The organism is Ruegeria sp. AP7, from assembly GCF_056539905.1.
This window is the reverse complement of the sequence record NZ_JBQFVT010000009.1, coordinates 115,343-171,676: the sequence shown is the minus strand read 5'-3', so window position 1 is coordinate 171,676 and position 56,334 is coordinate 115,343. Positions and strand designations below refer to the sequence as shown.

Here is a 56,334-nt window from a genome sequence, read left to right as displayed (position 1 = left end):
TCAGGGCCAGGAGCACGATTTCCGCGCCGCCGAGCCCAAGTTCGATGGGAAGCCCAACAAAATGTGCCGCGATCAGCACAGCGGGCACTGTTAGGCCAATGGTTGCCAAAGCCGACCCCAGACAGATGTTCACGGCCCGTTGCAGTTTGTTGGCCCGCGCAGCGTCCAGCGCGGCGAGTGCTTCGGGTGTCAGGATCATGGCTGCAACCAGAAAGCCACCCAACGCGACAGGTGCGCCAAATTCCAGCAATTTGAAATCGACAAACAGCGCCAGTTTTTTGGACATCAAAACCAGGGGCAACATCGCCAGCACCAACCAAAGAACATGGAAGCCGATGCTTTTGGTTTCCAGATGATGCGCATCCGAACCGCCGGTTGTTGGCAGGTCTTCCTCAGGCTGTCGAAAAATCTCGGGTTTGCCGGCGGTTTGGTAGACGAGGAAAATCCCGTAGAGCACCACGGACATGGCGATCATGAAGACAGTTTGCAGAGCCGACAGACCACCGCCCGGGGCGGATGTGGTGAAGCTTGGCAAGACGAGGCTAACGATGGCCACTGGCAACAACACCACAAGGTAGGCATTGGCACCCGAGAGGTTGAACACCTGCAGCCCGTGCCGCAGCCCCCCAATCAGCAGGCTGAGACCAACCAATCCGTTCATGACAATCATCAACACGGAAAACATAGTGTCCCGCGCCAGTGTCGGATTGTTGTCCCCGGTCAGCATAACAGCTGTGATCAGAGCCACTTCGATGCCGATCACCGACAATGTCAGGATCAATGTGCCATAAGGCTCGCCAAAGATGACGGCCAAGCACTCGGCGTGGTGCACCACGCGGAAGACCGCGGACAGCATCACACCAAAAATACCGCCCAGCAGGAGCCAGGACATGCTGGAACCCATGGCCGTTGGCTTGATGATGTCGCCGGCAAAGGTCACGGCAACAAATACGAGCCAGATGAGCAGAGTGGCTTTTTCTGCGCGAAAGAGGTTTGTGGAGGGGGTGGTCATGATGGTCTCCTACCTTACCGTTTCTGGGTGGGGACGGATTTGAGGCTGGTGGTTTCGGTCGCCTTAAAGTGGGTTTGTTCCGCTCTGGCAGCCGGGGCCACTGTTTTGATCCTGAAAGCGGTGAAGCCCGCGAAGACGGCCATCGCAAGTACAAGCATCCAGCCCATGGCTGCATCGCCAAACACCGCCGAAAGCGCGCTGGTCATGAGTGGGCCTGCAATGCCGCCGATGGTGAAGACAAACAGCATTGTGACAGCGCTGGACGCGACATAGACGGGCACAGTGCGGTCCATCGCGTGAGCCAAAAGCAGCGAGTAGAGGGTGAGCATCGATCCGCCCAGCAGGATCAATCCGGCGAGCATTGCAATGTATAGTGGCGTGCCCACGATGGCGGAGTGGCGCGCACCGTCGCCAGTGGCGAAAGTGGCGAAGGCCGCAAGGGCGCCGGTTGCGACTGTCGCCGTCACTACAATGACGCAGCGCCGATCCATGCGGTCTGACACAAATCCAAGCGGATAAAGAAACAGGATACGCCCGACGTAAATCGCAGCGATGCCAATGGCCACATCCGCGGCATCAATGCCAATGACAGCCGCCCGATACGGCACAACATTCATGAACACGGTGGACACGATACCAACGGTGAGCGCGCCGAGGGCGGCAGTCGGCGCGTCTTGAAACAGCGCCTTGAAACGCACATTTGCCCGTTCTTTGCCCTCGGGCGGCGTACTGGGCGTGGCGGCGATCACCACAATAGCCAGACAGTAGAGCAAGGACATCAGCACAAAAGACTGGTTCAGGTCGTCGGGTGTAACGATGACGAGAACCTGACTGAGAACCGACATCAACCCGAGGATAATGGCAAACACGGCAAGCAATCGGCCCCGCGATTTTTCGTCGACGGTTTCGCTGATCCAGGCGTCACCGATGGCAAATAGGCCCGCGGTTGCAACGCCGGTCATCAGGCGCACGATTAGCAGCGTGGGCTCGTTTTCAGTCACGGAAAACAGCAGGGCGGCAGCGGTGCATATGGCCGCCGCCGCAGAAAATGCACGAATATGTCCAATGCTGGTGATCCACCCTGCAATGTAGAAACAGCCAATCAGGAATCCCAACGAGTAAGCAGCGGGCGCCAGCGCGGCGATTTCCTGAGACGCGCCGGTTTGGGCAAAATAGAGCGCGACGATGGTGCCCGATGCCGCAGTCACCAGCTGTATCGCCGCGACCGCGACAAACAGGTATTTCAGGGTGTGGATTTGATCGCTGAACCGGGCCATGGAACTGCTCCAGGAAAGAGAGAAAAAGTGGGCCGCGCCTGACGCGCGACCTGCTTTAGTTTGGAAAGTTGACTTTGACTTCGACGTTCAAGCCGGGAATAAGGCCGCGCTCAAGATTTGGAATTTCCGCCCAGATGCGCAGGGTTTCGTTCGCGGCCAGCACGCTTTCAGCAAAAAGCACGCGGCCACCCTGCGCCAGTGGCTGAATGTCACCTGGCAAATGCAAGTCGACCTGAAAGCGCTCCATCAGAGCACTCAGGCCCTCTGGCGTCGACTGGTCCAGCGCGATCAGGGATTTGTACGGCATTCCGTACACAACGCGAACCGTGTCTGTGTGCACAATCTGCGCCAGCGCTTGACCGTTTTCTGTGTCCAGATAGGTGCCCACCTGTTTGTGGGCGAGCCCAATTTGCCCCGAAATCGGCGCCCTGATCTGTGTCGAAGCCAGCTCAAGCTCTGCCAATGCACGGTGCGCCTGCGCCTCTTGCAACGCCACCTTGGCGAGTATCAGCCGGTCCATAGCGTCTTGAACGGCCTGTTCGGAAACCGCACCGCGCGTGCCAAGTTTCGCCTGCCGTTGCGCCTCGGCCTCCGCTGTTGCCAATTCGGCCTCACGACGGTTTTCGACCGCCCGGCTGGCGGCGAGCTTTTGTTCGTAAGCGGGGGCCGCAATTTCAAACAGCAATTGGCCTTTCTCAACCGTATCGCCCGGCTTGAAATGCACCGCCGCAAGGATGCCGCGCACCGAATTGGCCACCAGGGCGCTCTCACTGGCCTCTATCCGTCCGGCAAATGTCTCTGCGGCGAGCATGTTGGTGAAGTCTTTAACAGGCTCTGCATGGGCACTGTGTGTCATCAGAAGACCCAACAACAGAAGCGGGAGTTTTGCAAAAACGGTCATTGTTGGTCACTCCAGATGCAGGTCAAAGAAGGTGTTGAGCTCACGCCAAGCGTCATGAGTCTCTGGCGCGTTTACGAAGAAACCTGCCATGTAGTCGCCGTGTGACTGGCCGTCGTAGACATGTAGATCGGCGGCAACTCCGGCGGCGCGCAGGGCGCGGTGCATGCGCACCGTGTCGCTCAGCAACAGGTCGCGTGTGCCGGTCAGAAGAACCGTCGGCGGCAGGTTGTCCAGATTGGCGTAGATCGGGGACAGTCGCGGATCGGTGCGGTCGATACCGTCCCCATAAATGTCAAACGTGCCTTCAATCACACCCTCGCGGGCACCAAGCGGATCAAGACCCTGCAACGTGATCCAGCTATCCGACGTCTGCGCCAGATCCACAGCGGGCGTGCCGGCCATAATGGCTCCAGGTAAAGGGGTGCCCATGTCGCGCAGTTGTAAAACCGTTGACAACACCAGGTTGCCCCCCGCAGAGGTGCCAAACATCGCAACTTTGGCTGGATCATGGTCCTTGATAACTTGCTGCCACACGGCGATCACATCATCTGTTGCGGCAGGAAACGGATGCAGCGGTGGGCGGCGATAATCGACGGACACCACCTCAACACCCAAACCATGCGCCATCCAGATCGCTTCGGCCATGGCGGCCTCACCACCATTAAAAACAAAGGCCCCGCCGTGCACATGCACAAAAACGGTGTCCGCCCACCGGGGATCAATGGTGGTTGGCGTGACACGGTAGGTGGTCACCCCCGCCACGTTCTCGATGGCGAATTGAGCGCCGGTCATCTCAAGCAAACGTGCGACCCCTTGCAGGGAAGCGGCGTCAAACTCAGCTTGCAACGTAAGCCATTGCTCGGTGGAGGATGGCGTTTCGGCATGCGTACCAACTTGACGGCTTTCGATGAGCCCGGCCAATTCCGGGGACACGCCCGCAGGAACCGGTGCGGTCCGCGCCGCCATTGGCAGACCTTCAACCACGGGCTTTAAGCTGTCTGCGGTGGCGACCGCAGGCACCGAAAGAGCCGCAATCAGTGCGCTTGTCAGAACAACTTTCAGGACGGAACGGCGTTTCATGTTTGGTCTCCAATTTTCAGTTTGGGTCATTCGTTTTGCTAAACTGAAGGTAATTTGTGGGGGGAGGCCACGCCACTTCCAAAAGTGATCATTTCACGACAAACTGTCCGTCATGGACACGGTTTTGCAAAGCACCTTGGCGTTTCGCCCCGCGCTACAAGGGCTTGACCAAATTGCATCGCCGCGGGTGTCCGAACATGCCCTGAAAGAAGCCGGACTGTCACGAGCGGTAATGGAAGACCCGACGGTGTTCCTCCCCTATCGGCTTCAGGCGCGGTTCATGCAAGCCGCCAGCCTGAAGATCTCCGAAAAACACATCGGTGCCTATATCACGCAAGACTTCCGCTACGCCTCCTTTGGGGCCTACGCAGACTATGTGCTCGGCGCGCCGAAACTGGATGTGGCTCTGGCGCGGGCTGAAAAAATCCTGCCGTTCCTGCAACGGGGGTCAGTTTTGCGCACCCGCGTGGTTGGCGATCATTTTGTGCTTGGGTTTGATGCCATGCTCGGCGGAATCGCCGGGGCAAATTTGATCGATCAGGACCTGCCGTTTGTGCTGCAGTCTGTGGTGCGCGAGTTCTGTGGACGCCGCTGGCGACCGAGCTGGGTGGAGATTCCAGAGGTGCACCGAGGCACCGAAACCGCGCTGCAGTACATCTACAATGCAGAGGTGCGTGTGGGGGGATCCGCCGCCAGCATTGCGATCCCTCTGTCAGAAATCGAAACCCCTAATCCGCGGACAACCGACGAGAGGCTGGCGATGACGTTGGCAGGCATCCGCGATGTGCGGTCGCGGCAAACGCCCTCAACCACCAAAGAGGTGGTTGGGAACGCCTTGCGCGCGCAACTCGCCATGGGGCACGCCGACATCGAAACGGTGGCGGCCACATTGGGTGTCAGCGTACGCAAGCTGCAACGGCAACTCACTGCGGAGAACACCAGTTTCAAAGAGATCCGTGTGGCTGAACAGACAGATCGAGCCAGGTCGCTGCTGTCGGGCACTGACCTTTCTGTCGCGGAGGTTGCCTTCAATCTTGGGTTCAGCGAGGTCAACAGCTTCCGCCGCACATTTGCCAGCTGGTTTGGAATTTCACCATCTAAGTTTCGCAAATTGAGCGGTACGTAGGTAGCAAGGCCTCAATTGAGCGGCCATTGGCGCAATGCGCAGCGAAGGTTCAGTTTCCGCCGCACTCGTCAGTGCTGCGAATACCACTTCCACTAACCTGAGCTTTGCCATGGCTCTGGTTCCCCAGGCGATTGCGCCGAAGTGCAAAATTCATTGGAAATGCAAAATTATGCCCGAACCTACATACGCGCGCGTGAGCCAACACTACGATGGCAAATTTGAGAAACAGTCTGCGCTCGGTCGGGCGGCTGGGGAGGTGCGTCAATCAGCGGGACTCCTACCGGCGGGGTTTATCCCCGCCCCCCCCCCCGCACTTGAAGCGTCTTGCCGCTCTGAGCATTCTAGGTAGGTTCAAGCAGTTCAGGCTGATACGTGAGAACGCGACAGGCAAAATGATGTTGACCTGTTGCATCAATGTCGTCCGTGAATAGTCCGTTAATACCGGACGCGCCTATCTGAAAAGCAGTGGCGCGGATGTCGTAAGACGTTGTTTTTCATTTAAAAAAGTGGTGAGCCGTGCAGGATTCGAACCTGCGACCCACTGATTAAAAGTCTTATTATCCCATTTTCGATAGCATTATAGCCAATTAGATTGAACAGTATATTCTCTTAAATAACAGAATTTTTAGCGTGCAGAGGTTTCTTAAAGACCCTTCCCAACCCTCCGCACTTTGCTTACCTTGTGCTTACCCAATCCGTCCGAGACCAATATGCCCAACGTCAGATTAACAAAATCAAGTGTCGATCGCCTTTCAGCAACAAACCGGGACACGATTTATTGGGATGACGGTCTGCCGGGTTTTGGACTCCGCGTGAAAACAACCGGTGTCAAAAGCTTCGTAGTTCAATATCGCAACAAACAAACCGGACGGTCGAAACGCAAGACACTTGGGCGATATGGGCCGACCTTGTCATTGGGCGCCGCCCGCGAAATGGCACGCGCGATTCTTGCTGACGTGGTGCGTGGCGGAGACCCTGTCGCGGACGCTCAAACGCTCAGGCATTCACCAACGGTGAACTTACTTGCCGAGCAATACATGACCGCACATGCGGAGCCAAAGAAACGTCCCGGTAGTGTTCGGAATGATCGGTCAATGCTGGACCGATACATTCTCCCCAAGCTTGGTGACCTTAAAGTCATTGAAGTGACGCATCAGCATGTTCAGAAGCTTCACAATCAAATGCGTGATACTCCATATCAAGCCAATCGCACTCTGGCCCTCATGTCGAAAATGTTTGAACTGTCTGTGCGCTGGGGTCAGCGTTCTGACAATCCGGCGCGCGGCATAGAAAAGTTTCCCGAGGAAAAGCGGGACCGCTGGCTGTCGGACGATGAGCTGCAAAGGCTGTTGGTGGCTCTGTCAGAGCATCCGAATCAGGTTGCAGCCAACGCTATCCGACTGCAACTCCTGACAGGTGCACGGATCGGCGAAGTCCTGACGGCAAAATGGGAAGACTTCGATTTGGATCGAGCGGTCTGGACAAAGCCGTCGCACCACACAAAGCAAAAGCGACGAGAGCACCTGCCAATATCGTCAGCAACCTGTGATTTGCTTGCGGCAATGAGCGCAGGGGATTCTCCTGAGAGTCGCTGGTTGTTTCCGGGACGCTCTCCGGACCAACCGTACAAAGATCTGAAGAAATTTTGGAGCTCGGTCACCACATCAGCAGGCCTTCAAGACTACCGTATCCACGACAATCGGCATACGCATGCGTCGCATCTCGTTTCCAGCGGTCTGAGTCTGCCTATAGTTGGTCGATTGCTTGGACACACGAACCCGTCTACCACGCAACGCTACGCGCATCTCGCAGATGACCCGTTGCGGCAGGCAGCGGATGTGATGGGTAAGAAGATCAGCGGTGAAAGTTCCTGAAACCTGAGAATTTCCTGTGCTGAAGACACGCGAGCGGCAATTAGACTGCAGCTGTCGGCACAGTGTCGATGTTTGGGACGGAAGGGAATGGACGGAGATATAAGATGTCCAAATCTCTACTTCCCGTTGTCACAACGCGTCGTCCGCCTTGGAACAAAGGCAGACTAGTCGGACAGAAGCGGCCATTGCAGCCAAAGCAAGTCTGGGCCATTCGCGCTCGGCTCGAACTTGCAAACAAGCTGAGAGACCTAGCATTGTTCAATCTTGCCATCGATAGCAAGTTGCGCGGGTGCGATCTCGTCCGCCTGAGGGTTAACGATCTCGCCGTCGGCAATTCTGTTCGCGATCGGGTATCCGTTGTTCAACGTAAAACTGCGAAGCCAGTGCAATTTGAAGTGACGGAGAATACACGTGAAGTCGTGTCGCAATGGGTCTCTTCTCAATATATGCATGGACAACGGTATCTGTTTCCAAGTCGTATGCATGCTTTGCCGCATCTTTCGACCCGGCAATACGCTAGGCTTGTCCGGGAATGGGTGTCAGCGATTGGTCTCGATCCGTCCAGCTACGGCACGCATTCGCTTAGGCGCACCAAAGCAGCTTTGATATACAGAAAGACCGGAAACCTACGTGCCGTTCAACTTCTGCTCGGTCACAGCAAAGTGGACAGTACGGTGCGTTACCTTGGCGTCGAGCTTGAAGACGCGCTTAGTATTGCCGAACGCATCGATCTTTAACCTTTTAGGCGGGCGGGATCGTCCGCTCGCCGCTCCCAAGCAGACATTCGGAATCTCTCGTTAATCTTCCGCTTTGAGCCCAATGCGGACGGGCAAGACTACCAATGGGGCAACACAGTGTCCGGGCGAAGGAGCTACATCAAATATCGGGAAACAAAGGTTGGCCCGGTAAGACAAAATCAATCGCCAGTGAATTGGATAAAAACGGCCTGATCCGCTTCCAAAGACATATTCAAACCAGCCGCAGAAACACGCGCCACGATAGTTACGCATTTCGAGTTCACCAGCACAATGTCGCTTTCGCCTGCAATTGCAAGAAAACCACCGACAACCCCCTGATATACGCCTGGGAAATCATCTGGTGATTGTAGGCCGTAAACATTTCCCGATATCGTGCCATCACGGGTGCCAGTTTCCCCAAATTTTAGGCCACGTGCAGAAAACGTAAATTCCTGCCCTTCTTTAAGTTCTAAAACTCCTTGGCCTTGACGAACACCGATAAATAGAGATCTGGTCTCACCAGTGAAAGTAACGCTCCCAGACAGTTCTGGCTTCTCCGGGCAACCTGCACCGAGCGCTTGACTCGTGGATGCCGACAGACAGATCAAAAAGACGCTAAGTGAATTTCTCAGAAAACTTGGCAACCTTCCTGTCGTACAAGGCATTGAGCGCTCCGATTGTTATGTCAGATCAGATGTGTGAAGTGGGTGTCAGTTAAGATTGGGAGTCAAGGCGTTGATTGTTCCATCGACACCTACACCAATTGTCTGTCCTATGGTTAGCTTGGGTCGCGAGTAGAAACTGTCGCCATTCTTTAGAGCGTCGCCAAGCAGTCGAACGACTTCGGGAGAATCCTTGTATTTGGCGTGCGAATAAGAACTCTCGTCGTCCACATCACTTAAATCGATGGCGATTATTCCACGTCTGTTCAATTCAGTGGCCGGAAGCTGACCAATACGAGATACGCCCCCCGCCACTCTGCGGCTTGCCAACAATGCCTTGTCGTCTGATGAAACAAGAATGATCATGTTATATCCGCCTTCTGGAAAATTTCTAAGTTGTGACAGAAAAAGATCGAGGTCGATATCTGGAGCGGCTAGCACAACATTTCGAACTTTCCCGGTTGGGTTTATACCAGTTGTAATAACAATCTGGCGAGCAGCCTCCATAACCAGAAGAGAACCCATAGAATGTGCTACAACATCGTAGCTTTCGACACTTGCAAGCTGTAGAGTCGAAAACAGTTTGACCAATTGATCCCGCGCAGAAAGTACGCTGTTTATGTCGTAGACGTATTTCAGTGTTTTGCCGCTAGACGCCCATGAAAAAAGAATAGGAACACCATCGTACCCCGTGTCTTCGACAAATTGCGTCACTTGAAGAATGGCCGATGTCAAGTTCGTGTTGTACCCGTGGACAAATAATAAAATGTTGCGCCTTTCTTTAGGCCGACTTTTCAAATGTGCCGTCAACTCGTTTTGAAACTGCGTTTCCGTGTTAAATGAAACCGGTTGATTGATTGTGAAGTGTTTTTGCGGATCGGGTGGTAATTGCCTAGGTCTTTCAATTTTGCCTGGCACATGTGTCGGCGGCACTGAAACCTTCACCTGCGCAAAGTGAAGGGTTTGGCTTCGTTCGCCGGAGTAAAATTCCCCAGAAACGCTCGACGGCACTCTAGTCGTTGCTATAAAAAGGCGGTGTTGGCCGGCATCTTGCGCAATATCTAGCGGGGCCTTCAATCCAATGCCAACGAGGTTTTTCGGAGCTGAACAAGACAAGAGCAATAGGGCAATTATCGCTAAAAAAAACGTTTGCCAAGTAGGGTTGGGAAGTTTTTCAACGCCGCTTAGAAAAAGTCGAGCGTTCCGCAGCCCTGGCTTAACCGCTCTTGAGAACGCCAATCTTGCGCCCTCATAAAGTCGCTTCTCGCTTGGATGTTTCAAATTTCAAAGATCCAGAGAAATTTTAGTATTGCGTTTTTAGCATGTTAAATATCTTGACACAATTCAGATAGACTTAGAGCCAGGATGCATTGATTGTCTTTGAGCAACATAGTTCACGGCTCGGAAGACAGAGCGGTGAACGTCCGCTCAAAGCGACGGTCCCGATCACTCGTACTATTTCCATTTGATTGAGCAGCCAATGGATTGCGTTTGCTTTTTGGGACCCTGATCAGTCTCTGCGACTTGCCTCATAGCTTCGTATAATTCGCGTGGAAGATCTTGCTGTCCAGGTGTCATGCGCGTTGCGTCCAAGCGACCCCGGTATTGTAATTCAAGCTCAGCATTATAGCCAAAGAAATCCGGAGTGCATGTGGCGCCAAAAGCTTTGGCAACAGACTGGCTCTCGTCATGCAGATAATGGAAGGGAAAGGAATGTTTTAAAGCCATAAGCTTCATGTTCTCAAAACTGTCGGCTGGATACTTTTCAGCATCGTTCGAACATATTGCGACAACACCGACACCAAAAGCCATCAAGTCTGAGCTGTCACGGATTATCTTATTCAGTATCGTCAAAACGTATGGGCAATGATTGCAAATGAACATCACCAACGTTCCTTTGACGCCTTTTAAATCGGCAAGACCATACATTTTCCCATTCGTGCCGGGCAAAACGAAGTCTGGCGCAGGTAGTCCAAAATCACAAACCGGGGGGCTAATAGCGGCCATTTCAAGCTCCATTTTTGCACGCAGTCGCGCACAAATTCTCAAATACTCTAATCAAAGTGTCGTCAGAAAAACTCGGATCAAAGGGGTTGGTGCGGTTTCGTAGCGAAGTCAGTTGCTTTTGATCCAGCGACCACCGCTTTGCGAAAAAAACACCACCCGGTCGCGACTAGCTCAGTGATTTGCGCTGCGAGAATTAGCATACTTTGCTGCGTCTACAATGGCAGAAATGTCCGCAACCCGGTCCTAGCCGTGTTTTCTACCAGTGTCTGCTCTGGATCAAAGCGGCCGTTGACGCTCCGACCTGTTAATAGGTCCAGAGCCTAGACATGCGCACATGAGCTCGGCCAAATAAGGCTTTGCATTTAAGAAACTGCGTTAGCAACCTATAGCACGAGGATTTGGTTTTCTTCCCCGCCATGCGCCTCTGGTCATCAAAAATCCAACTGCTTTTTGCCTCAATGTGTTTTAACCTCGGCACGCGATGTTTTTCGCATCCAATGGGATGGAAACCGGACAAAAAGGACAACCCATGCGCTTGCTACCTGCACTTATTGCAACGGCTCTTTTCGCAACTGGAGCGGTTGCTCAAACAATCGACAGGATAACAAAAAACAACGAAATCCGATTTGGTTTTCGAACAGATGCTGCTCCGTTGTCTTACATTAACGACCAAGGTCGCCCGTTTGGTCTGTCACCGTTGATTTGCGATCAAGTGGCGAAGGTAATTGCGCAGAAACTGGAATTGAAGGATTTGAATGTTCAGTTCATTCCGGTCGACTCTAAGGATCGTTTCGACAAAGTTGCTTCCGGAGGGGTGGATATGCTCTGCGGGGCCGCGACGATTACACTTTCCCGACGCGAAGTTGTTGATTTCTCAATCCCAACTTATGTCGATGGAACGTCCATATTGTTGCCAATCGAGGCTGAGGGCACCATGGGTGCACTCGCGGGAAAGAAGGTTGGAATGAGAAGCAGCACAACAACAGAAGCGTCCGTTCTGAACTCATTTGAAGCTGCAGGTATCGACGCAGATATGGTGCGATTTGCTTCACACCCAGACGGTATCAAAGCACTTCGAGACGGTGAAATTGATGCCTATTTTGCAGATCAGTCGATTTTGTTGGTCAACTACATTGCTGCGGGACTAAAGGGCAAATTCAAACTATCCCAGGAAATACTGACGATAGAAAAGCAAGGATTGGCCATTGCGAGGGGTGATGATGACTTTCGATTGCTTGTGGACCGCATTTTGTCAGAAATGTATGCTCAAGGCAAAATGGAGGAGATCTTTCGCATTGCTTTGCCAGGGATCGAGCCCAGCGAAGCATTGAAAGCTCTCTACGTTATCGCCCCTACCAATCCTTGAGACGCATTGCATCAAACAGTTTTGTTGCGTGTCTATTGCCCTGAGTGATTGAGACTTGTTGGCTCGGATAGCGGTCGTTCAGGAGACTTCCACCAAGCGCCGCATCGACGCCGGAGCGCAAAGTCGTTCTTTTGCATAGAGGGCGTAAGACTTCCCTTTCGAAACTGCCATTTGGTTCGCTGGCTTCCCAGTTGAATCAATGTCTTCATGCCAACATTGGCCAGAAGCCAATGGAAAATATGCCGACCAAGTTTACATTTGTGGAAGCTTCTAATTCAGTGGACATTCAAGCAAGTTGCAGCAAACGACCGGTATGCGGACGGAGCAGAAGTTGCCAATGAAAGCGGTGATGTCTGCCTTTCCGGTTGAAGTGCGCCCCTGACTGGACAGACCTCACCGCGGTATATTCTCCGGTGTCAGCACCTGGACAGTGGAGATCGGTGCCTCCACTAGCCCGCTGGACAGCCCATGATAAGATAGGAAAGTGTTGAACGTGTTCCGTACGTCCAGTTGCAGATCGTGATGCAGGATGAAGTCGACGCGCCGGTCCTGGATCAACTCTCTGTTTTCCCGATCAAGGTCATGGGCCACGTAGACATCGGGGCGCAAACCTTTGTGCTCTAGCGTGCGCAGGATCGATAGGTTGCCGCCTCCCATCGAATAGACCGCGCGCAGATGTTGAATGTCGTCTACGGACTTCATTAAGAGCCTTGATGTTTCTAAGTCCACTCCACTGCCGCCCTGGACAGCAAGGAGCTGAAGATCAGGACGCTCGCGTGCCAAGGTTTCAGTAAAACTGTACTCGCGCTGCTCTTCTCCCAGAAAGCGTTCATGGCTGCGAGTGGCTAAGACCATTCCTGGCCCATCCCCGAGCATTCGGGAGATAAGGTAGGCAGCTGTGCGTCCTGCACCGGCGTTGTCTAACCCGACATAGGCAATACGATCAGTATCCCCGATATCGGTGACAAGCGTGACCACCGGGATCTTTGCGGCGGTCAGCGTCTTCACTGCTTCCCTAATCCGTGCCGTATCCCGCGCCTTAAGACACACACCCTGACTACCTCGCTTCATGATCCGTTTCAGCGCCCCGACGACCTCGTCCTCTTCCATGATCTCCTGCAGCAGAAATCGCGGACGGCAAACTGCCGTTCTGATCTGAGGCAGTATCGCCTCTGCGGCCGCCTTCACCTCCCGGCTGAAGCGAGACGGCGCCTCCACGACGAAGTCGAAGAACAATCGCCTTCCACGAGCAGCAAGCTGGGTCTCTTGGGCCTTCAACTCTTCCATTGCGGCGGTAACACGCAGCTTTGTCTGCGGGCTCACATGAGCCCGGTCATTCAGAACCCGATCGACAGTGGCGGTTCCAAGACCTGCCTGCCGCGCGATCTCTTTGATAGGAAAACGGTGTGTCATTTGATGTGTTTTTGATGCGTTTCTGGGCCCAAAGCAATCCCCGCGTCCGTATCCTGTTCGGGACAAGGGAGGAGCCGTCATGAAGGATACTGTCGACAACACCATCGGCTACTACGACCCGGATACCTGTGATCTGGGCGAGTTCAAGGCACTCATAGGTCAAGCGACAAGCAGCGAGCAGGTGCCGCTTGCGGCCGCCATTGAAAAGAACATCCCGATCTACGACATGGCAAACCTTCGTTCGGCTCTCGAAGATGACCGGACCCGTAGAGGGATCATGGCGGAATGGGCACAGGTCCTGCGCTCCGGTGCGGGGGTCGTGGCCTTAAAGGGAGCCTATGCCGATACGGCAGCTCTGGATGAGGCAACCCACATCTACAAAGGAATTATTGCGGAAGAGAAGCAGGGAACTGGGGGCGCAGGCGATCACTTCGCAGCGTCGGGAGCGAACGATCGGATATGGAACTCGCTTCAAAAGCTCTGCGAAGCCTCGCCCGAGGCGTTTCTGAACTACTTCGCAAACACTTCTGTCGCGGCAGTTTGCGAAGCTTGGCTGGGGCCGAATTATCAGATGACGGCGCAGGTAAACCTCGTGCACCCCGGCGGCGCAGCTCAGCAGGCGCATCGCGACTATCATCTGGGATTTCAAACCTCCGACGTCAGCGCGTCTTATCCTGCACACGTCCACGACGTCTCGCCAATTCTGACGCTTCAGGGCGCTGTCGCACATTGCGACATGCCTTTGGAGAGCGGCCCGACCAAACTGCTGCCCTTTTCGCAAGCATATCGTCCGGGCTATGCAGCATGGCGCCGGGATGACTTTCGGGCCCTTTTCGAAGAACGCCATGTGCAGTTACCGCTGGCCAAAGGAGATGCCGTGTTCTTCTCCCCCGCTTTGTTTCACGCGGCCGGTGCCAACATCAGTCATGACATTCACCGCTTCGCCAACCTTTTGCAGGTGTCATCGGCCTTTGGTCGCGCAATGGAGACAGTCGACCGGGACAGAATGTGCAAACTGCTTTTCCCTCACGCGCTTCAGGCCAAGCAAACAAACAGGCTCAGCGCCGCCGAGTTGTCTGCGGCAATCGCTGCGACCGCCGAAGGGTACTCGTTTCCGACAAACCTGGATCGCGATCCGCCGACAAACGGTCTTGCACCGGAAACCCAAGCCGCCTTCTTTCGGCGCGCATTGGTTGAGGGGATTGAGGAGCATGCCTTCGCCGAGCGGCTCGATCAGATGAAAAGTGCAAGAATGGCCTAAGCATATGCGGCTTGGCGGCCGCCCCCTAACCTGCCGTTCGTTGAGGTAACTCTCCAGATTTAGCCAAACTTGGGAGATTGGGCCAAAGATCACTGTTTTCTCCACCAAGACGCACTACCGTCGGTCACTCGACTAAAAGACAGGAGCGCTTATCGATCAATAACGCCGATCTCGGTTAGCGTTTCACCCGCAGCACTGCTAGGTTGGCTGATACCTAAAATAGTGCTCAGAGTGACGGCCACGTCTACCGTGGAAACGGGACCGCCCCAATGACCGCTCGCAACCACAAACCGGTCTAATCGCTAATGCCGTCGGATGACGGCTTTGAGCCCATGGCGGTCATTGTGATTTAGTGCTGCGCGCGCACGGAGTACGGAAACTTTTTCAGGAGCGCAGTTTCGCTTGCCGCTCTGCGGCTGCAGAAGGAGCCAATCGCGCAAAGCGCAGCAAGTCAACCGACGCTAGGCTGTCGCCGCATCATTCAATGCGCCCATTAGCTCCGCAATTCTTCGAGCAGAACTTTGTTCAAACAATAATCTGGTGCTTCCTGCGCACCGTCGGGATGGGCGTCGAGCCAAGCATTGCAAGCTCTTTTTTCAAGACATTCGCCGCACTTGAACGCGATATCGTGATGCCTGAACACCTCAAGCTTGTTGTTCAATATGGCCTGTGCAAGGTCCACATTCAGCGTGTTGGCCATACGCGGCAACTGGTCAGGATGACAGATTTGATTTGTGATAACTGGCACGGTAGCCTCCTTCGAAAATTTTGTGAGAATAGTTGAGCGAAATCCTCGGCTGTGAATTCCGCTAATCACAAAACTCGTGCACGTACCTTGATCTGCATCAAGCCGCTTAAATCAGGTAATTACAGTAGCGTTTGTTTGTTTGTTTGTTGAAAGCACTATTGAGAACTCGATAGTTAATCGAGGTTAGTCATCGGCTCCAACCACCCTGATGCAGCCGCTGCAGTGCATGAAAGCCGCGCCGACCAACAACGTCTATCCGTCTGGCCATTGAACCCCGGATGTCGGCACGATGCTGATGTCCGGGCGTGGAGGGAGGATTGGACGGTATGTCGCGCCACCAGTCCAACTACCCACAGTCCCTCTGAAACGAAGGCTAAGTATAGCTGCGCATACCGATATTCATCGGACCCCAAGGGATGCGAGGCGGGTCACACTGAATTCGGCCCCAGTGCAAGGCCCATGCAAGCAACTTCCGGCGAAAGGGCGCTGCGCCCACGCAAAACCCGACAGTCTGTCCACGGACACCTATGCATAACTCCTTCAGTTTCATGTCATCACGTTTCTTGGTCGATCAGTCTGATGTGATCAGTCCGTTTTTGTCAGTTAATTTGAAGGCGGCTGTGCTGAGGGTTTGATCAGAGCCAATCAGAACGGCAAGGGAAGTTCTCTTATCAACGATCACTGATCTGGAGGGTCAGACGGCTTTGGGGTGATAGACGCAATCGGCCAATGTGCTGCGGTTGAGGTCAGCGATGAAGGACGCTTCGGCCTGGGCCAACCGGTTCTTCAAACGGCAGTGCGGCGTCAGGGTGCAGGCAGCGCCGCCAGGTGAAAAGCACTCGACCAATACCTGGCCGGTTTCGAGAAAGGCAATCACGTCGCCAAGCCGTATCTTTTCTGGTGGGCGGGCCAGCATGGCACCGCCGCCACCGCCGCGCCGGGTCTCGATATAGCTTGCTCCGGCGAGGGCAGAGATCACTTTGGCAAGGTGGTTGCGCGAAACCTGGAATTCGGCGGCGAGCTCAACGGTAGTCATGGCGCGGTCAGGTGTTCCGGCCAAGCGCATCAAAACGCGCAGCCCGTAATCTGTGAATGAAGTGAGGCGCAAGGTCGCGATCCCGATTTGGTATTTGCAATGCGTATTAACGCGAAGTATTCGGCAAATCAAATACCAATTCGATTTTGCCCAGCTGAAACACGGCAGAGAGGACCAGACTTGAAGGATGATCTAGCCGCCTCTGTTCACAAGGAAACCGACACATTGTGGCGGCCTTGCAATACGGTTGCTGCTGCCGAAGCGGGTTGGGAAGAGCCGGGGCGATGAAGCAGTTGGCGAATGTTTCGGCTGAGGGTCGAGGTGCTACAGATCAGTTACTTTCTGCAGTGGTGGCACGTTTGCAGACTGACGGAGTTCGGGTTGGTGGCGCCCTGCGCCAGCAAAAACCATCGGGAGGGGCTTCTGATTGCAACAGCAACTTGTGGCTTTTGCCTGATGGACCGAACGCCCGGATCACGCAAGATCTTGGAACTGGTTCCACATCTTGCCGGATGGATGCAGGAGCACTTGAAAAGGCGGCCGCCACGGCGACCGCACGGCTGATTGCGGGCGAGGTCGAATTGGTAGTGCTGAACAAGTTCGGGGTCAGCGAGGCGGAAGGGCGCGGATTTCGCGCACTGATCGCCGAGGCCCTGTCGCGCAACGTGCCGGTTCTGATCGGCGTTTCCGATGCGCACCGGGCGGCCTTCGAACATTTCGCGGGTGGCATGGCGACGACGCTAACACCTGAAGAGAATGAAGTTTTGGACTGGTGCCAAACAGCAATCAAGCCCACTACTACACTTGCCGAGGAGGCCTGAATGTACGATCCGACAACTCAGATGCCGACCGTCGCGCTGATCAATCACATCTGGAACCGCTACCATGACACTCACCGGCGGGAGATGCCTGGGCTGATCGCGCTGGCCAACAAAGTCGAGACAGTCCACGCGACCGATCCAAACACACCGCACGGTTTGACCGATGCGCTGAAGGTAATGTTCGCAGAACTCGAGGATCACATGCGCGACGAAGAAGAAACTGTATTTACTGCATTGCAGACCGAGCGCCCGGCCAGCGCAGTCAGTGCCGTCCCAAGCCTACGCGAGGCTCATGACGGTCACGAGGCTGCGCTGAATCGCATCGCCGCGATCACCCACGGCTTCCGGCTTCCGCACCACGCCTGCCAAAGCTGGCGGCGCCTCTATGTCGGGCTCGGCAAGCTGGTCGAGGATCTCGACGAGCACATGTATCTCGAAAACGAAGTGCTTTTTCCGCGCATCGAGATGAGAGCATGAGAGATAAGACCACAATTCCCTCGTAGCCCGAAATTGAACAACCGATGTCTCACACCACGCCGACACCTCGCATAATGCCGATTTGTACTGCGCTTGCCACAGCGAGCTTGCCGATCAAATTTTGGCAACCCCAACACAGCCCGATGGTCTTGACCTAGCCAAAAACCGACCTGTGCACAGCAAGAGAGACCTGAGAAATGACCGCCAACACCGACCCCATTCATCGCCCGCGCTTACTGGGACAGCGCTCGGTAGCGCGGCTGTCGGCTGCAATTGTACAGCCGATCCTGTCGCGGATCGTGCGGCGCGTTGCGGAACGCCACCCGTCGCTCTTTGCCCGACTTGGACCGCATCAGACAACAGATTACATCATCGACCCAATTGAGCTGCCTTTTTCGCTGCATCTACGCCCTGATCCGCAAGCGCTGATCTTCCGCGCCGTGCCGCGCGATATAGCGCCCGTTGCCGGGGCGGCAATCCGTGGCCGATTCATGCTGTTGCTGGAACTAATCGATTCAGAAGAGGATGGTGATGCGGCCTTCTTCTCGCGTGATCTCGAGGTGACCGGCGATACCGAAGCTGTAGTACGACTGAGAAACGCGCTTGACGATGTCGACGGCTCCATCGCCGAAGAAACCGCCGACATGTTCGGCGCACCGGGCCGCGCGATCCTGGCGCGACTGCGCCGTTCATACCCGACAACCTGAAAGGATACAGGCCAATCATGAGCCTTGCCGAACTGATCTGCCCTGCTGGCACGCCCGCTGCCTTGCGTACCGCCGTCGATGCTGGCGCCGACGCCGTCTATTGCGGCTTCCAGGACGCCACCAACGCCCGCAACTTTCCGGGCCTGAATTTCACACCGGATGAGTTGGCCGCATCTGTCGCCTATGCCCATGAGAAGGGCACCAAGGTTCTGCTTGCGCTCAACACCTATCCGCCTGCTGGTAAGGTCGACCTTTGGCGGCAGGCCGCCGATACCGGTGCACGGTTTGGCGTCGACGCATTCATCGTTGCCGATATGGGCGTCGCCGACTACATCGCCCGCACACATCCCGGCATCCGGCTACATCTGTCTGTGCAGGCTGCCGCCTCCAGCCCCGAGGCCATCCGCTACTATTGTGAGAATTTCGGGGTGAAACGCGTGGTCCTGCCGCGCATCCTGACGATCCCCGAGATCCGCCAGATCCGCAAGGAAATCCCCTGCGAGATCGAAACCTTCATCTTCGGAAACCACGGGCTGATGGTGGAAGGACGGTGCAGCCTGACCAACTACCTGACCGGGCAATCGACCAACATGGATGGCGTCTGTTCGCCAGCCTCGGACGTTGAATATGTCCGCCACGATGACGGGTCGATGTCCTCGCAACTTGCCGGATTTACGATCGACTGTTTCGGTCCGGACGAAAAGGCGGGCTATCCCACGATCTGCAAGGGCAGATATTCCGCGCCGCACCGACCCGAGGGTTACTACGCCTTTGAGGAACCCATCAGCCTCAACCTTTCGCGGCTGTTGCCCGAGCTGATCGAGGCGGGTGTTCATGCCTTCAAGATCGAAGGGCGGCAGCGGTCGAAAAGCTATGTGCGTAACGTTGTAAAAGCCTTTCGCGCGGCGGTGGATGACATCCGCGCAGGGCGAGAGGCGAACATCGCCGACCTCGTCGCATTGACCGAGGGTCAGAAACAGACACAAGGCGCCTTTGAGACAAAGAAATGGCGGTGACGAACATGACAAAACTGACACTGGGTCCGATTGCCTATCACTGGTCCGCCGAGCGGCGGCGCGATTTCTATGCCCGCATCGCGGACGAGGCTCCCATCGACGAGGTGTATCTGGGTGAGGTGATCTGCTCCAAGCGTGCGCCTTTCCAGGAGGCTGAACTACCGACAATCATTGAGCGGCTGGAACGCGCGGGCAAACGGGTAATCTTGTCCTCGCTTGCCGAAGTGATGCTGAAGCGCGAGCGTAAGGCAACAGAGGATATGGCCGCGATGGATGCGCCCGAAATCGAGATCAACAATGCGGCAGGGCTTTACGCACGCGGCAAACGCCCCCATCGCATCGGGCCCTTCATGAATGCCTATAACGAGGCCACGATCAAATGGATGACCGATCAGGGGGCGACCCATGTTGTCCTACCGACCGAGCTGCCCGCCCCCGCCATTGCCGCTGCGACGCGGGCTGCCCGCGACCTGGGACTTGGCGTCGAAGTACAGGTTTTCGGCCGAGCCTCGCTGGCCGTTTCGGCGCGCTGCTACCATGCGCGCGCGCATGGCCGCACCAAGGACAATTGCCAGTTCGTCTGTGAAGAGGATGCTGACGGGATGCCGCTGACCACCCGCGAAGACCAGCCGATCCTCCGGGTGAACGGCATCCAGACCCAGTCTGAAAGCTATCTTAACCTAATGCCGGAAATGGCGCGGCTGGCTCGCGACGGCGTCACCCATTTGCGTTTGATGCCGCAGGCGGTGGATATGGTGGCCGTCACGCAGGTCTACCGGCGCGCACTGGAGCGCAGAATCGATCTGCCTGAGGCAGAAGCAGTGTTGCATGAGATCTGCGGCGGGGCTCCGTTCAGCAACGGCTTCTTCCACGGAGAGGCCGGGTATCGCCGCATCGCCAATGCCAATCCGGTGTGACCGCGCAGCGGGAATAATCCAATAGTGGCACCATATCGGCCCATGTTTCTGGCTGGAGCGACCTGGGCAATTGTCGGGGTTGGCCTGGTTGGCTGGGACACAGGGATTGACCTGACGTATTCGCCGTTTGGCAATCGGTGGGCCTGGCACGGGCATGAGATGGTGTTTGGCTTCGCCGCAGCCATGTTTGCGGGCTACGCGCTGACCGCGATGCCAAGCTGGTCCAATGGTGCTCGTATGTCTCGCCGAGCTGTGGTTCTCTTGGTGGCGCTTTGGCTCCTGGCCCGTTTGACCGCAGTAGGTGCACTTGGTACCGATCCTGCTCTGGTCACAGCGGGAACTGCAGCTTTTATGGGCTTTGTGGCGCTGACCCTTGCGCGCGCGGCCTTGCGATCCCCGTCCACCAAAGGCGTGGTATTTGCACTGTTTGCGATGACGATGACCGGCGTGCAGATCGCCGTGCTGCGGGGCGGGAACATGCCGTTCATCCCAGTTCTGGGCTTTGCGGCCCTGCTGTCGATCGTGGGCGGCCGTATGATTGCGGGTTTCACCTGGAACAGGCTGAGTTGCATCCCGCCTCGCGAGCGACGCTTCAGGTTGGCGCGGCTTTGCGGTTACCCTTCTGTCATAGCCATCCTCGTCGCGCTCTTGCTGGAAACGCTTGGGGCCACATCCGAATGGGTTTGCGCAAGTCTGGCAGTTGCGGCTACAGCCGAAGCAGTTCGACTGTCGCTCTGGTTGTCCAAAGATACATTCGAAGACGGTTTGCTGCGTATGCTGAATCTGGCCTACTTTTGGTTGCCTTTGGGGCTCTTTCTAGTGGCACTCAGCAAAGCGCATGTTTCGCTAATGCTAGGCGGCGCCGCTCTGCATTCGCTTACCGCTGGCGCAATGGCATGTTCGATCTATGCCGTGGCCTCGCGCGCTGTGGCTTGTCGCGCTGATCGACTGCGAACGGTCATGATCGATAAGGTCGGATTCGCGCTTTTGTGGATGGCTGCATTTCTGCGTGTATTCGTCTCGGTCGATACGATAGGGCACTCCACCGTGCCCCTGGTCTGGTGCATTGTCTGGGCTTCTTTTCTGATGCGGCACGGCGCGGCCCTGTTCCGCCCGACACCCCGGCCTGTATTCAGTGGTCCGAAACGGCCTACCGGTCGCCAACCCGATGTCGACTTTCAAAATCTCGGCTGTCAGATCATCGCGAAGCGTTATCAATAGGTGCCTCTGCCGCACGAGCGGCTTCGTCTTTGTTGCGCGTCTTGCTTGTCTGACCGATCTGTGGCGAAAGTACGGTTTCGTTTCCTGTCAAAACAGCGCAAACGAATGACCGGTCTGGCGACATCTGCCGCGAAGCAGCGATCAAAGTGCTGCGCCCGCGAGTAGTTTCTGCGTCAGCATTAGCAGCACTGGCAAAAGGCAGCTATGTCCGCAAAGCAGGCATTCAGGTGAAATCCGCGAATGGCTGCATCGAGCCCACTTTGGCCGGTGCTGCGCGTTGCCCCAATGACAGCAATCCGCGGAAAGCAGACTTTGCGTCGACAAACATGCGACGCGTTTCATCAATATCTGATTAGAGTATCCAGTATCGCTTGCCGCGTTGCGTCATCATTTTGGAAAATCCTGCCGGCGAGAAACTCAGATGGAAACTCCGGCCACGTTTTGCGCATTTCGGAAATAAGTCGCTGAGCTTCTTCGGTATGTCCCAACTGATCCTGCGCAACGGCTTGGAACAGGAGAGAAGGAGCACTTACAGGCGCACCGGCTGCGGGCGCTCCTTTAAAGGCGTCCACAACGCCTTCGTAATTTTCGAGCATCAGTTGCGATACACCCCAAATGTTTCGTGCGCCAAAGCGGCCCGAACCTGACCGGAGTCTTTCTGGATCGCTAACCTCAGCGGCAAGATCTGGGGCGCCCGCCATGATGGCAGTGATGCCGACAAGATCCAGAATATGACCATCATTCGGCGCAAGCTCGACCGATAGCCTTGCGTATTTCATAGCCTCGACTGGATTGTTTTGGGTGGCCAACACCCAACCATTTGCACCGTTTGCCCACGCATCAGTAGGAGATAGATGAAGCGCTTTTCTCGACATCTCGGAAGCTTGGCTAAAGAGGTCATCTCTTTGTGCCTCATCAGGGGACAGCATGGCCAAAGTCGCCAGGACCTGTGCCGATCCGGCATAACCGTCCGAGAGTGCAGGGTCGAGCTCCGCGGCATGCTGAAACATTCCCAGTGCTATTTGCTGGCGTTTGACGTCAAAAACCGGAAAAAACATGCCTCGGGCTTGATCCGCAAGATTAGCCGCCTGAAGCCGTGTCAAAGATTGCTCGCCAAGCGCAGTTCGCTCAGCCTGTTCGATGGATTGAGTTGTGGGCAAAACCGCCTTGTTATCCCGCGTGAACCAAAAGCCTGTCACCGCAATCAACACTAGGCAACCCAGCCCAATTGGCAGCAGCTGGACCAGACGTCGATGCCCGCCAAGCAGGTCGCTGTCCTGAGCATTTGAGTTGTCGCTTCCTGTCGTCCTGCCTTGCGAAAACCGTGGCTTGTATCCGCCGGAATCAACAAAAATGCGAACTCCCTGACCGTCCCATTGATCTTCATAAAACTCATGTAGCAGTCGCCGCAGCCGTCTGGCTTCGACGCGGACAAGGTTTCGGCCACCGGTGCCATCAATGCTCCGACCGTAGACTTCAACCGCGATTGCTTTGCCACGAATCTGAGCACCGCGACCGGCAAGAGTCTCTTCGACCACGTAAGTAAGGAACTGCTGAAGTCGAGGCGAAGCCTGGAACGCGACGCTGGACACAACGCTCTGAAGTGCCTGTCGGACAAGCTCCGGCGATGGCGGTGCAACATCTTGATCTATCGGCAATTCATTGGCTTGGTTCAAAGCAAACTCACCCCCAACTCACGGTGACTCACTTGGCGCATGTCGTCAACCGCACTCATCTTGATGTCAGAATAGATAGTGGGAACCGGGGATTATCCAGTGACTTGGGAACTGAGTGACGAGCTTACAGATCTTTCCGATGCGCTTTCAGGGCGTACCGAAACGGATGCGTTACTCAGCGAGGCAATCGACGACCTAAAGAAAGTTACTACGCTGTTGGATGACACATCGATCACAGCCTCAGAGCGCGCGGAATGGGACCACATCAGATCCGAACTCGTGAACGAGCTTCGCCGGATGGTGAAGCGCAACCTTCGTAACACTCCTAACTGAGGACCTATCCATGACCAAGGAAGACAATGGGAAAGACCTGGAGAACAAACAGGTTCAAGCGACAGACCAAATTGAAGACCCCTCGCGACGGAATGTTCTGAAGGGTTTAGCCACTGGAGCAGCCGCAACGGGGGCAGCTGGGTTTGCGGCTGGGAGTGCCGAGGCCCACGAAGGAGACGGCCCACTGGGAGAAACGCTAAAGAACCCATACGGTGGTCGGCCCGCAGGCGGCATCTCTTTGCCAGAGTACTTCCGCCCGACGAAATACATGACGGGTTCTAACGCGAATTATTTCCCACTTAGCGAGGAGTTGGGTCCAGATGAGATGCGCATCTCATTCTGTGGTTCAACGCCCTATCCGCCGCGTGAAGATCAGGCGGGTACTTGTATCATGGTAGAGTTGGGAAATGGAAAACGGTTCTTCTTCGACTTTGGATCCGGGTGTGTCCGTAACATCATTGCCATGCAGGTGCCGGGGCAGCTGATCAACGACATCTTCATCTCTCACCTACATGTCGACCACTATGCCGACATCCCTTACATCTACCCGTTCCGGGCTTGGTCAGGAGGGTACACGCCGCTGCGCATTCACGGTCCCTCTGGTCGGACACCCGAGCTTGGAACAGCCGGGATGGTCAAAGGCATGCAGCAGATGCTCAAATGGCACCTTGAAGCATTCGACGTGTTCCCAATTGGTGACGGCTATGAGATCGAGGTCAACGAGTTCGATTTCCGACAAGAAGGCGGCGTCGTTTACGACCAAGACGGTGTGACTGTTCGGTCCTGGCCGCGCAGCCACGCCAAGGATGGCGCAGTTGGGTATCGGCTGGATTGGAATGGTCTGAGCTTTGTATGGACAGGCGATGGCCGACCAGACGAGCTTTCGCGGAAATACGGCGAAGGTGTTGATGTCTTTGTAACAGAAATGTCGGGACAGGATGTTGGTCAGCTGATGACCTACAAATACGGTATCCCACAGGATCTGTTCAATTACACAATCGATACGCACCATACCTCTCACTATGCCGTGGGTAAGCTCTTTGCTGACGCAAGGCCGCGTTTGGGAATGGTGACGCACTATACTCAAGACGAAGACATCGACGCTGAAATGCTGGCTGGAATTCGCGCCCACTATGACGGTCTGTTCCAATGGGGTCTCGATGTAGCCGTTGTAAACGTGACCAAGGATGCGATCTGGTATCGGAAAGCCGCATTACCCGGAAAATCCGGTACTGTCCCACCATTTCGCGAACTGGCTGCAGCAGCCGAGGCCGGGCGTATTGAACTTCCTGATGAAGTCACACTACCGAACCCGAGGCTCACTCGAGCAGATCAGCAAGATCAGAAATATCGAGATATGGAGATTGATCCACGTGAGTACTACCCAACCGACGTTTTCCGAGCGCCCGGCGGGGACTGGCCGCAGGACTTTACCATCAAAGTTTCGGATGTAATCGGCTCGCGCGATGAAGACTGAGGAGAGATTGAACAATGATTGAATTCGGTTCGACTTCTGCAATCCCCGTAACGATCCTTACCGGCTTTCTCGGAGCCGGTAAGACAACGCTTTTGAACCGCATCCTGACAGGTAATCACGGTTTGCGGGTTGCGGTTCTGGTGAATGACTTTGGATCAATAAACGTAGACGCCGACTTGGTCGTCGGTCTCGAAGATGATGTGATGAGTTTGGCAAATGGCTGCGTTTGCTGCTCGATCCGCGATGACCTGATCGAAACGGTAGAGGCCGTTCTCGCCCGGCCTGAGAAACCGGAATACATCGTCCTTGAAGCAAGCGGAGTGTCGGACCCCTCATCAATTGCAATGACATTCACCGATCAAAAGTTTCGGGACATGATCCGCTTGGACAGCCTCATGTGCCTGGTCGATGCGGAACAGCTCTTTTCTGCGCCGGAACAAATGGAATTGAAGCTCCGTCAAATCGCGTTCTCGGACATGGTTATTTTGAACAAGGTCGACCTCGTCGACAGGGCGGCTGTTCAAAGGGTGCACGATTGGCTCGGGTCTCGCTTCCGTCGGTATCGCCTTGTCGAAGCCGTCAACGCGGATGTCCCACTGGATATTCTTCTTTCTGTAGGTCGTTTTGCCGCCGAACAGCTAGAGGCAGAAATACCCGATCATCACGAGCATGGGCCGGATTGTGGTTGCCACCACTCTGATCACTCGGACAGCTTCTCAACAACTATGATGAAAGCTGAACGCCCGATAAGCTTGTCGTCTCTTCGGAGTGCAATTCGCAAGCTTCCGGGCGACGTCTATCGCCTCAAGGGATTTGTTTTTAGCGAGGAGGATCCGGATCATCGCATTCTTGTACAGGTTGTCGGAAAACGCATGGACATCGCAAGGGATGGCGCATGGGGGCACCGAAAACCCGAAACAAGGCTTGTTGCAATAGGTGCACCAGGGGCCCTTTCGGAATACGAGCTTTCCGATGCGTTGTTGGCGACCGCATAGCGGCAAGTTAGACCAAACCTGTTTGCGTGCGTCTGTAAAACTCCAACACGTAACAGCTCGAAAGCCCGCAGCAACGCGGACCAAATATGGAGAAAAACCTAATTGCTGAAGCAGTTTAGGAAATGGAGCCAAGCGATCAGATTGCTCGCACCTGCCACTGCATTTGTCTTGTCGGGAACGGCTTTATGCGCGCAGGACGTTTCAAGTCGAGAACTTGAAGATACAACCCCAAACCTCGGATTGCCGAGTTCAGCTGGAAAACAAGATGCCGAGTTGCTTTCTGCTTTCCACGGGCTCGAGGCGTTGCCCCGCGTAGCAAATCTCATTTGCAGAGGGTCTAGGGGCAAAGACGGGATGCCCGTTATCTTTTCAACCGAGGTAGATCAGGAAACTTTGCAGGCAGGTGACTTCAGAGTCGTAACAAAGTCAGGCCAGATCGGAACAATGCACTGCGCGTCAGTGTTGCCCGCTACCGATCCCGGTGAACTGCGTACGGTGCTTCTCATCGGGAATTTTGGAAGTGTTTCCGAGGATCCACCGGTTGCAGTCGAGGTCATTGGACACCTTCATTCCATCGATGGAGCACTTGATTTTCGCGGTGCCACTGTCGCCGTGACTCCGCTGGAAGACGGGCCGTCAATGATCTTTGCCGAGGTTGTCGAAGATTGGACTTTGGTCGGAAACTTGGGGCCACGCCGAACCAGAGAAAGCCTTTGTCCAAGTGACAACATCGTACAGGCCATTCGGGTAACTTGGGCGGGTGGCGTTACGCTGGCGAACGGCAAGGAGCCTGGCGATGTGGAACGTGATCTGTACAGGATTACTGTAGTGGCCGAGGATGGATCTCAACGCATAGTAACACCCGCGGCGCTTGCCGATCTGGGTGACGGAGACAATAACCACATGCTTTGCCTTGATACAAAGGATCGACCTATCTCGGTTTCCTTCCCAGCTGGCATTTTGACGGATCCGAATGATGATCTGAACCCTGAAACTAGCGTATTTCTCACAAAACCCAATTAAGAGACCGCTTTAAATTTGTTCGATTGGACTCTTAGCTGAAAATGCTTGGCCGGGCCGGTTGCGGGCATTCCAGTGGTGAATGCGAATGAACGGACTTGTTCGCCTCTCGGACATTGCGAACTCGGTTTTGAAGGTCCGCTTTGGGCGACTGCGGTCCTTTAGAGCAATACTGCGGATGTCTGCAAAGTCCGCAGAGCAGACGTTCGTTGCAGATTGCTCCAATGTCCGCTTTGCGGACAATGCTGCCATTGATCGCTGAAAGGTCACCGACAACTCCCGGCCCAAAGCAGTCTTTTGTGCAATTGACAGCGAAAGGCAGCTTCGAACACAAAGTGAGCTTTTGATAGTGGAGCGTTCGTCTCCAGCGACAGGAAAAAGCCTCTCTGGTCGGGTACGCTGGCACAGTCGGCAATCTCGGATTGGATATACTAGGATTTTAGTTCATGGTTCCGTCGAGCATACTGGTTTCAGCCGCAACACGATGCTTTGCGGCGAAAAAGAGTTCTTCAGAACTGGCGTAAGATTGTCAGAGGACGGCTAATCATTAGGTTAAGCCTTTAAAGAGATTTAGTTTAAAGTAATTGTTCTTCCGCTTCTCCAACATTTGAAATCTTGTATCGGAATAGGTTTTGAGCTTTGATTCAGCAAGTCTATGCGAAAAAACGCCTCTCCCGGCTGATAGCTGCGCGAAAAGGTTGCCAAGTTAAATCCGGCTAGCCACATTGGGCAGGAAACGCCCTTTAGCCAGGTGGGATACTTGGGAAAGTCCGAAAAGCCAACTTACGCGGAAGAAGTCGCCGGGGCGATCAGGGCTGTAGGCACATCTAGTTTTATGCCGGAATTGTTGAACCTCATGCGCGAGGCAGCTTCGTTCAAGGGCGCGTTTGTCAGCCTTTTGAACCCGGGAAAAGCGCCCGAACATGTCTATGACAATGTGCGTTCGGAACGTCGCTCGGTTGTTGTCGACCGATGGCTTGATCGCGCCTGGCTGCTGGACCCGTTTGTTGTTCGTTTCATTGGTGAACGCCACGAACCAGTGATGGTACTAAGAGACGTTACACCGGACAGGTTTGCCAATTCCGACTACTTTCGGATCTACTACAAATCCCTGTTTCTGACGGACGAGATCGGGGTGTTTGTAGCAATAGCAAACGGCACCTTGTTTCTCTCTCTCGGTCCTTCCGAGGGAAAAACCCGGTTCACGCGGCGGGATGTCGAACGGTTGACAGACCTGCACCCGATCATATCGGCGCTTTGCGAGCAGCACTTCCATCGCAACCCCTCCTCAGGCCGACTCGACGAGAGCGAGGTCGATTTCGACGGGGTCATCGACAAGGTTTGCAAAGGTTTGACACAGCGGGAGATCGAGGTCGTGCAGTTCCTTTTGCGCGGGCACTCGACGCGGTCCATTGCGCTTTTGCTTGATGTTTCCCCGGCGACGATCAAAGTGCATCGCAAGAACATCTATAGAAAGCTGCGTATATCTTCCCAGTCTGCCCTGTTTTCAATGTTTCTGCATTCGGCGAACGATTAGTCGTACCCCTTTGGGGGTACAAATCACACCGCCCTTTGGAGGTATTCACAGGGTAAGTCTCCCGGCTCTAAGCTGATTCTACAAATCAACAAGTGCGGGTGTCCGGATCAGACCATGATCGACGTAAAGAATGTGACAAAACGCTTTGGCGAAGGTCAGGCGGCCGTGACGGCTCTGGGGGACGTATCGCTGACCATTCCCGAAGGAAGCTTTTTCACGCTTTTGGGCCCGTCAGGTTGTGGCAAGACGACACTACTGCGGCTGATCGCCGGGTTCGAGCTTCCAAGCGAAGGCGAAATAGCGCTGGACGGTGAGTCGATTGGCCATCTGGCACCCAACAATCGGCCCGTGAACACGGTGTTTCAGAACTACGCCCTGTTTCCGCACATGAGTGTGGCCCGCAATGTCGGGTTTGGCCTTGAGATGCTGAAAAGGCCGAAAGCCGAGATAGACGGCACCATCACCGAGATGCTGGACCTGGTACAGCTGGGCGAGTTTGCAACGCGCCGGGTTGATCAATTGTCAGGCGGGCAGCAGCAGCGCGTGGCTTTGGCGCGCGCACTGGCGCCGCGCCCAAAGGTTCTGCTGCTGGACGAACCCCTTTCTGCTCTAGACCTGAAACTTCGTAAAGGAATGCAGAGCGAGTTGAAGCGACTGCAGCATGAGACAGGCATTACGTTTGTTTTTGTCACGCATGACCAAGGGGAAGCACTGGCGATGTCGGACCGGATCGCTGTGATGTCGGCAGGCTCGGTACGTCAGGTCGGCACACCGGAAGAGATTTACACAGCCCCGAAAAGCAGGTTCGTCGCGGATTTTATCGGGGACACCAACATCGTAAACGCTACTTTGCTTGGCTTTGACGGAGACGTGGCAAAAATCCGGTTGGGCGAAGGCAAACCACTCACGATTCACGCTGCCAGCACCTTGCTCGAACCGGGCCCCGTACATGTCGCTCTGCGCCCCGAAACGATCCGTGTGGTCGAGGAGAGTGCCGAAACAGCGCTCTTGCGTGGCGAGGTCGTGGACAGCACCTATTTCGGGGCCGGGTCGCAAATGCTTGTGCGGCTGGAAGATGGTGTCAGTGTTCACGTCCAGGTTTCCACTCCGCGCCCCGTCGGATCGCGCGTCGGGCTCGAATGTGACACCTCCATGCTGCATGTGCTGGAAGACTGATGGCCGGCGTTGCACATATCCCGCAACCGGACGCCGCGTCGAGATTGCTTGCGGCGCAGGCCGAGCGCGCGCTTCAAAGACGCAGAACGCGGCTTTTCCTGCTGGCCCCGGCGCTCGGGATTATCGGTATCTTTGGACTGTTCCCGCTCTCTATCGCCCTGGTTTACTCGTTCCTTGAACCCGGGACCTATGGCGGCGTTGAATGGACGTTCTCTTACGACGCCTATGTGCAGTTCCTGTTCGAGCGGGATATTTTTGATGACACGCTGACCTTTAACAGCGCCTATCTTCAGATCTTCGGGCGTTCCTTTGGTCTTGCTATCACCACTATGATTGGAACCCTGATCCTTGGGTTTCCTGTTGCTTACTTCATTGCGGCCCGTCCGCAGGAACAACGCAATTTCTGGCTGTTCGCCATCACTCTGCCGTTTTGGACGAACCTGTTGATCCGTACGTACTCGATGCTTCTGATCGTACGAGACGAGGGTTTTGTGAACCTGACGCTGATGAACATCGGCCTGATCAGCGAGCCGATCGAGATGTTGTACACAGATGGCGCGGTACTGGCCGGGCTGGTCTACAGCTACCTGCCTTTCATGATCCTCCCGATCTATGCCTCGCTGGAGAAGTTCGACTTTTCGCTGCTTGAGGCAGGGCATGATCTCTATGCCACACGCACGCAGGTGTTCCGCCACATCATTATACCGATTACCCGTCCGGGCATTGTCGCGGGCTGCGTTCTAGTGCTGATCCCGGCGCTTGGGGCCTACATCACGCCGGAACTGCTCGGCGGTGGCAAGAAACTGATGATCGGCAACCTGATTGCCCTGCAGTTCGGTTCGGGCCGCAACTGGCCCTTTGGCGCCGCTGCTGCACTGATCCTGATGGCAGTCGTGTTAATCGCGCTTCTTGTCAGCTTGCGGGCAGGTGCTTCGAAGGAGAGTGGACATGGCTAAACTGTCGTCACTCTTCCGGCCGTCGACAGACGCGCGCGAACTACGCCGGCAACCCCTGTTCACCGGCATGTCCTGGCTGGTTCTGTTGTTCCTCTACGCACCGATTGCCGTCCTGATCGTGTTCTCGTTCAACGATAACCGCTCTGTTGTGCGCTGGACCGAGTTCAGCTTGCGCTGGTACGCGGCGGCCTTGGAAAACGATGACATCCGACGGTCGGCAATGATCTCGGTACAGGTTGCTCTCACCGCGACCATGTTTTCCACCATCATTGCCACAATGGCTGCACTGGCGACAACGCGCGGCGATGTATATCGCGGCCGTTCTGCGGCTATTGCGCTCATAAACCAGCCCCTGATGATCCCCGAGATCGTCACGGCGATTGCGACGCTGGCCTTCTTTTCGATCCTGCGCCAGCTCACGGGTGTTACCGGGATTGGCTGGCTGATCCTCGCCCACACAGTTTTCTGCGTGCCCTTTGCTTACATGCCGATCCGCGCACGTTTGTCAGATTTGTCCGTCACTTACGAAGCCGCCGCCGCCGATTTGTACGCGACGCCCTGGCAGACATTCCGCTATGTGACGCTGCCTCTTTTGATGCCCGGTGTTATGGCGGGGGCGATGCTGGCCTTTGTAGTCTCTCTTGACGACGTCATTATCACGCTTCTGGTGGCCGGACCGGGTGAAACCACCTTGCCCATCTATATTCTGGGCCAAATCCGTCGCGGCGTAACGCCAGAGGTCAACGCCGTTTCGACCATCCTCATCGGAGTGACCATAGTCATGGTCGCCCTGACCTTCTTTCTGCAACGCAAACGAAAATAACAAGAAGCCCGCGCTGCTGCGGGACGCCATCAATCTCAACGGAGGACAAAATGAAATACACTCTTCTCAAAGCCGCAGCCATCTCGGCCCTGGCGCTCAGCGCGGCAGGAGCGCATGCCGAAGGCAAACTGAACATCTATAACTGGGGAAACTACACCAACCCAGAGATGATCGAGAAATTCGAAGCCCAGTACGATATTGAGGTCACGCTGGACAGCTATGACAGCAATGAAACCATGCTGGCCAAGGTCAAAGAGGGCAACACCGGCTATGATGTTGTTGTTCCTGGCGACTACATGATCGCGATCATGGTAGGCGAAGGCTTACTGGCCGAGATCAACGCCTCCGAAATGGACAACTTCAAGAACATGGACCCGAACTGGGTTGATGTATACTGGGATCCGGGTCGCAAGTATTCGGTCCCATATCAGTGGGGTACGACCAGCTTTACGGTCGACAGCGCGGTCTACAGCGGTGATATAGACACGCTTGGCCTGATCTTCGATACGCCCGAAGAGCTTAAGGGCCGTATCAACATGCTGAATGACATGAATGATGTGATCAACGCCGGCCTGCGCTACCTAGGCTATCCGCGCTGCAACTCCAATCCCGATCAGATGAAAGAGCTGATGGCACTGCTCGAAAATGCCAAGGGTGACTGGCGCACCATGGATTATGCGGTGATCGAAAAGCTAACATCGAAAGATGTGGACTTGTCGCAAAGCTGGAACGGCGCGGCCATGCGCGCCCGGGCGGATCGCCCGACATTGCAGTACGCCTATCCAAAGGAGGGGTTCACCGGATGGATGGATAACGTCGCGGTTCTTGCCGACGCGCCCAACATGGAAAACGCAAAGCTCTTCGTGAACTTCATGATGGACCCGGAAAACGCTGCAATGACCTCGAACTTTGCGCGTTATGCCAACGGGATCAAAGGTTCCGAGGCATTCATGGATGCCGAGATGCTCGACGCGCCTGAAATCGTGATGCCTGCAGGGGCGCCGGTACCCGACTTTGTGAAGCCTTGCGACCAAGACGTTGTGGACCTGTACAACAAGGTTTGGACCCGCCTTAAGCAATAAATTTAAAAGTCACCTGTGGTCGGCCTATCTCTGGTCGGGCCGACCCCTTCCAAAGCTTTTTTAACCTGACTGCGCCCCCTGTTGGGGTCGCCTTGCGGGAGCATGGAAAATGCAAAACAGCAAATCCGGCACGAGGCCCAAAACAGCGCGTGAGATCGGCATCATGCAGGGTTTCCCGCCCCCGCCTGAGAAACGCCCGTCTCTCGAGAACTGGGACCTCGCCCCGTTCAACCGCTGGACCTTCCAGAACATGCGTAGTCTGTTTCCCACGGTCGATGTTCGTCCGGGCCCGAATGCCCGAGAACTGATACAGGCGCCCCGTGACCTGCTGGATACGGAGTTTCAGACCTTTGACGACCGCCAACTATCGGTCGGGAACTGGCTGACTGAGAGCTACACGGATGGCTTCCTAGTGTCGAAAGGCAACCGGCTTTTAACCGAGATATATGCCAACGACTTTACTCCGGACACCGCACATTTGGGGCAATCTGTCTCCAAATCCCTGATCGGCTCTCTGGCCGGTGTGCTTCACGGTGAAGGCAAGCTGGACCTCTCGGAGCCGCTTGACAATATCGTACCGGAACTTGCTGGGACCGGCTATGCCGGATGCACTGTGGATCAGGCGCTCGATATGCAATCCGGCGTGCGCTTTACCGAGGATTATGGCTTTCCGGATAGTGACATGACACGCGTTGATGTGGCGTCGGGCTGGCGCCCGGTTCGCAAGGGAGAAATCAAACCTACCATTCGGGATGTTATTCTAACTTTGCCCCGGGAAAGACCCCATGGGCAGGCTTTTTCTTACCGCTCGATTGAGACGGATGTCATCGCCTGGGCCTTGGAACGTGTGAGCGGCGAAGACCTTGCTTCGCTCTTGTCCAACCGGATCTGGCAAAAGATTGGCTGCGTGCATTCGGGCTTTTTCACCGTAGACGACGCCAAGACAGCACTCGCTGACGGCGGGTTCAACGCAACTCTTCGGGACTATGCCCGCTTTGGCCGCATGATGGCTGATGGTGGCAAGGTCGGTGACCGACAAGTAGTGCCGGAAAGCTGGGTTTCGGGGATTTGTTCGGGAGCGGACCCTTCAAAGCACGGTGACCCGTATGACGTGCTGTCCCCTCAAGGGGCATACCGAAGGTTCTGGTGGGTTCACGACCCGAGGCGCGGCGTGTTCATGGCGCGCGGAGTTTTTGGTCAACTGATCTTCATTGACCTGACCGCGGACGTGGTTATCGTCAAGCTTTCCAGCTGGCCCGACTATCTGATCCAGTCCTTTAGCCACGATGCCGTGCGTGCCTGCGAGGCAATCATTCGCGCGCTTGAGTAGTTCAAACCATCACAGACACAAGAGGCCGCATGTCGCCAACACCTGATCTGATCATCCTCAACGGTTCTCTCCTGACCTTTGACGACTCCACGCCGAAGGCTTCGGCCCTGGCAATTCAGGGCGGCATAATTGTGGCTGTTGGAAACACCGACGACATCCGTACTCTGGCTGGGAATGGAACCAAAATCATCGACGCTGCGGGCGGCACCGTCATGCCTGGCTTTATTGATAGCCATGTCCACCTTTTCGGTGGAGCGGCCGAGTTGGGCATGTTGGACCTGCGCAAAACGACGGGCGCGGATGCTCTGACAAACGCATTGCGAGCCTTTGCGGCCGAGCACCCCGACGAACCTTTGCTTATGGGGGTCGCCGCCAACTACGAAATTCTTGGCCCCGGCGTCACAACGACACGGCAAGATCTGGATCGCATCCTGTCCGAGCGCCCGGTTGCGTTAATGTCGGCCGACCACCACACCGTCTGGGCAAACACAATTGCCTTGGAAAAGGCGGGCATTCTTTACGGCGGCGTCGTTCCCCCCGGTTCGGAAATCGTGATGGCTGGGGATGGTACCGCACAAGGTCAACTGAACGAAACCGGTGCTTTTGGCTCTGTCCTGCGCCTGTCGCAACTGGGAGGGCGCGATCTTCTGGGGTATGTTACAGGAGCGGACCCCGTGCCACCCGCAACGCCAGAGGAACGCGCCTTTGACAAGGAAGTCATACTGCGTGGCCTGAAGCACTGCGCATCCCACGGGATCACGGGGTTGCACAATATGGACGGCAACTTCTACCAACTTGAGCTGCTGAGTGAACTTGAGGCCGAGGGGCGCCTTCCGATCCGTGTTCAGGTTCCCATGCACCTCAAGAACACCGACCCCCTGGATCGGTTGGAAGAGGCCGATGAAATGCGCCGTCGCTTTGCGTCGGATATGGTTTGGTCAGGGCGCGTAAAGATGTTCATGGATGGCGTGCTGGACAGCTACACAGCACTGATGCTCGCGCCGTATCCGGGCAAGCCGGAAAGCCTCGGCGATGCTGTATTCAGTGCCGAACACTTTAACGAAGCCTGCATTCGTGCTGATGCAATGGGGTTGCAACTCAGCACGCACGCAATTGGCGACGGTGCCGTTCGGCGCACGCTGGACGGTTACGAGGCAGCGCGCAGTGCCAACGGCGCACGGGATTCCAGACACCGGATCGAGCATATCGAGGTGATAGACCCCTTGGATCTGCCCCGTCTGGCAGCCCTCGACGTCGTTGCCTCTCTTCAACCATTGCATTCACCCGCAGGAGGATTGTTTTCTCCCTATTCGGCCGGAGACATTCTGACAACCGAGCAAATCCCTTTTGCGTTCGCGTGGAACAAAATACGCGAGAGTGGCGCCAAGATTTGTTTCTCGACGGATTGGCCAGTCGTTCCCGTCGACACAATGATGACGATTGCCGGAGCGGTAAGCTGCAATGAGCTGCCATCGCCCTGGCAGGACAACCGTCAAAGCCTTATGGCCACGCTTTCCGCTTATTCGCGTGACAATGCGTGGCTGGAGTTCAACGAGGATCAAAAGGGTCGTCTGAAGTCGGGATATCTGGCCGACATTGCCATTCTCGAACAGGACCTGTTTTCGATTGAGGAAAACCAATTAGCAAATGCGCGCATCGCTGTGACCGTTTGTGGAGGCGCCGTTTCGCATACAGCTTGAAATGCTTAGCATCGATTATATCAGTGCTTAGAGAACTTCTTTTAGGCCGCGACGATTGTTGGCATTGCGCAGCAAAGCAGACCTTGGCCTCGGGCGCAGCGAATGACCACTTCCCGCCCATTGCGGAGGATGCTGCGCCAAGAGGCAAGGTTCAGTTTGGGCTCGAAGCCGTCTTCCAAGCATTTTTGATTAACGTCAGCTTTCGGGTCGTTTGCAGCCGCTGACTCCCTGCGATTTGGATGGCAAGGTTACGCATTTTGCGGATGGGTCACACCTTTCTGATTCAAGTCACATAATATCAATGATTTAGCCCTGGCATGTGTCACGCCTTTATTGGCGGCGGCCACAGATTTTAGAGATCCGATCCCTCACTTTGTTCAACAGAAGCGGACCGAACTTCCTCGTGCCGCAGTGAGCAATTGAGGTTGATATGCCCAAGTTGACACAAGATCAGCTGGCGGAGCGGTGGCACATGTCGCCGCGGACGCTGGAGCAGTGGCGCTGGCTCGGAAAGGGGCCCAGGTTTTTGAAGATCGGCGCGCGCGTTTTATACGATGAAGGCGTGATCGAAGCCTTTGAGGAGGCGCAGGTCTGCCAGAATACATGCGGACCGATTTCCGGGGAGGGTGTGTAGTGGCAAAGTCCTTCCCCTCACACAAAGTCAAATCGCACCTTGTCTACACAGTCTGGGAGGTGGCGGACGTTTTGGGCTGTCATCGCCAGACCGTCATTCGCTGGATTGGGAACAACGGACTTGCGGCTGATACCAGCAGCAAGCCTTGGTTGATCGAAGGACATGTGCTCAAGGACTTCCTCGGACAAAGACAACGCAAGGCGCGGTGCAAGTTGGCATTGCATCACTGCTACTGCCTCAGCTGCAGAGGTCCGCGCGAACCCGACGGCAAGATCGCTGACTATGTTCAGGAAACAGCTTCCAGAGGCCGCCTAACAGCCCTCTGTCCCACGTGTGGTGCGGTCATGAACAAGATCATTCGCCGTTCAGATCTGGAAGCCATTCAGGCCAAACTGGAGGTCACACTTCAACAAGCCTCCCCAAGATTAGTGTCCTGTACCGAAACTCATTCAAAAGTGACCTTGAAAGAGGAGCCCGAGACCCATGCCAAAACACACCTCGGATAACCTGCGCATCAAGCGCAAACACCTTGTCTGGCTGAAGGACGCAAAGGGGCTGTCGCAATCTTCGATCGACAAAGCTGCAGCGTCGATTGCCATCTATGACAGATGGCTCAAAGGCAAGGACTACAGGGCGTTTCATTCAGAAAGGGCGCGCGCGTTCAAACGCCATCTGCAAAGTTTGCGCAACGAACGCACGGGCGCCCCATTGTCGGCTGCCACGATTAACGGTGTGTTGCGCGATGTAATGAAGCTCTTTGACTGGATGGCGGACCAACCGGGGTACAAGTCAAAGATCTCACGCTCAGACATCGCCTATCTCACGCCGGACCGCAAATCGGAACAGGCCCGTCGCAGCACTCTTTGGAAGCCGCATCCGTCTCCCGAACAGGTGGACCACCTTTTGTCTTCGATGCCGGTGGAAACCGTAGTCCAGCGCCGTGATCGCGCCCTGATTGCCTTCTTGTTCCTGACCGGATCGCGCGAAGGTGCGGCCATCACAGTGCAACTGCGACACGTCGACCTTGCGAACAGATGCGTGCAGTTTGACGGACGTTCCGTGGAAACGAAGTTTGGAAAGTCCTTCACGGCCAGCTTTTTTCCCTTCGGTGATAACGTCGAACAAATTATGCGAGAATGGATCGGAGAGCTTCGTAAGGACCATCTCTTCTCAGACACAGATGCTTTATTTCCAAAAACGCGCGTTGCTGTTGGCCCGTCTCGGCGCTTTGAGACCATGGGGATCGCGCGTGAGCCGTGGGCAGGCCCGTCATCAGCGGCCGGAATCTTCAAGAAAGCCTTCATCAACGCTGGGCTGCCACCGTTTTCGCCGCACCGCGTGCGAGATACGATCGCAGAGCTGGCAAAACTTCACTGCAGGACACCAGAGGACTATAAAGCCTGGTCGCAGAACATGGGACACGACGACGTGATGACGACGTTCAGCTCCTATGGTTCTGTTTCACCTGGCCGTCAGGTCGAACTGATGGGGCGGTTTCGCCGCCGTGGACCGTTGCCAGACGAGGACGCGGTTATTGATGAATGATCAGCTCCGGTGACGCACCCGAACGACCACGCGCTCGGGAGCAAGCCGGTATCCATGCCAAGGGAGATTTTCAATCAGCTCTTGGGGCTTATCAACTGACAGGCCAGCGGACTCCAATCTCCCTGCAAGCGTTCTGCGAGCAGTCTGAATTCTCCGTCTAACGGCTTCGTCGGATTCAACGCCTAATTTTTCGACGAGTTCGCCAGATTTCACGCAGTGATGGTCCATGGGTTCGAGACCTTCACCAGCAGAACGGAGCCACTCTTCAGCCAAGACCACTAACAGGTCAGCTGTGGCATTTTTCTTAAGCTCAACATGTTCGCCGATCACAACCAAACGGGAGGCTTTGTCGATTTCTATGGACAGCGGAAGTTGCTGTTTCTCGTTTTTATCAACTGAGGCCGCAGGTACGAACGGCAAGGCCAAGGCGCTCTGCATCGCACCATATAGTCTTGGCAAACTCTGTTCAGGGAACTCACCGGGTGACTTGCTTTCAAGAATTCTGCGCATCACCGATGTGACCGCCTTTCCATGGCGGTTCAGCAAATCTGCGATCATCACCATGGCTGTGTCTGGCGGATTGTCGAGGTGATTGACCGCATCCAACACAACGGGGAAATTTCGGATCAGTGCATCTGGCGTGGCGTTTTCAAACAACACTGCATTGCGCACATAGGACAACGCCATCTCCCGGTCGATGCCGTTCGGTCGAGCGTCCGACATCAAGTCCACGCGATACGCATCTTCAGGGTCAAAACGTTCAAGCCCTATTGAGAGCATCGCAAAACGCCGATCGATACACTGCGAACAGCGACCGCAATGGAAGTATTGATTGGTTTGATTATGCACATCCGCGCAACTGCGCGTCTCGACAATTTGATCTGCCATCCCAAGTTGGGAGATACGCTCCACGACTTCAGCTTTAGTGCGCGCGAAGTAGGGATTGTCGACGCGCATATCGTTCTCGAAAACAAGCTGCAGAAAACCGGTCAACAGGTTGAGTGCCTTAGGATGGGTCGTTCTCGTCGCTCGCGTTCCAATGACACTGCCAACCGGCGGCAGGTTGAGGCTCACAACGCCGTTTTCATGGAACGACATGCGGTCCAGTCCGAAGGCCTTTGCAGTGATCGACCCAAGTACCGCGAACAAGAATGAGCGCGTGCGATGCGTTCTTTCCGCAGTCGATCGACCCTTCAACTGGGCGCTCATGGGAATGTGACGGCACTTTTCCGGTCCGTACCGTTTGCTCAACGCTGAGATCAGCCGTTTCTGGACCGGCGCTATTTTCGTGGACGAGGCATGACTGACCAAAGCAACCCGATGCTTCTGTTCCACGATTTCTTCCACAGCGCCCGCAAAGGAATCGAGCCCGCCGGAAAACATCAAGACACGGTGGGGCTTCCATGAACTATTTCGACCGAATTTGAAGAAGCGCGATCGCTCTGCATCCGGTTCGTCTTTGATCGAAAAAGAAAATTCAAAGCGATCGCCGGATAGAAACATCAACGTTTCTTCCAGAGCCTGTATTACGCTCTCACGTTGCCAGAAATCCAGATCGCGTACCGGCATGGTGGCTACGAACCGTCTGTGCCACTTCTCACCCATCTTCTGATCTGCCAAACCACCACGGCTGACTGCCGCGTCCGCGCAATAGACAAGCGCGGCAATCTCCAGCAAATCGAGCGCACGATCCTGCAATCCCTCGACCAATTGACGGTTCAATTGTCCAATCCGTAGCGTCATTGCGACTTCGCGGCCAGCAATGTCGAGACGCAGGACTTCATCACCGCCGCTTTTTGTCAGGGGCGGCAACCATCTGACTTCAACTTCAGGCAACGGCGCGACGGCGCCCAAACTCCGAGCGCATCTTTTTGAACGCGTAAGCTGTGAACTTGTCTATTGCATCGCGATCAAGCGCCTGCTTCTGCCAGACGGTTTTGCCATACCAGCCGCCCGCATATTCTTCGACGATTCTAGATACTTCAAATGTGTGCTGGGCCAGGGCTTGTTGAAATGCCACTCGCTGTGCATCGGTTGAAAAGCGTCGATCCTCGCCAGTGTGATTGGCGAGTTCCCGGCTCAGATAGTAGTCTAGAGAGCGGTATGTCAGCCGGGCAAAGAAATCCCGCGCGAGTCTCGCAAATGCATCACCCACGGCGAAACTCGCGAGTGCTTGGCGAATTTCTTGCGGTGTCGGTTCAAACAGGGATGGCAACCGGTCGTGCAGCTGAACGGAAAGGCTTTCCAAGAGCGCAGCCTTCGCCAATTCTCCTGCATCTGAGGAACTTCGGAGATCGAAGCTCCTGCCATCAACGGCGCGATCCAAACCGGCCAGCAAGCCGGTCACTGAACCGAGTTCCGACGTCGCAATGCCCAAGTCAGCCAAAGCGTCTTCGAAGCCCGGAGCCCTTGCAAGCAAAGGCAGCCTCACGAGGAGATCACTTACAAACTGAAACCTGGGGTCACGACTCGCCCGTGCGAGATCGCTCTCAGATGCATCCGCTGCGGCCTCGGCGATCTCTTCGACTGACGCATCGGTTGCGATCAGATCAACGACCTCGCACCACTTCCTGGACCGAGGCAAAGTGCCAAGCCTGATGTGTCCCATCCGTTCCTCCCTTGCCTGAAGAGTCATTCAACCATCAGGCGAATGTAAAGGGAAAAATGGCGGCCTTCGCTTACCCTGCGCTTACCCGAAGCGAGTGTTAGGCATGAGATCGCCTCGTAAGTCTTTGAAAACAGTGGTGAGCCGTGCAGGATTCGAACCTGCGACCCACTGATTAAAAGTCAGTTGCTCTACCAACTGAGCTAACGGCCCACTCTTTTGTCGGATCTCAATGATCCGTGGCGCTCTGTAAGGTATTTACCCAACCGGGTTCAAGACCTTTATTTGCACCTCGGCACGCTTTTGTCTGATGTCAGTCCAGCGCCCCGATAGGCGGCCTAATTAGGCAGGTGGCGCTGGGGGGTCAACCCCTATTTTGTGGAATCTTTAGGACAGGCTGGATTCATTTTGTCGCCGGGGTTATATGCCCGCAATGCAAACCCTAAACGATACCGGATTGCCCATTATGAAGATGCACGGGCTGGGCAATGACTTTGTCGTTGTGGATGCGCGCGCGCATACGATTCCGATCACACCCAAGATGGCCAGGGGAATTGGGCATCGGCAGTTTGGCGTGGGTTTCGACCAGCTCGCGGTGATCGAAAGCGGAAATGCAGATGCGCATCTGGTGTTCTACAACGCCGATGGGTCGACCTCGGCAGCCTGTGGAAACGCAACGCGATGTATTGCCAGATTCTTGCTGGATGAAACCGGCAGATCGGATCTGACTCTCACGACAGAACGCGGCATTCTGCAGGCACGGGACGCAGGAAATGGCCTGACATCAGTCAACATGGGCCAACCTCAGCTTCTTTGGAATGAGATCCCCCTGACCGAAGAAATGGACACGCTTGAACTCCCTATCGAAGGGGGACCAACAGCAACCGGAATGGGTAATCCGCATTGTACTTTCTTTGTCGACGATGCGGAGGCGATCCCTCTCGAAGATTTCGGTGCGCGTTATGAACATCATCCGCTCTATCCTGAACGTACCAACGTGCAGGTAGCGCAGATCGCAGGGCCAGACAAAATCCGCATGCGCGTCTGGGAGCGCGGTGTTGGGATCACCTTGGCTTCGGGGTCATCATCCTGTGCCACTGCCGTCGCAGCGGCCCGGCGTCGACTTACCGGGCGCCAGGTACAAGTTGATCTTGACGGTGGGACTATATGGATCGACTGGCGCGATGATGGCGTCTGGATGACGGGGCCAACAGTCCACGTTTTTTCGGGTACGCTCACGCCGGAATTTCTGAGGTCTCTGGAATGAATCCGCCCAAGTTCAGTACTCTGGGTTGCCGCCTGAACGCCTACGAGACCGAGGCGATGAAAGAGCTGTCACAGCAGGCGGGCCTTAGCGATGCGGTGATCGTAAACACTTGTGCGGTGACAGCTGAGGCTGTGCGCAAGGCGCGGCAGGAAATTCGCAAGCTGCGGCGGGAAAATCCCGACGCTCGCCTGATTGTCACCGGCTGTGCCGCGCAGACTGAGCCCGAGACATTCGCGCGCATGAATGAGGTCGACGCGGTAATCGGAAACACCGAAAAGATGCGGCCCGAAACCTGGAAAGGAATGGCTGCTGATTTCATCGGTCAGACCGAAGCCGTGCAGGTAGATGACATCATGTCTGTTACCGAAACGGCGGGCCATCTGATCGACGGTTTTGGCACCCGCTCACGCGCCTACGTACAGGTCCAGAACGGGTGCGACCATCGGTGTACTTTCTGCATCATCCCCTATGGCCGCGGAAACTCTCGCAGCGTCCCTGCAGGCGTCGTGGTGGACCAGATCAAGCGGCTGGTCGATAGGGGCTATAACGAAGTTGTCCTGACCGGAGTTGACCTAACCTCATGGGGCGCGGACCTGCCTGCGCAACCTAAGCTTGGTGATCTGGTCATGCGCATCCTGAAATTGGTGCCGGACCTTCAGCGCCTGCGGATCAGCTCGATCGACTCGATCGAGGTGGACGAGAATCTGATGCAGGCCATCGCGACCGAACCGCGCCTGATGCCCCACCTGCATCTGTCGCTACAGCATGGTGATGATCTGATCCTGAAGCGCATGAAACGTCGCCACCTGCGCGATGATGCCATCCGCTTCACGGAAGAGGCTCGTAAGTTGCGCCCGGATATGACATTTGGGGCCGATATCATCGCAGGCTTCCCGACAGAGTCCGAAGACCATTTCGAGAATTCTCTAAAATTGGTCAACGACTGCGACCTGACCTGGCTGCATGTGTTTCCATATTCAAAACGCGAAGGAACTCCCGCTGCTCGCATCCCACAGCAGGTGAACGGAAACGTAATCAAGGAGCGGGCCGCCCGCTTACGTGCTGCCGGGGATGCCAAGGTTGCGAAGCATCTTTCAGAACAGGTTGGAAGGTATCACAACATACTGATGGAAAACCCTCATATGGGTCGGACCGAACAGTTCACCGAAGTCACTTTTTCCCAACCTCAAATTGAAGGGCAGATCGTGCGCGGGGTGATCACAGGCACATCAGGCACGCAGTTACAGGCCCAACCCTGTGCTCAAGACAGTCAAAGATAGACGACACCGAATTCCCGCTCGATCAACTCAAAGTCCTGTTCGCCACCCTCGTTCTGCCGGGAGGTTTCGGCCATGAACGCTTCGGCGCGGTCGCCGGGGAAAATGTAGCTGATCATACGCACAGTCTGATCGCTATTGTTTTTCATGTAATGGGAAACTCCGCGCGGGCAGTGAATGGTATCCCCTGCGCCGGCGCTGACCCACGTGTCACCAATCTTCGCATCAACCGTGCCTTGAAGAATGTGAAACGTCTGATCCTCCCATTTATGGTAATGATCAGGCACCGCGCCTCCTGGAGCCATAACGCCGTCCGAGATTACGTATTCTCCGTCGGTGGCCTCTTTGCCCACAACAACTCCGACATACTCATTCGGGGCCATCATGTATTTCTTGCTGCCATCCCAATGCTGAATGACAACCTGTTTACGTGTGGCTTCGATTTTGTCTGCCATCGATAAGCTCCTTCGGAATTTCTGTATTCGCTATCTGGGAACTCGTGGCCTGAATTCCAGTAGGCACCAAAGAAGAAACCCCGCAACCGAAAGGTGCGGGGGTCCTTGAATAGACAATCCGGTTGGATATTAGTCCTTGCGGATCTTGCCCTTGTGGGGTGCCCACAGTCGCTTGTTCACCAGATAAAGCAACACAGACAGAACCGTTAGGAACAGAACACCGACGAACCCGGCATTCTTGCGGTCCATCATCTTTGGCTCAGCGGTCCACATCAGGAAGGCCGCAACGTCTTCCGACATGGCTTCGACCGTTGCTGGATGACCATCCGCGAATTCAACCTGATCCTCGGCCAATGGCGGTGCCATCGAGATCCAGCCACCCGGGAAGGCCTTGTTCTCATAAAGAACCGTGCCCGCCTCTTCCTTCTCTTCGCCGGTATAGCCATCAAGCAATGATGCGATATATTCCGCACCACCCATGCCTTTGACCAGTTGGTTAATCCCCAGGCCGTATGGGCCATGGAATCCGGCACGGGCCTTCGCCATCAAGCTCAGGTCCGGTGCGCCAACGCCAGTATTGGCCGGGAAGTGGTCGGTCGGGATTGCCGGGCGGAAATCGTCCAGCTCGGGATCGAACACTTCGAAATTGTCGGCCGCATAGGTGATGACCTGTTCTTCCGAGTATCCCAGATCCTCAAGCGTCCGCAGCGGTATGTATTGCAGACCATGGCAGGCCGCGCAGACCTCAGTATAGATCTGCAGACCGCGCTGAAGCTGGTTCTGATCCCAGGTTCCAAACGGTCCCTCGAACGAGAAGTCGAAGTCTTCGATGTGCTGCTCACCACCACCTGCCGCAAAGGTCGAGGCGGGCGCAAGGGCCAGAGCGAACGCGGCACCGATTGCAAGTTTCTTGAACATGTTTCCGGTCCCTCTTCTTACTCGGCCGGCGTGGCGTCGGCGTCAGCCTTGCCATAATGCGCGTTGAAGTCTTCTTCGATGGTTTCCGGCTGTGCCAGAGGTTTCTCGATCACGCCAAGGATCGGCAGGATCACGAAGAAATATGCGAACCAGTAGGCGGACGCGATCAGCGAGAAGGTCGCATAGGGCTCTTCCGCGGGCATCGCCCCCAGCCACATCAGGGCAAAGAAGTCGATGACCAGCAGGTAGAACCACCATTTGAACATCGGGCGGTATTTGCCCGAACGCACTGTCGATGTGTCCAGCCAAGGTGCCAGGGCCATTGCCAGGATCGCACCGAACATCGCCAGAACACCAAAGAACTTGGCATCGATGATGCCGCCGGTGATGAAGCTGGCAAACTGAACGACCCAGACCTCGCCGGTGAAGGCACGCAGGATCGCGTAGAACGGCAGGAAGTACCATTCAGGAACGATGTGCGCAGGTGTGACCAGCGGGTTGGCTTCGATGTAGTTATCCGGGTGGCCCAGATAGTTCGGCATGTAGCCAACGATGGCCCAAAACACGACAAGAATAACCGCCAGAGCGAACAGGTCCTTGATCACGAAATAGGGCCAGAACGGCAGCGTGTCTTTCTCGGCCTCGGCTTTCGAACCACGGCGCACTTCAACACCCGTAGGGTTGTTGTTGCCAGTGGTGTGGAAGGCCCAGATATGCACGATGACCAGCGCTGCGATAACGAAAGGCAGCAGGTAGTGCAGCGAGAAGAAACGGTTCAGAGTGGCGTTATCCACGGCGGGTCCGCCCAGCAGCCAGGTCTGGATCGCGTCACCGACGAAGGGGATCGCGCCAAACAGGCCGGTGATCACGGTCGCACCCCAGAAGGACATCTGGCCCCAGGGCAGAACGTAGCCCATGAAGGCAGTGCCCATCATCATCAGGTAGATCAGCATACCGATGATCCACGTGATCTCACGCGGGGCTTTGTACGAGCCGTAGAACAGGCCGCGGAAAATGTGAATGTAGACCGCAACAAAGAACAACGAGGCGCCATTCATGTGCAGATACCGCAGCATATAGCCACCATTCACGTTGCGCATGATGTGTTCGATGCTGGCAAAGGCCAGATCGACATGCGGGGTATAGTGCATCACCAGAACGATACCGGTGACGATTTGCAGCGCCAGACAGAACGTCAGAACGATACCCCAAATCCACATCCAGTTCAGGTTCTTTGGGGTCGGGATCATCAGGGTATCATACAGCAGGCCGACAATCGGCAGGCGGCTGTTCAGCCACTTTTCGCCGCTTGTCTTCGGCTCGTAATGATCGTGGGGAATTCCGGACATAAGTTGGGTCTCCCTTAGCCGAGTTTGATTGTGCTGTTGTCCACCCATTCAGCGGGCGGGACAGGCAGGTTCTCGGGCGCGGGGCCCTTACGGATACGGCCGGCCAGATCGTAGTGCGAACCGTGGCAGGGGCAGAACCAGCCGCCGAAATCACCGGCATCGCCCAGCGGCACACATCCAAGGTGAGTACAGACGCCCATCTGAACGATCCATGCACCCGGCGCTTCGCCTTCTGGCGACGGCATAACGCGGTTTGCGTCGGTTGCCGGTGCATCGGCTGCAATATTGAAGTTACGCGCCAGCGGATCAGGCAGAGCATCCACGCCTTCGGCGTCCTGCTCTTTGGCTTCCTGGATCTCGGCACCAGTTCGGTGGCGGATGAAAACAGGTTTGCCCAACCACTTCACAGTCAGCTGCGTGCCAGTCTCAACCCCGCTGACGTCAACACGGATCGAGGACAGCGCCTGAACGTCTGCCGAGGGATTCATTTGATTTACCAGGGGCCAAACGGCAGCCCCCGTCGCAACGACACCTGCGCCGCCAGCGACGTAGTACAGAAAATCTCTGCGGGTGCCTTCGTGGTCTTCAGCATGGGACACGAGGTTATCTCCGAATTGTCTGGCGCCCGCGAACGGGCATATAGCTCGCGCACCGCATGAACTGCGGCGTCTTAAAGGGGGTATCTATCGGGGAGAATAGAGTTCGTCCAGCGCTCTTAAACGCGCAATACGCCGCATCTAAGCAATCATTTCACGGTGAAAGGGTAAAATTTCAATATCAAATGCAGATTTTAGTCTTCTGGGCAGCCACTTGGCCCAGTGGTCATGTGGTGTGATTCGGGGCTGGCCTGCGGATTGGCGCATCCGGGTTTATCCACCTTCACTCCCTTTCAAGATCGTCGAAATGACACTGAATTTGCCAGAGTTTTGCCACGATATTTTCCAAATTAACGCGAACATGATGAGATTAAATTATTAATTTAAAATAGATATTTCAGAGATATAGCAGAATATCGAATTCCGATTGCACTCATTGCGGGAATACGTGAAAGGCCGAAGGAAATCACCAAGCAGCCGGAGAATTCCAATGCCAAAGATTGCAGCAACCGCGGTTCTATTTACGATTCTGAGTACAGCACAAGCTATTGCAGCCGGAGACCCCGCAAAAGGCGAGCAACTCTATAACCGATGCTCATCCTGCCACGCGATCATCAAGGATGGCGATGTTTTGGTCAAAGGCGGCATCACGGGGCCGAATCTCTATGGCGTAGTTGGTCGCGTGGCCGGAACCGAAAGCGATTATCTGTACGGAAGCGAGCGTCTGCCCATTGGCATGTTTACCGATGATATGATCCGTGCCGGGCAAGAAGGGCTGGTATGGACCGAAGAAAACATCGCCGCCTATTCACAAGACCCGATCAACTTCATCAAAGAATATCTGAATGATGAAACCGCCCGCCCGAATATGAGCGTAAAGCTGAAGAAAGGAGCGGATCACATAGCTGCCTATCTCGCCACATTCACTACTCAGTAAACTAGGTGATTCTTAAATTTTGGCCTCGCGCATAAGCGAGGCCAATGTCCCGACCTCAGCCCCAATCCCAGCAGATTGGACGTGATCAGCGGCGCGTTGGCGCGCAACGTCGGGCTTGTTCTGGTTAAGTTTCCAAGTGCCATCTATGTCCGAGACCGTCAGTCGGCATGGCACGATCATCCGCATCATCCGATCCAGCGCATCTGGTGCCATCTTCGACGCCAGCCATGGAGGCTTAGGCAACAGGCGATTCTCGAAATCAGCAGCCTGTCGATCCAGCAGGCCTCGCAACTCTTCCACGGGGCGCATCTCAAGCACGCCGGTCAGATGCACCGCAACATAGTTCCAGGTCGGGACCTGATCATCGACGCCATACCAATCAGGCGAGATATACCCATCAGGCCCTGAAACGGCGATCCGCGCAGATTGTGGCTGCTTCAATGCACGCACGATCGGGTTTGACCGCACCAGATGCAGATCCGCCCATCCGGCATCTTCGCTCAGCAAGAAAGGAACGTGGCTCAGTAATGGCGCTTCCGGTGTCGAGACTGCTAGAACGCCAAAGGCGCGCTCCCGGGCAAAATCGATATGACGCGCACGCGCCTCGTTGCGAAAGGCAGGGTTAGGATGCATTTGGGTCCTCCGTCCAATTTCTCTTGCAGAACCAGTATCGAATTGGCAAGGTCCACCTCGTTCTCAGGGCGGGGCGAAATTCCCCACCGGCGGTATGCGGGCATGACCCGTAAGCCCGCGAGCGGCCCCAACCTTCGGGGTGTCAGCAGATCTGGTGAGAGGCCAGAGCCGACGGTTACAGTCCGGATGAAAGAGAACGTGTAGAACGCACCGTTGAAACGGTGCGTCTGCTCGTGATCGCCTTGGGTGAAGTGTCTGTTTGCTAAGGAGATCATGATGACACACACCCGCTATGCTTTCGTCAAAGCCAATTGGCATTCTGATATCGTGGATCGCGCCCTTGATGGGTTCTTGCAACTCATCCCCGCCGAACAGGTCGATATATTTGACGTCCCCGGCGCGTTTGAAATGCCCTTGATTGCGCGCGATCTGGCTCAAACCGGTCAATACGCGGCCATAGCCTGTGCAGCCTTCGTGGTGGATGGGGGCATCTACCGGCACGATTTTGTTGCTCAGGCCGTGGTTGATGGTTTGATGCGCGCCGGTATGGACACCGGTGTCCCAGTGCTGTCGGTCTCGCTGACGCCGCATCAATATCAGGAAACCGATCATCACAACGCCATCTACCGCGAGCACTTTGTGCAAAAAGGGCGCGAAGCCGCACAGGCGGCCCTAAAGGTCACCAAGACCCGCGCGAACATCGCTGCTGCGGCCTGACAGCAAGCGGTCGGGGTCACCCTCGACCGCAAATCCGCTTGAGGCCAAGCCCCGCGCCCGCTAATCACGTTCCGCAAAGGAGCACGCCCCATGTCGATGAACAGCTTTGGACACCTCTTCCGAGTCACCACCTGGGGTGAAAGTCACGGGCCTGCATTGGGAGCCACCGTCGACGGCTGCCCACCGGGTGTGCAAATCAATGAGACTATGATCCAGCACTGGCTGGACAAGCGCAAACCAGGGCAGAACAAGTTTACGACCCAGCGACGCGAGCCCGATCAGGTCAAAATCCTGTCCGGTGTTTTCGAAGGCCAGACCACCGGCACGCCTGTACAATTGATGATCGAGAACACCGATCAGCGCTCGAAAGACTACGGCGACATCATGGACAAGTTCCGCCCTGGTCACGCTGATATTACTTACTGGCAGAAATACGGTATTCGCGATTATCGCGGTGGCGGACGCAGCTCGGCCCGGGAAACGGCTTCGCGTGTCGCCGCTGGAGGGTTGGCGCGCGAAGCAATCAAGCAGATCGCCCCGAATGTGCAAATCACCGGTTATATGACACAGATCGGTCCGCACAAAATCGATCGTGGAAATTTCGACTGGTCGCAGATCGAGCAAAACCCGTTCTGGACGCCGGACGCTAAATCTGCCGAGGATTGGGCGGTCTATCTCGATGATCTGCGCAAGTCCGGAAACTCGGTCGGCGCGGTGGTTGAGGTCGTCGCGCGTGGCGTCCCTGCGGGGCTGGGCGCACCAATATACGCAAAGTTAGATACTGATCTTGCTGCCGCGATGATGTCGATCAACGCGGTAAAAGGCGTCGAGATTGGCGAGGGTATGGCGGCGGCAGAACTGACCGGCGAAGCTAATGCGGATGAAATCTTTATGGGTCAGAACGGCCCGCAATACAGCTCGAACCATGCAGGCGGCATTTTGGGCGGCATTTCCACCGGACAGGACGTCGTCGTGCGGTTTGCGGTCAAGCCGACCTCGTCGATCCTGACCACTCGCAAAACCATCAACAAATCCGGTGAAGAGACCGAGATCATTACCAAAGGACGCCACGATCCCTGCGTCGGCATCCGCGCCGTACCAGTAGGAGAAGCGATGATGGCCTGTGTAATCCTCGATCACCTGCTTCTGCATCGCGGCCAGATCGGCGAGAACCGTGGACGGATTGGCTGATCATCGCGCGGCGCTTCGGGCGGTCGTCACGCAGCGAATGCTGACCGATCCGGCGCATGATCTGGCGCATCTGGATCGGGTTTGGATGAACGCTCAGGCTATTGCTGACCAGCGCACCAACCAGCGTGTATTGCTCGCCGCCTGTTATCTGCATGATCTGGTCAATCTGCCCAAGGACGATCCCAACCGGCATCTGGCGTCGCAACAATCGGCCACTGAATCAGAGCCTATTCTTGCCGAACTTGACTTTACGGCGTCGGAAATTTGCGCGACGCAACACGCCATTGCTGCGCACAGCTACTCCGCCAACATCCCTCCTGAATCGCCCGAGGCATGTATCCTGCGGGACGCGGATCGGCTGGACGCACTTGGCGCGATCGGGATTGCCCGCACCTTCGCCGTGTCGGGAGCATTGGGGCGGGCGTTGTATGATATCGCCGATCCCTTCGCCGAAGACCGCGACTTGGATGACCAGAGATTTGCAATTGACCATTGGAAGACCAAGCTGCTGAATCTGCCAGATGAAATGGTGACTGATGGCGGACGGGATTTAGCGCACAAGCGGGTTAATCAAATGCTCGGGTTTCTTGAGATACTCTCGGAAGAAATCGGCCACCCAATCCCAATCAACTGGAAATCTGTCTGATTGGTACAATCCCATCGTTGATCTTTTGCGCGCGAAAGCGCAGGTTCGCGCCATGGCGAAATCCTTAACATCGCATCGTCCGGCATTAGCCGTGGCGCTGAAACTCAGTGCGCTGGTGCTGTTCACAGTAATGTCCGCCTTGGTCAAGGCGCTGTCGGATGATTTCCCTCCGGGCGAAATGGTGTTTTTCCGCTCGCTCTTCGCCATTCCGGTCATCATTGCTTGGTTGTCATGGCGCGGAGAGCTGACGCAAGGTTTCATCGTAAAGAAGCCCATGGGCCATTTCTGGCGCGGTGTATTGGGCACGTCGGCCATGGGATTGACCTTTACCGGACTTAGCCTGCTGCCTTTGCCCGAGGTCACGGCCATCGGCTATGCCACCCCTATTTTCACGCTGATCCTGGCCGCAATCATGTTGGGCGAACGGATACGAATGATCCGCATCGGCGCCGTTGCGCTTGGTCTTGTCGGCGTTCTGATCATGATCTGGCCGCGCCTGGGCTCGGGTACCGCTGAATCCGCCGCAATGATCGGCGCACTCTGTGTATTGGCGGCTACCGTCGCGCGCGCATTTGTTCAGATACACATTCGGCAACTTGTGCAGGTGGATCATCCAGCTGCGATTGTGTTCTACTTTTCGCTCACGGCAACTTTGCTTTCAAGCCTATCGGTGTTTTGGGGCTGGGTTGTCCCAAGCTGGGAACAAGCCGCATTGCTGGTGACAATGGGCTTGATCGGCGGAGTGGCGCAGATTCTCGTGACATCCTCGTACAAGTTCGGCCAAGCCTCGATGTTAGCGCCTTACGATTATACGACGATGCTGTTTGCCATCATCATCGGTTATATCTGGTTTGATGAGCTTCCTACCTTGGTGATGCTGGGTGGTGCGGCGCTGGTGATTGCAGGCAACGTTGTGGTTATCCTGCGCGAACGCCAACTTGGACTCGATCGGACCAAGGCGCGATCTGTAACCGACCCCAAAGCGTGACTTTACCTTTTGCAAACTTCCCCTAGGTTGGGGCGCGACATTCCCATGAGGTTTCCCGATGAGCGACGCACAAAACCACAAAGAAAAGATGCAAGAAGTGCAGGCGAAGCACCGCAAAAAAGTCTCGGAAGCGGTTGATCCCGGTCGGGGATTGGTGCTGATCAACACCGGCAAGGGCAAGGGCAAGTCCTCGGCCGCATTTGGTGTAGTAATTCGCGCCTTGGGTTGGGGTCAGAAAGTGGCTGTGGTTCAGTTCATCAAAGGCAAATGGAAGACAGGTGAGCGCAGGTTCTTTGAAGAGCGTGATCTGGTCACCTGGCACACAATGGGCGAAGGCTTCACCTGGGATACGCAAGACCGCGAACGTGACATTGCTGCCGCGACGGCAGCCTTTGGAAAGGCGTGTGATCTGATGAAAAGCGGTGACTATGATCTTGTTGTTTTGGACGAGATCAATATCGCGCTGCGCTACGAATACCTTTCAGTAGAGACTGTTATGGACGGTCTTAAGGCCCGTTCGGACAAAACCAGCGTATTCCTGACAGGCCGGGATGCACCCCAAGCTTTGCGCGAATATGCGGATCTGGTGACCGAGATGACCGAAGAGAAGCACCCGTTTCAGGCCGGTATCAAAGCCCAGCGGGGTGTGGATTTCTAAACCCGCACTTCCCCTTCATTCAGCGCGCGCAGTGATGCGCGCCTGACAGGCTCAGGTGTCACGACGGGGTGTTCCTCGAGATTGCGATAACGTTCGGCATCACAGGTCTTGTGATCAAGATAAGCGGCGACATCTGAGGTTAGCGCATCGCAATCACATGACGCGCAACAGGGATCGTCCATCAATTCTTCGAAACGTTCGCGCAATCGCAGCCTCTTTGTGGTCGTTTCCGGGGCGATGGCAGGCCTTCACATCTGCACAAGCTGAGCCTACAGATCGCCCCAGAACCTGGAGCTTGATATTAAAATCTGGCGTTGCATTATATCTGATTGTTTTTATCGGAAATTTCAAGCCTTAAATTCGATTACATTATCGCCAGCTCAATTTGGGCAAATCGCCTTATTAGAGCCAAAAAAGGAAGAGGGCCACGCAGAAATCCGCACAGCCCATCAATGATTTACAGATTTGGTATTCGGTCAGACAACAACACCTTTTTCGGGCGCACTAAGCGATATGACCGCGACAACAGCGGCACCGTTCACCCAGTAGAACAGGGCGTCAATGCCGGAAAATCCAAGCAGGCTGGGCGCCATCAGAAAGGTAATACCAACAAGAAGATCTACGGCGAGGTGGAACTTGTAGGACAGCACCCTCCAGATTCCGAGATGATGATCTGTCAGAACGGTCAATACGAAGGCGGCCACGCCTGTAACCACGGACAGCCAGAGCGCCATGGGGTTGGACTGACCAAGCCCTAGAACAAAGGGCAACACCATCAGCGCAATCGCAACCGGGTAGTCGAGATACGCATGGACAGAGCGGGTGACAAAACGCAGGGACATTTCAACTTCCTTTCCTTAATCAGTGATGGCTAAAGGATAGGAGCAGCGATCCGAACGGAGTATACTTGGTCGTTTGATAAACCTTGCAGATCGTTCGAAATACTAGAACGATCAGTGCAGCGCCCGATAGGCGGCGGGAGATACGCCAACCTGCTTCTTGAACACGCGCGAAAACGCGGCCTCAGAGGCATATCCCACCTCGGCAGCCGCATCCGCAACATTCCAGCGGTTTTCGGTCAACCCATGACAGGCGATCTGCATCCGCCAATCTGTCAGATATTGTATCGGGGTTGTTCCCATCTTCTGGGCAAAAAGCTGGGCAAACGCGGTGCGCGACATCGCTGCCTCGCGCGCGAGTGAGGCAACACTCCACTCCTGTGCGGGGGACTGATGAAATGCCGTCAGCGCCCGCGAGATGCGCGGGTCGGCAAACCCGGCCAGCGCGGCATCATCCGGGCTTTGGTGTTCCAGATAGGCCCGTATTGCTTGCGCAAACAGCACTTCAGACAGTTTCAAAGCAATTAAATCGCCGCCAATGCGTGCGCCGGACACCTCTGATCCGATCATGCGCAGGGTCGCCTCAATCCAGGTGCCTGCGTCCTCCCCGTAGTTCTCGATCAGAATATAGGGCGGCAGCCGATCGATCAGCATATGCCCAGTCCCTTTCCGACCGGCGGGTCCCGTAAACGAGAAATGACCGCAGATCAGCTGCGTATCGCGTTCTTCTTCCGCCCCGCCATAGACCAGCACACCATCGCCCGTGTAGCCGGACTGATCCAACACCTGCTCAAGTGGCAAAGCGTCATAGGGTTTGACCTCGTTGCACAGCAGCGCGTGTGACGCGCCATGTGGGATCAAGATCAGGTCGCCCTGCCGCAACCGCAGCGTCTCGCCAGTTGCAGACAGGTAAACCTTAAGCTCACCGCGCTGAACAAAGTGAAAGCGGGCCACGTTCTCGTAGCTCGGCACCTGTATCCCGAACGGAGGGGTAAATGATGTGCGAAAGTAAAACGTGCCACGAAGAGACAGGCGGGTGAGAATATCGCTGAGAAGATCCAACATGGATCAAGAATACGGTCTCACACGCAGGCGTCCATATCTCGGGACGATCTGCACAAAAATTTGCACGGCTTGCAATCAGAACCCCCGCCCGAGCGGGGGTTCAAAGCGGTATTAACTTACGCGCGGACCAGCTTTTCGTAGTCTTCGGCGATTTCACGGGTCAGATCGCCAACCTCAAAGGTATAGTCGCCGATCTGCCCGACCGGAGTGACTTCGGCTGCTGTACCTGTCAGCCAGCACTGTTCGAAATCTGCCATTTCTTCGGGTCTGATGCGGCGTTCGTGGACAGTGACGCCCTTGTCTTTCAGCATCTGGATCACCGTCTGACGGGTAATGCCGTTTAAGAAGCAATCGGCCAGTGGGGTGTGCACTTCGCCATCCTTCACGAAGAAGACGTTGGCACCCGTCGCTTCGGCCACGTTGCCGTTGTAATCCATGAACAAGGCGTCTGAGCAGCCTTTGGCTTCGGCCTTATGCTTCGAGATGGTACAGATCATGTAAAGACCCGCCGCCTTGGCATGGACCGGAATGGTTTCCGGACTGGGTCGTTTCCACTCGGCGATATCCAGTTTAGCGCCTTGCATCTTGGCGTCACCGTAATAGGCACCCCAAGGCCAAACAGCGATGGCCATCCGAACGGGGTTCTTGGCGGAAGCGACACCCATATCCTCGCCCGAGCCACGCCAAACCAGCGCCCGCACATAAGCATCCTTAAGTCCGCTGGCTTTCAGCGCCTCTTCCTTGGCGGCCTCGATCTCATCAACCGAGTAAGGCATCGGCATATCCAGAGCCTCGGCCGAGGCGATCAGGCGTTCCGAATGTTCGCGGCTTTTGAAGATCTTGCCGTTATAGGCGCGTTCGCCCTCAAAAACCGAGGACGCATAGTGCATCGCGTGGGACAGAATGTGCACATTGGCTTCGCGCCAGGGCACAAGTTCGCCATCCATCCAGATGACACCGTCGCGATCGTCATATCCCGCCATGCGAAACCTCCTGAGCCGGGCTAGATTTCCGAATGTTGCGCCGTTTAGGTCCGCATCGGACATAATGTTGCGCAAAAACTGCGATTCGATACCTGTGCGCACTTGGAATGTCAATAAGGCTGACATAAAGTCAGATCATATTGCGAATGAGGTCCAACATGTCCGACATCCGTCCCGCCCCGGTCTTTGGCGGAGAAAGCCTGTTGTTTCTGACAGATGAGCAACTGAGGCAAGGTATCGAGGCCATGTTCTTTGCCTATCGCGGCTTTACCGCGGACCCTGACCGTATCCTGACTGAATTGGCCTATGGTCGGGCGCATCACCGAGCCATCCACTTCATCAACCGAGCGCCGGGAACGACGGTCAACAATCTGCTGGCCATATTGGGTGTTACCAAACAATCGCTGAACCGCGTTCTGCGTAGCCTCATCGCAGATGGTCTGGTCGAAAGCCGTGTCGGAACAGTGGACAAACGTGAACGCCACCTATTTCTGACGGATAAGGGCAAGGCGTTAGAGGCCAAACTCTCCGACGCCCAGCGCGCCCGGATGCGCGCGGCCTACAAGGATGCGGGCCCCGAAGCAGTGGCCGGGTTTCGCAAAGTGCTTGAAGCGATGATGGATGCTGATATGCGTCGTGCATATACAAAACTGCGGGATACGACTTCATGAGCGAAATGGACGCCCATCTTCTTATCGTCGATGATGACGAGCGCATTCGTGACCTGCTCAAGCAATTCCTGATGCGCAGCGGGTTCTTGGTGACTTCTGCGCGCGACGCGGCCCATGCGCGGCGGGTGTTGTCAGGGTTGGATTTTGATATGATTGTGCTGGATGTGATGATGCCCGGTGAGGATGGCGTCAGCCTTACACGGGCCTTGCGCGAAACGCATTCCACCCCGATCCTGTTGCTGACGGCAAAGGGCGAAACCGAGCATCGGATTTCTGGTTTGGAAGCCGGAGCCGATGACTATCTGGCCAAGCCGTTCGAACCCAAAGAGTTGCTGCTTAGGATCAATGCCATTCTGCGCCGGATGCCGGAAACGTCTGCGCACGACGCAGTGGCCAAGATTCTGCATCTTGGACCAATTCGCTACGATATCGAGCGGGGTGAGATGTGGCAGGGCGAAGATCCAGTGCGCCTGACTGCAACGGAAAGCCAATTGATGAAGATATTCTCGGCCCAGCCCGGCGAACCGATTAGCCGTGCCAAGCTGGTCGAGGACCTGGGGCGCGACAAAGGGCAGGCGCAGGAACGTGCGGTGGAC

At 55.6% G+C, this 56,334-nt stretch carries 57 protein-coding genes, 1 tRNA gene and 1 riboswitch (2 of these 59 only partly in view); of the genes, 35 read left to right on the top strand and 23 right to left on the bottom strand.

Annotation, left to right across the window (positions count from 1 at the left end):
• The 4 genes in view from ACR0KN_RS16250 to ACR0KN_RS16235 are tightly spaced (at most 55 nt apart) and all read right to left on the bottom strand, a layout consistent with a single transcriptional unit that may run on beyond the window.
• Positions 1-1,012, bottom strand: the 5' portion of a protein-coding gene (locus ACR0KN_RS16250) for a calcium:cation antiporter (protein ID WP_480654994.1). Its footprint begins 110 nt before the window's first position; 1,012 of the gene's 1,122 nt are visible here — the first part of the coding sequence; it begins with the start codon at positions 1,010-1,012; its stop codon lies off the left edge, out of view.
• A 14-nt stretch (positions 1,013-1,026) separates the two neighbouring features.
• Positions 1,027-2,289, bottom strand: coding sequence for an MFS transporter (locus tag ACR0KN_RS16245; RefSeq protein ID WP_480654992.1), 1,263 nt, complete (start codon positions 2,287-2,289; stop codon positions 1,027-1,029).
• Positions 2,290-2,344: 55 nt separating this feature from the next.
• Positions 2,345-3,145: an efflux RND transporter periplasmic adaptor subunit gene (locus ACR0KN_RS16240; RefSeq protein WP_480654990.1), complete on the bottom strand. Its 801-nt coding sequence runs from the start codon at positions 3,143-3,145 to the stop codon at positions 2,345-2,347.
• A gap of 51 nt (positions 3,146-3,196) precedes the next feature.
• Positions 3,197-4,270, bottom strand: coding sequence for an alpha/beta hydrolase (locus ACR0KN_RS16235; protein WP_480654988.1), 1,074 nt, complete (start codon positions 4,268-4,270; stop codon positions 3,197-3,199).
• A 112-nt stretch (positions 4,271-4,382) separates the two neighbouring features.
• Here ACR0KN_RS16235 and ACR0KN_RS16230 point away from each other — a divergent pair, with 112 nt between their 5' ends.
• The 3 genes from ACR0KN_RS16230 to ACR0KN_RS16220 all read left to right on the top strand — a co-directional run bounded on the left by ACR0KN_RS16230 (position 4,383) and on the right by ACR0KN_RS16220 (position 8,007).
• Positions 4,383-5,396: a helix-turn-helix transcriptional regulator gene (locus tag ACR0KN_RS16230; protein ID WP_480654986.1), complete on the top strand. Its 1,014-nt coding sequence runs from the start codon at positions 4,383-4,385 to the stop codon at positions 5,394-5,396.
• A gap of 710 nt (positions 5,397-6,106) precedes the next feature.
• Entirely contained in the window at positions 6,107-7,270 is a 1,164-nt protein-coding gene (locus tag ACR0KN_RS16225; RefSeq protein WP_170542185.1) for a site-specific integrase, read from the top strand.
• 104 nt (positions 7,271-7,374) lie between these two features.
• The gene (locus ACR0KN_RS16220; RefSeq protein ID WP_170542186.1) at positions 7,375-8,007 is read left to right on the top strand and encodes a tyrosine-type recombinase/integrase; all 633 of its coding nucleotides are present in this window, start codon (positions 7,375-7,377) and stop codon (positions 8,005-8,007) included.
• Between the two features lie 179 nt (positions 8,008-8,186).
• Here ACR0KN_RS16220 and ACR0KN_RS16215 read toward each other — a convergent pair whose 3' ends face one another.
• The 3 genes from ACR0KN_RS16215 to ACR0KN_RS16205 form a co-directional block, all read right to left on the bottom strand.
• Positions 8,187-8,672, bottom strand: a complete 486-nt coding sequence (locus ACR0KN_RS16215; RefSeq protein WP_480654983.1) for a hypothetical protein — start codon at positions 8,670-8,672, stop codon at positions 8,187-8,189.
• Between the two features lie 45 nt (positions 8,673-8,717).
• Entirely contained in the window at positions 8,718-9,950 is a 1,233-nt protein-coding gene (locus tag ACR0KN_RS16210) for an alpha/beta hydrolase (protein ID WP_480654981.1), read from the bottom strand.
• 174 nt (positions 9,951-10,124) lie between these two features.
• Positions 10,125-10,688: a thioredoxin family protein gene (locus tag ACR0KN_RS16205; RefSeq protein WP_480654979.1), complete on the bottom strand. Its 564-nt coding sequence runs from the start codon at positions 10,686-10,688 to the stop codon at positions 10,125-10,127.
• Positions 10,689-11,157: 469 nt separating this feature from the next.
• Here ACR0KN_RS16205 and ACR0KN_RS16200 point away from each other — a divergent pair, with 469 nt between their 5' ends.
• Positions 11,158-12,042: an amino acid ABC transporter substrate-binding protein gene (locus ACR0KN_RS16200; RefSeq protein ID WP_480458444.1), complete on the top strand. Its 885-nt coding sequence runs from the start codon at positions 11,158-11,160 to the stop codon at positions 12,040-12,042.
• A 393-nt stretch (positions 12,043-12,435) separates the two neighbouring features.
• Here ACR0KN_RS16200 and ACR0KN_RS16195 read toward each other — a convergent pair whose 3' ends face one another.
• Positions 12,436-13,455 carry a LacI family DNA-binding transcriptional regulator gene (locus ACR0KN_RS16195; protein WP_170542189.1) on the bottom strand — a complete coding sequence of 340 codons (1,020 nt, stop codon included), beginning with the start codon at positions 13,453-13,455 and terminating at the stop codon, positions 12,436-12,438.
• 79 nt (positions 13,456-13,534) lie between these two features.
• Here ACR0KN_RS16195 and ACR0KN_RS16190 point away from each other — a divergent pair, with 79 nt between their 5' ends.
• Positions 13,535-14,716, top strand: coding sequence for a phytanoyl-CoA dioxygenase family protein (locus tag ACR0KN_RS16190; protein WP_170542190.1), 1,182 nt, complete (start codon positions 13,535-13,537; stop codon positions 14,714-14,716).
• 493 nt (positions 14,717-15,209) lie between these two features.
• Here the strand turns inward: ACR0KN_RS16190 and ACR0KN_RS16185 are convergent, their stop codons facing one another.
• Positions 15,210-15,464 (bottom strand): DUF6455 family protein, encoded by a 255-nt coding sequence (locus ACR0KN_RS16185; RefSeq protein ID WP_170542191.1) that lies wholly within the window; start codon positions 15,462-15,464, stop codon positions 15,210-15,212.
• A gap of 694 nt (positions 15,465-16,158) precedes the next feature.
• The gene (locus tag ACR0KN_RS16180; protein ID WP_480654976.1) at positions 16,159-16,572 is read right to left on the bottom strand and encodes an Rrf2 family transcriptional regulator; all 414 of its coding nucleotides are present in this window, start codon (positions 16,570-16,572) and stop codon (positions 16,159-16,161) included.
• Positions 16,573-16,784: 212 nt separating this feature from the next.
• On the opposite strand from ACR0KN_RS16180, the gene ACR0KN_RS16175 reads away from it, so the two are divergent.
• The 6 genes from ACR0KN_RS16175 (at position 16,785) to ACR0KN_RS16150 (ending at position 21,659) form a co-directional block, all read left to right on the top strand.
• A complete protein-coding gene (locus ACR0KN_RS16175; protein WP_480654974.1) occupies positions 16,785-17,321 on the top strand; it encodes a DUF2478 domain-containing protein in 537 nt (178 codons plus the stop codon).
• The gene (locus ACR0KN_RS16170; protein WP_170416038.1) at positions 17,322-17,798 is read left to right on the top strand and encodes a hemerythrin domain-containing protein; all 477 of its coding nucleotides are present in this window, start codon (positions 17,322-17,324) and stop codon (positions 17,796-17,798) included. It abuts the gene before it with no gap.
• Between the two features lie 197 nt (positions 17,799-17,995).
• Positions 17,996-18,505 carry a ubiquinone anaerobic biosynthesis accessory factor UbiT gene (ubiT, locus tag ACR0KN_RS16165; RefSeq protein WP_170416036.1) on the top strand — a complete coding sequence of 170 codons (510 nt, stop codon included), beginning with the start codon at positions 17,996-17,998 and terminating at the stop codon, positions 18,503-18,505.
• A gap of 17 nt (positions 18,506-18,522) precedes the next feature.
• Entirely contained in the window at positions 18,523-19,521 is a 999-nt protein-coding gene (gene ubiU, locus ACR0KN_RS16160; protein ID WP_480654972.1) for a ubiquinone anaerobic biosynthesis protein UbiU, read from the top strand.
• Between the two features lie 5 nt (positions 19,522-19,526).
• Positions 19,527-20,438: a ubiquinone anaerobic biosynthesis protein UbiV gene (gene ubiV, locus ACR0KN_RS16155; RefSeq protein WP_480458477.1), complete on the top strand. Its 912-nt coding sequence runs from the start codon at positions 19,527-19,529 to the stop codon at positions 20,436-20,438.
• Between the two features lie 24 nt (positions 20,439-20,462).
• A complete protein-coding gene (locus tag ACR0KN_RS16150; protein ID WP_170542204.1) occupies positions 20,463-21,659 on the top strand; it encodes an NnrS family protein in 1,197 nt (398 codons plus the stop codon).
• A gap of 341 nt (positions 21,660-22,000) precedes the next feature.
• On the opposite strand, the gene ACR0KN_RS16145 is transcribed toward ACR0KN_RS16150, so the two are convergent.
• Positions 22,001-23,335 (bottom strand): hypothetical protein, encoded by a 1,335-nt coding sequence (locus tag ACR0KN_RS16145; protein WP_480654969.1) that lies wholly within the window; start codon positions 23,333-23,335, stop codon positions 22,001-22,003.
• A gap of 99 nt (positions 23,336-23,434) precedes the next feature.
• Here ACR0KN_RS16145 and ACR0KN_RS16140 point away from each other — a divergent pair, with 99 nt between their 5' ends.
• The 14 genes from ACR0KN_RS16140 (at position 23,435) to ACR0KN_RS16075 (ending at position 37,943) form a co-directional block, all read left to right on the top strand.
• Positions 23,435-23,668 carry a hypothetical protein gene (locus tag ACR0KN_RS16140; RefSeq protein WP_480654967.1) on the top strand — a complete coding sequence of 78 codons (234 nt, stop codon included), beginning with the start codon at positions 23,435-23,437 and terminating at the stop codon, positions 23,666-23,668.
• Between the two features lie 10 nt (positions 23,669-23,678).
• A complete protein-coding gene (gene gntH, locus ACR0KN_RS16135) occupies positions 23,679-25,145 on the top strand; it encodes a guanitoxin biosynthesis MBL fold metallo-hydrolase GntH (RefSeq protein WP_480654965.1) in 1,467 nt (488 codons plus the stop codon).
• A 14-nt stretch (positions 25,146-25,159) separates the two neighbouring features.
• Positions 25,160-26,140 (top strand): CobW family GTP-binding protein, encoded by a 981-nt coding sequence (locus tag ACR0KN_RS16130; protein ID WP_480654963.1) that lies wholly within the window; start codon positions 25,160-25,162, stop codon positions 26,138-26,140.
• A 354-nt stretch (positions 26,141-26,494) separates the two neighbouring features.
• Entirely contained in the window at positions 26,495-27,163 is a 669-nt protein-coding gene (locus ACR0KN_RS16125; protein ID WP_480654961.1) for a hypothetical protein, read from the top strand.
• Between the two features lie 757 nt (positions 27,164-27,920).
• On the top strand, positions 27,921-28,697 hold the full coding sequence (locus ACR0KN_RS16120) for a helix-turn-helix domain-containing protein (RefSeq protein WP_170542869.1): 777 nt from the start codon (positions 27,921-27,923) through the stop codon (positions 28,695-28,697).
• A 114-nt stretch (positions 28,698-28,811) separates the two neighbouring features.
• On the top strand, positions 28,812-29,873 hold the full coding sequence (locus tag ACR0KN_RS16115) for an ABC transporter ATP-binding protein (RefSeq protein WP_170542871.1): 1,062 nt from the start codon (positions 28,812-28,814) through the stop codon (positions 29,871-29,873).
• On the top strand, positions 29,873-30,829 hold the full coding sequence (locus ACR0KN_RS16110) for an ABC transporter permease (protein WP_170542873.1): 957 nt from the start codon (positions 29,873-29,875) through the stop codon (positions 30,827-30,829). The genes ACR0KN_RS16115 and ACR0KN_RS16110 overlap by 1 nt, the downstream gene beginning before the upstream one ends.
• A complete protein-coding gene (locus ACR0KN_RS16105) occupies positions 30,822-31,652 on the top strand; it encodes an ABC transporter permease (RefSeq protein ID WP_170542875.1) in 831 nt (276 codons plus the stop codon). Before ACR0KN_RS16110 ends, ACR0KN_RS16105 begins: the two co-directional genes overlap by 8 nt.
• Positions 31,653-31,702: 50 nt before the next feature.
• A complete protein-coding gene (locus ACR0KN_RS16100; RefSeq protein ID WP_170542877.1) occupies positions 31,703-32,734 on the top strand; it encodes an extracellular solute-binding protein in 1,032 nt (343 codons plus the stop codon).
• A gap of 109 nt (positions 32,735-32,843) precedes the next feature.
• A complete protein-coding gene (locus tag ACR0KN_RS16095; protein ID WP_170542879.1) occupies positions 32,844-34,064 on the top strand; it encodes a serine hydrolase domain-containing protein in 1,221 nt (406 codons plus the stop codon).
• Positions 34,065-34,093: 29 nt separating this feature from the next.
• The gene (locus tag ACR0KN_RS16090) at positions 34,094-35,764 is read left to right on the top strand and encodes an amidohydrolase (protein WP_170542881.1); all 1,671 of its coding nucleotides are present in this window, start codon (positions 34,094-34,096) and stop codon (positions 35,762-35,764) included.
• A gap of 430 nt (positions 35,765-36,194) precedes the next feature.
• Positions 36,195-36,398 (top strand): helix-turn-helix domain-containing protein, encoded by a 204-nt coding sequence (locus tag ACR0KN_RS16085; RefSeq protein ID WP_058272705.1) that lies wholly within the window; start codon positions 36,195-36,197, stop codon positions 36,396-36,398.
• Positions 36,398-36,904 (top strand): helix-turn-helix domain-containing protein, encoded by a 507-nt coding sequence (locus tag ACR0KN_RS16080; protein ID WP_170542224.1) that lies wholly within the window; start codon positions 36,398-36,400, stop codon positions 36,902-36,904. The genes ACR0KN_RS16085 and ACR0KN_RS16080 overlap by 1 nt, the downstream gene beginning before the upstream one ends.
• Positions 36,882-37,943: a site-specific integrase gene (locus ACR0KN_RS16075; RefSeq protein WP_170542226.1), complete on the top strand. Its 1,062-nt coding sequence runs from the start codon at positions 36,882-36,884 to the stop codon at positions 37,941-37,943. The genes ACR0KN_RS16080 and ACR0KN_RS16075 overlap by 23 nt, the downstream gene beginning before the upstream one ends.
• Here ACR0KN_RS16075 and ACR0KN_RS16070 read toward each other — a convergent pair whose 3' ends face one another.
• From ACR0KN_RS16070 to ACR0KN_RS16060, 3 genes are all read right to left on the bottom strand, one after another.
• A complete protein-coding gene (locus ACR0KN_RS16070) occupies positions 37,944-39,548 on the bottom strand; it encodes a 7-cyano-7-deazaguanine synthase (RefSeq protein WP_480654956.1) in 1,605 nt (534 codons plus the stop codon). It lies immediately after the preceding gene.
• Positions 39,549-39,771: 223 nt separating this feature from the next.
• Positions 39,772-40,551, bottom strand: a complete 780-nt coding sequence (locus ACR0KN_RS16065) for a hypothetical protein (protein WP_170542228.1) — start codon at positions 40,549-40,551, stop codon at positions 39,772-39,774.
• A gap of 134 nt (positions 40,552-40,685) precedes the next feature.
• Positions 40,686-40,761: transfer RNA gene (locus ACR0KN_RS16060), tRNA-Lys, on the bottom strand.
• A 211-nt stretch (positions 40,762-40,972) separates the two neighbouring features.
• Between ACR0KN_RS16060 and dapF the strand changes: the two genes are divergently transcribed.
• Both dapF and mtaB read left to right on the top strand, forming a co-directional pair.
• Positions 40,973-41,815: a diaminopimelate epimerase gene (gene dapF, locus ACR0KN_RS16055; protein WP_480654954.1), complete on the top strand. Its 843-nt coding sequence runs from the start codon at positions 40,973-40,975 to the stop codon at positions 41,813-41,815.
• The gene (gene mtaB / locus ACR0KN_RS16050) at positions 41,812-43,095 is read left to right on the top strand and encodes a tRNA (N(6)-L-threonylcarbamoyladenosine(37)-C(2))-methylthiotransferase MtaB (RefSeq protein WP_480654952.1); all 1,284 of its coding nucleotides are present in this window, start codon (positions 41,812-41,814) and stop codon (positions 43,093-43,095) included. Before dapF ends, mtaB begins: the two co-directional genes overlap by 4 nt.
• On the opposite strand, the gene ACR0KN_RS16045 is transcribed toward mtaB, so the two are convergent.
• From ACR0KN_RS16045 to petA, 4 genes are all read right to left on the bottom strand, one after another.
• Positions 43,086-43,547, bottom strand: a complete 462-nt coding sequence (locus ACR0KN_RS16045) for a cupin domain-containing protein (RefSeq protein ID WP_170542271.1) — start codon at positions 43,545-43,547, stop codon at positions 43,086-43,088. The genes mtaB and ACR0KN_RS16045 overlap by 10 nt on opposite strands.
• Before the next feature lie 129 nt (positions 43,548-43,676).
• Positions 43,677-44,465 carry a cytochrome c1 gene (locus tag ACR0KN_RS16040; protein ID WP_170542273.1) on the bottom strand — a complete coding sequence of 263 codons (789 nt, stop codon included), beginning with the start codon at positions 44,463-44,465 and terminating at the stop codon, positions 43,677-43,679.
• A gap of 17 nt (positions 44,466-44,482) precedes the next feature.
• Entirely contained in the window at positions 44,483-45,814 is a 1,332-nt protein-coding gene (gene petB, locus ACR0KN_RS16035) for a cytochrome b (RefSeq protein WP_010443143.1), read from the bottom strand.
• A 14-nt stretch (positions 45,815-45,828) separates the two neighbouring features.
• Positions 45,829-46,413 (bottom strand): ubiquinol-cytochrome c reductase iron-sulfur subunit, encoded by a 585-nt coding sequence (gene petA / locus ACR0KN_RS16030; RefSeq protein WP_010443142.1) that lies wholly within the window; start codon positions 46,411-46,413, stop codon positions 45,829-45,831.
• A 487-nt stretch (positions 46,414-46,900) separates the two neighbouring features.
• On the opposite strand from petA, the gene ACR0KN_RS16025 reads away from it, so the two are divergent.
• Positions 46,901-47,347: a c-type cytochrome gene (locus tag ACR0KN_RS16025; protein ID WP_480654949.1), complete on the top strand. Its 447-nt coding sequence runs from the start codon at positions 46,901-46,903 to the stop codon at positions 47,345-47,347.
• Between the two features lie 12 nt (positions 47,348-47,359).
• Here the strand turns inward: ACR0KN_RS16025 and ACR0KN_RS16020 are convergent, their stop codons facing one another.
• Positions 47,360-47,980: an FMN-binding negative transcriptional regulator gene (locus ACR0KN_RS16020; protein ID WP_480654947.1), complete on the bottom strand. Its 621-nt coding sequence runs from the start codon at positions 47,978-47,980 to the stop codon at positions 47,360-47,362.
• Between the two features lie 55 nt (positions 47,981-48,035).
• Positions 48,036-48,182: riboswitch (FMN riboswitch) on the top strand.
• 74 nt (positions 48,183-48,256) lie between these two features.
• Here ACR0KN_RS16020 and ACR0KN_RS16015 point away from each other — a divergent pair.
• From ACR0KN_RS16015 to cobO, 5 genes are all read left to right on the top strand, one after another.
• Positions 48,257-48,697 (top strand): 6,7-dimethyl-8-ribityllumazine synthase, encoded by a 441-nt coding sequence (locus ACR0KN_RS16015; protein ID WP_480654945.1) that lies wholly within the window; start codon positions 48,257-48,259, stop codon positions 48,695-48,697.
• 90 nt (positions 48,698-48,787) lie between these two features.
• Complete coding sequence (aroC, locus tag ACR0KN_RS16010) at positions 48,788-49,888, top strand: chorismate synthase (protein WP_480654943.1); 1,101 nt, start codon at positions 48,788-48,790, stop codon at positions 49,886-49,888.
• Positions 49,872-50,534 (top strand): HD domain-containing protein, encoded by a 663-nt coding sequence (locus ACR0KN_RS16005; RefSeq protein ID WP_480654941.1) that lies wholly within the window; start codon positions 49,872-49,874, stop codon positions 50,532-50,534. The genes aroC and ACR0KN_RS16005 overlap by 17 nt, the downstream gene beginning before the upstream one ends.
• A gap of 52 nt (positions 50,535-50,586) precedes the next feature.
• Positions 50,587-51,522: a DMT family transporter gene (locus ACR0KN_RS16000; RefSeq protein ID WP_170773335.1), complete on the top strand. Its 936-nt coding sequence runs from the start codon at positions 50,587-50,589 to the stop codon at positions 51,520-51,522.
• Positions 51,523-51,580: 58 nt separating this feature from the next.
• Positions 51,581-52,180, top strand: a complete 600-nt coding sequence (cobO, locus tag ACR0KN_RS15995; RefSeq protein WP_480654939.1) for a cob(I)yrinic acid a,c-diamide adenosyltransferase — start codon at positions 51,581-51,583, stop codon at positions 52,178-52,180.
• On the opposite strand, the gene ACR0KN_RS15990 is transcribed toward cobO, so the two are convergent.
• The 4 genes from ACR0KN_RS15990 to ACR0KN_RS15975 all read right to left on the bottom strand — a co-directional run bounded on the left by ACR0KN_RS15990 (position 52,177) and on the right by ACR0KN_RS15975 (position 55,067).
• Positions 52,177-52,386 carry a hypothetical protein gene (locus ACR0KN_RS15990; protein ID WP_480654937.1) on the bottom strand — a complete coding sequence of 70 codons (210 nt, stop codon included), beginning with the start codon at positions 52,384-52,386 and terminating at the stop codon, positions 52,177-52,179. The two genes, cobO and ACR0KN_RS15990, sit on opposite strands and share 4 nt — an antisense overlap.
• 270 nt (positions 52,387-52,656) lie before the next feature.
• A complete protein-coding gene (locus ACR0KN_RS15985; protein WP_170773338.1) occupies positions 52,657-53,022 on the bottom strand; it encodes an SPW repeat domain-containing protein in 366 nt (121 codons plus the stop codon).
• A 111-nt stretch (positions 53,023-53,133) separates the two neighbouring features.
• Positions 53,134-54,084, bottom strand: a complete 951-nt coding sequence (locus tag ACR0KN_RS15980) for an AraC family transcriptional regulator (protein WP_480654935.1) — start codon at positions 54,082-54,084, stop codon at positions 53,134-53,136.
• 116 nt (positions 54,085-54,200) lie between these two features.
• The gene (locus tag ACR0KN_RS15975) at positions 54,201-55,067 is read right to left on the bottom strand and encodes a branched-chain amino acid aminotransferase (RefSeq protein ID WP_480654933.1); all 867 of its coding nucleotides are present in this window, start codon (positions 55,065-55,067) and stop codon (positions 54,201-54,203) included.
• A gap of 158 nt (positions 55,068-55,225) precedes the next feature.
• On the opposite strand from ACR0KN_RS15975, the gene ACR0KN_RS15970 reads away from it, so the two are divergent.
• Both ACR0KN_RS15970 and ACR0KN_RS15965 read left to right on the top strand, forming a co-directional pair.
• The gene (locus tag ACR0KN_RS15970; protein ID WP_480654931.1) at positions 55,226-55,738 is read left to right on the top strand and encodes a MarR family winged helix-turn-helix transcriptional regulator; all 513 of its coding nucleotides are present in this window, start codon (positions 55,226-55,228) and stop codon (positions 55,736-55,738) included.
• A protein-coding gene (locus ACR0KN_RS15965) for a response regulator (protein ID WP_480654929.1) crosses the window boundary here: on the top strand, positions 55,735-56,334 show its 5' portion. Its footprint extends 102 nt past the window's final position; the window shows 600 of its 702 coding nt (coding positions 1-600); the start codon lies at positions 55,735-55,737; its stop codon lies off the right edge, out of view. Before ACR0KN_RS15970 ends, ACR0KN_RS15965 begins: the two co-directional genes overlap by 4 nt.

What these genes read in the sequence shown, in the direction of transcription:
- ACR0KN_RS16240 (WP_480654990.1), bottom strand. Translation starts at nt 3,145, where the DNA reads ATGACACACAGTGCCCATGCAGAGCCTGTTAAAGACTTCACCAACATG.
- ACR0KN_RS16235 (WP_480654988.1), bottom strand. Translation starts at nt 4,270, where the DNA reads ATGAAACGCCGTTCCGTCCTGAAAGTTGTTCTGACAAGCGCACTGATT.
- ACR0KN_RS15985 (WP_170773338.1), bottom strand. Translation starts at nt 53,022, where the DNA reads ATGTCCCTGCGTTTTGTCACCCGCTCTGTCCATGCGTATCTCGACTAC.
- ACR0KN_RS16105 (WP_170542875.1), top strand. Translation starts at nt 30,822, where the DNA reads ATGGCTAAACTGTCGTCACTCTTCCGGCCGTCGACAGACGCGCGCGAA.
- ACR0KN_RS16170 (WP_170416038.1), top strand. Translation starts at nt 17,322, where the DNA reads ATGTACGATCCGACAACTCAGATGCCGACCGTCGCGCTGATCAATCAC.
- ACR0KN_RS16085 (WP_058272705.1), top strand. Translation starts at nt 36,195, where the DNA reads ATGCCCAAGTTGACACAAGATCAGCTGGCGGAGCGGTGGCACATGTCG.
- ACR0KN_RS16195 (WP_170542189.1), bottom strand. Translation starts at nt 13,455, where the DNA reads ATGACACACCGTTTTCCTATCAAAGAGATCGCGCGGCAGGCAGGTCTT.
- ACR0KN_RS16075 (WP_170542226.1), top strand. Translation starts at nt 36,882, where the DNA reads ATGCCAAAACACACCTCGGATAACCTGCGCATCAAGCGCAAACACCTT.
- ubiT (WP_170416036.1), top strand. Translation starts at nt 17,996, where the DNA reads ATGACCGCCAACACCGACCCCATTCATCGCCCGCGCTTACTGGGACAG.
- dapF (WP_480654954.1), top strand. Translation starts at nt 40,973, where the DNA reads ATGCCCGCAATGCAAACCCTAAACGATACCGGATTGCCCATTATGAAG.
- ACR0KN_RS16200 (WP_480458444.1), top strand. Translation starts at nt 11,158, where the DNA reads ATGTTTTTCGCATCCAATGGGATGGAAACCGGACAAAAAGGACAACCC.
- ACR0KN_RS16130 (WP_480654963.1), top strand. Translation starts at nt 25,160, where the DNA reads ATGATTGAATTCGGTTCGACTTCTGCAATCCCCGTAACGATCCTTACC.
- ACR0KN_RS16015 (WP_480654945.1), top strand. Translation starts at nt 48,257, where the DNA reads ATGACACACACCCGCTATGCTTTCGTCAAAGCCAATTGGCATTCTGAT.
- mtaB (WP_480654952.1), top strand. Translation starts at nt 41,812, where the DNA reads ATGAATCCGCCCAAGTTCAGTACTCTGGGTTGCCGCCTGAACGCCTAC.
- ACR0KN_RS16175 (WP_480654974.1), top strand. Translation starts at nt 16,785, where the DNA reads ATGAAGCAGTTGGCGAATGTTTCGGCTGAGGGTCGAGGTGCTACAGAT.
- ACR0KN_RS16110 (WP_170542873.1), top strand. Translation starts at nt 29,873, where the DNA reads ATGGCCGGCGTTGCACATATCCCGCAACCGGACGCCGCGTCGAGATTG.
- ubiV (WP_480458477.1), top strand. Translation starts at nt 19,527, where the DNA reads ATGACAAAACTGACACTGGGTCCGATTGCCTATCACTGGTCCGCCGAG.
- ACR0KN_RS15980 (WP_480654935.1), bottom strand. Translation starts at nt 54,084, where the DNA reads ATGTTGGATCTTCTCAGCGATATTCTCACCCGCCTGTCTCTTCGTGGC.
- ACR0KN_RS16225 (WP_170542185.1), top strand. Translation starts at nt 6,107, where the DNA reads ATGCCCAACGTCAGATTAACAAAATCAAGTGTCGATCGCCTTTCAGCA.
- ACR0KN_RS16095 (WP_170542879.1), top strand. Translation starts at nt 32,844, where the DNA reads ATGCAAAACAGCAAATCCGGCACGAGGCCCAAAACAGCGCGTGAGATC.
- ACR0KN_RS16230 (WP_480654986.1), top strand. Translation starts at nt 4,383, where the DNA reads ATGGACACGGTTTTGCAAAGCACCTTGGCGTTTCGCCCCGCGCTACAA.
- ACR0KN_RS16025 (WP_480654949.1), top strand. Translation starts at nt 46,901, where the DNA reads ATGCCAAAGATTGCAGCAACCGCGGTTCTATTTACGATTCTGAGTACA.
- cobO (WP_480654939.1), top strand. Translation starts at nt 51,581, where the DNA reads ATGAGCGACGCACAAAACCACAAAGAAAAGATGCAAGAAGTGCAGGCG.
- ACR0KN_RS16115 (WP_170542871.1), top strand. Translation starts at nt 28,812, where the DNA reads ATGATCGACGTAAAGAATGTGACAAAACGCTTTGGCGAAGGTCAGGCG.
- ACR0KN_RS16045 (WP_170542271.1), bottom strand. Translation starts at nt 43,547, where the DNA reads ATGGCAGACAAAATCGAAGCCACACGTAAACAGGTTGTCATTCAGCAT.
- ACR0KN_RS16040 (WP_170542273.1), bottom strand. Translation starts at nt 44,465, where the DNA reads ATGTTCAAGAAACTTGCAATCGGTGCCGCGTTCGCTCTGGCCCTTGCG.
- gntH (WP_480654965.1), top strand. Translation starts at nt 23,679, where the DNA reads ATGACCAAGGAAGACAATGGGAAAGACCTGGAGAACAAACAGGTTCAA.
- ACR0KN_RS16245 (WP_480654992.1), bottom strand. Translation starts at nt 2,289, where the DNA reads ATGGCCCGGTTCAGCGATCAAATCCACACCCTGAAATACCTGTTTGTC.
- ACR0KN_RS15975 (WP_480654933.1), bottom strand. Translation starts at nt 55,067, where the DNA reads ATGGCGGGATATGACGATCGCGACGGTGTCATCTGGATGGATGGCGAA.
- ACR0KN_RS15970 (WP_480654931.1), top strand. Translation starts at nt 55,226, where the DNA reads ATGTCCGACATCCGTCCCGCCCCGGTCTTTGGCGGAGAAAGCCTGTTG.
- aroC (WP_480654943.1), top strand. Translation starts at nt 48,788, where the DNA reads ATGTCGATGAACAGCTTTGGACACCTCTTCCGAGTCACCACCTGGGGT.
- ACR0KN_RS16215 (WP_480654983.1), bottom strand. Translation starts at nt 8,672, where the DNA reads ATGCCTTGTACGACAGGAAGGTTGCCAAGTTTTCTGAGAAATTCACTT.
- ubiU (WP_480654972.1), top strand. Translation starts at nt 18,523, where the DNA reads ATGAGCCTTGCCGAACTGATCTGCCCTGCTGGCACGCCCGCTGCCTTG.
- petB (WP_010443143.1), bottom strand. Translation starts at nt 45,814, where the DNA reads ATGTCCGGAATTCCCCACGATCATTACGAGCCGAAGACAAGCGGCGAA.
- ACR0KN_RS16000 (WP_170773335.1), top strand. Translation starts at nt 50,587, where the DNA reads ATGGCGAAATCCTTAACATCGCATCGTCCGGCATTAGCCGTGGCGCTG.
- ACR0KN_RS16190 (WP_170542190.1), top strand. Translation starts at nt 13,535, where the DNA reads ATGAAGGATACTGTCGACAACACCATCGGCTACTACGACCCGGATACC.
- ACR0KN_RS16205 (WP_480654979.1), bottom strand. Translation starts at nt 10,688, where the DNA reads ATGGAGCTTGAAATGGCCGCTATTAGCCCCCCGGTTTGTGATTTTGGA.
- ACR0KN_RS16090 (WP_170542881.1), top strand. Translation starts at nt 34,094, where the DNA reads ATGTCGCCAACACCTGATCTGATCATCCTCAACGGTTCTCTCCTGACC.
- ACR0KN_RS16070 (WP_480654956.1), bottom strand. Translation starts at nt 39,548, where the DNA reads ATGGGTGAGAAGTGGCACAGACGGTTCGTAGCCACCATGCCGGTACGC.
- ACR0KN_RS16125 (WP_480654961.1), top strand. Translation starts at nt 26,495, where the DNA reads ATGCCCGTTATCTTTTCAACCGAGGTAGATCAGGAAACTTTGCAGGCA.
- ACR0KN_RS16020 (WP_480654947.1), bottom strand. Translation starts at nt 47,980, where the DNA reads ATGCATCCTAACCCTGCCTTTCGCAACGAGGCGCGTGCGCGTCATATC.
- ACR0KN_RS16220 (WP_170542186.1), top strand. Translation starts at nt 7,375, where the DNA reads ATGTCCAAATCTCTACTTCCCGTTGTCACAACGCGTCGTCCGCCTTGG.
- ACR0KN_RS16100 (WP_170542877.1), top strand. Translation starts at nt 31,703, where the DNA reads ATGAAATACACTCTTCTCAAAGCCGCAGCCATCTCGGCCCTGGCGCTC.
- ACR0KN_RS16065 (WP_170542228.1), bottom strand. Translation starts at nt 40,551, where the DNA reads ATGGGACACATCAGGCTTGGCACTTTGCCTCGGTCCAGGAAGTGGTGC.